The 56,567-nt window shown below is 66.5% G+C and carries 52 protein-coding genes (2 of these 52 cut by a window edge); 10 read left to right on the top strand and 42 right to left on the bottom strand.

What is annotated here, in order from left to right; translation table 11 throughout:
• From glpD to EV560_RS06730, 17 genes are all read right to left on the bottom strand, one after another.
• On the bottom strand, positions 1-1,405 hold the 5' portion of the coding sequence (gene glpD, locus EV560_RS06810; protein ID WP_248311926.1) for a glycerol-3-phosphate dehydrogenase. The gene continues 149 nt to the left of window position 1, outside the view; 1,405 of the gene's 1,554 nt are visible here — the first part of the coding sequence; it begins with the start codon at positions 1,403-1,405; the stop codon falls past the left edge of the window.
• A gap of 133 nt (positions 1,406-1,538) precedes the next feature.
• Complete coding sequence (locus EV560_RS06805; protein ID WP_131854981.1) at positions 1,539-2,315, bottom strand: DeoR/GlpR family DNA-binding transcription regulator; 777 nt, start codon at positions 2,313-2,315, stop codon at positions 1,539-1,541.
• 194 nt (positions 2,316-2,509) lie between these two features.
• Positions 2,510-4,213: an IlvD/Edd family dehydratase gene (locus EV560_RS06800; protein WP_131854980.1), complete on the bottom strand. Its 1,704-nt coding sequence runs from the start codon at positions 4,211-4,213 to the stop codon at positions 2,510-2,512.
• A gap of 43 nt (positions 4,214-4,256) precedes the next feature.
• Positions 4,257-5,693, bottom strand: a complete 1,437-nt coding sequence (locus EV560_RS06795; RefSeq protein WP_131854979.1) for an NAD-dependent succinate-semialdehyde dehydrogenase — start codon at positions 5,691-5,693, stop codon at positions 4,257-4,259.
• A gap of 26 nt (positions 5,694-5,719) precedes the next feature.
• Entirely contained in the window at positions 5,720-6,496 is a 777-nt protein-coding gene (locus tag EV560_RS06790; RefSeq protein ID WP_131854978.1) for an HpcH/HpaI aldolase family protein, read from the bottom strand.
• A gap of 28 nt (positions 6,497-6,524) precedes the next feature.
• Positions 6,525-7,673, bottom strand: a complete 1,149-nt coding sequence (locus tag EV560_RS06785; protein WP_131854977.1) for a mandelate racemase/muconate lactonizing enzyme family protein — start codon at positions 7,671-7,673, stop codon at positions 6,525-6,527.
• A 148-nt stretch (positions 7,674-7,821) separates the two neighbouring features.
• A complete protein-coding gene (locus EV560_RS06780; protein ID WP_131854976.1) occupies positions 7,822-8,586 on the bottom strand; it encodes an SDR family NAD(P)-dependent oxidoreductase in 765 nt (254 codons plus the stop codon).
• Entirely contained in the window at positions 8,583-9,689 is a 1,107-nt protein-coding gene (locus EV560_RS06775; protein ID WP_131854975.1) for an ABC transporter ATP-binding protein, read from the bottom strand. The genes EV560_RS06780 and EV560_RS06775 overlap by 4 nt, the downstream gene beginning before the upstream one ends.
• A gap of 9 nt (positions 9,690-9,698) precedes the next feature.
• Positions 9,699-10,565 (bottom strand): carbohydrate ABC transporter permease, encoded by an 867-nt coding sequence (locus tag EV560_RS06770; protein ID WP_131854974.1) that lies wholly within the window; start codon positions 10,563-10,565, stop codon positions 9,699-9,701.
• Positions 10,558-11,514, bottom strand: coding sequence for a carbohydrate ABC transporter permease (locus EV560_RS06765; protein ID WP_131854973.1), 957 nt, complete (start codon positions 11,512-11,514; stop codon positions 10,558-10,560). The genes EV560_RS06770 and EV560_RS06765 overlap by 8 nt, the downstream gene beginning before the upstream one ends.
• A gap of 19 nt (positions 11,515-11,533) precedes the next feature.
• On the bottom strand, positions 11,534-12,805 hold the full coding sequence (locus tag EV560_RS06760) for an ABC transporter substrate-binding protein (protein WP_131854972.1): 1,272 nt from the start codon (positions 12,803-12,805) through the stop codon (positions 11,534-11,536).
• Positions 12,806-13,097: 292 nt separating this feature from the next.
• Positions 13,098-13,739: a bifunctional 4-hydroxy-2-oxoglutarate aldolase/2-dehydro-3-deoxy-phosphogluconate aldolase gene (gene eda / locus EV560_RS06755; protein WP_131854971.1), complete on the bottom strand. Its 642-nt coding sequence runs from the start codon at positions 13,737-13,739 to the stop codon at positions 13,098-13,100.
• Positions 13,740-13,780: 41 nt separating this feature from the next.
• Positions 13,781-14,824: a hydroxyacid dehydrogenase gene (locus tag EV560_RS06750; protein ID WP_131854970.1), complete on the bottom strand. Its 1,044-nt coding sequence runs from the start codon at positions 14,822-14,824 to the stop codon at positions 13,781-13,783.
• Entirely contained in the window at positions 14,821-15,888 is a 1,068-nt protein-coding gene (locus EV560_RS06745) for a sugar phosphate isomerase/epimerase family protein (RefSeq protein WP_131854969.1), read from the bottom strand. The genes EV560_RS06750 and EV560_RS06745 overlap by 4 nt, the downstream gene beginning before the upstream one ends.
• Before the next feature lie 77 nt (positions 15,889-15,965).
• Positions 15,966-16,751 (bottom strand): transporter substrate-binding domain-containing protein, encoded by a 786-nt coding sequence (locus EV560_RS06740; RefSeq protein ID WP_131854968.1) that lies wholly within the window; start codon positions 16,749-16,751, stop codon positions 15,966-15,968.
• Positions 16,752-16,904: 153 nt separating this feature from the next.
• Positions 16,905-17,561, bottom strand: coding sequence for an amino acid ABC transporter permease (locus EV560_RS06735; protein WP_131854967.1), 657 nt, complete (start codon positions 17,559-17,561; stop codon positions 16,905-16,907).
• Positions 17,558-18,244 (bottom strand): amino acid ABC transporter permease, encoded by a 687-nt coding sequence (locus EV560_RS06730; RefSeq protein WP_131854966.1) that lies wholly within the window; start codon positions 18,242-18,244, stop codon positions 17,558-17,560. Before EV560_RS06730 ends, EV560_RS06735 begins: the two co-directional genes overlap by 4 nt.
• Positions 18,245-18,561: 317 nt before the next feature.
• Between EV560_RS06730 and araD the strand changes: the two genes are divergently transcribed.
• Positions 18,562-20,298: an L-arabinonate dehydratase gene (araD, locus tag EV560_RS06725; protein WP_131854965.1), complete on the top strand. Its 1,737-nt coding sequence runs from the start codon at positions 18,562-18,564 to the stop codon at positions 20,296-20,298.
• Between the two features lie 52 nt (positions 20,299-20,350).
• Here araD and EV560_RS06720 read toward each other — a convergent pair whose 3' ends face one another.
• The 6 genes from EV560_RS06720 to nth all read right to left on the bottom strand — a co-directional run bounded on the left by EV560_RS06720 (position 20,351) and on the right by nth (position 25,294).
• On the bottom strand, positions 20,351-20,755 hold the full coding sequence (locus EV560_RS06720) for a DUF1398 domain-containing protein (protein ID WP_131854964.1): 405 nt from the start codon (positions 20,753-20,755) through the stop codon (positions 20,351-20,353).
• Between the two features lie 32 nt (positions 20,756-20,787).
• Positions 20,788-21,249, bottom strand: coding sequence for a MarR family winged helix-turn-helix transcriptional regulator (locus EV560_RS06715; RefSeq protein ID WP_207907963.1), 462 nt, complete (start codon positions 21,247-21,249; stop codon positions 20,788-20,790).
• Between the two features lie 102 nt (positions 21,250-21,351).
• Entirely contained in the window at positions 21,352-22,152 is an 801-nt protein-coding gene (locus EV560_RS06710) for an ATP-binding cassette domain-containing protein (RefSeq protein ID WP_131854963.1), read from the bottom strand.
• Between the two features lie 11 nt (positions 22,153-22,163).
• Positions 22,164-23,456, bottom strand: a complete 1,293-nt coding sequence (locus EV560_RS06705) for a sugar ABC transporter permease (RefSeq protein WP_465246991.1) — start codon at positions 23,454-23,456, stop codon at positions 22,164-22,166.
• Between the two features lies 1 nt (position 23,457).
• On the bottom strand, positions 23,458-24,507 hold the full coding sequence (gene xylF, locus EV560_RS06700) for a D-xylose ABC transporter substrate-binding protein (protein WP_131854962.1): 1,050 nt from the start codon (positions 24,505-24,507) through the stop codon (positions 23,458-23,460).
• A gap of 106 nt (positions 24,508-24,613) precedes the next feature.
• Complete coding sequence (gene nth / locus EV560_RS06695) at positions 24,614-25,294, bottom strand: endonuclease III (protein WP_348982194.1); 681 nt, start codon at positions 25,292-25,294, stop codon at positions 24,614-24,616.
• Positions 25,295-25,335: 41 nt separating this feature from the next.
• Between nth and EV560_RS06690 the strand changes: the two genes are divergently transcribed.
• Complete coding sequence (locus tag EV560_RS06690; protein WP_131854960.1) at positions 25,336-25,881, top strand: DUF2244 domain-containing protein; 546 nt, start codon at positions 25,336-25,338, stop codon at positions 25,879-25,881.
• Between the two features lie 28 nt (positions 25,882-25,909).
• Here the strand turns inward: EV560_RS06690 and EV560_RS06685 are convergent, their stop codons facing one another.
• Positions 25,910-26,530 (bottom strand): TetR/AcrR family transcriptional regulator, encoded by a 621-nt coding sequence (locus EV560_RS06685; RefSeq protein WP_131854959.1) that lies wholly within the window; start codon positions 26,528-26,530, stop codon positions 25,910-25,912.
• A 106-nt stretch (positions 26,531-26,636) separates the two neighbouring features.
• Between EV560_RS06685 and EV560_RS06680 the strand changes: the two genes are divergently transcribed.
• Together EV560_RS06680 and EV560_RS06675 are read left to right on the top strand one after the other, a co-directional pair.
• Positions 26,637-27,266 (top strand): class I SAM-dependent methyltransferase, encoded by a 630-nt coding sequence (locus tag EV560_RS06680; protein ID WP_248311925.1) that lies wholly within the window; start codon positions 26,637-26,639, stop codon positions 27,264-27,266.
• Between the two features lie 35 nt (positions 27,267-27,301).
• Positions 27,302-28,303 carry an SDR family oxidoreductase gene (locus EV560_RS06675; RefSeq protein ID WP_131854958.1) on the top strand — a complete coding sequence of 334 codons (1,002 nt, stop codon included), beginning with the start codon at positions 27,302-27,304 and terminating at the stop codon, positions 28,301-28,303.
• Positions 28,304-28,312: 9 nt separating this feature from the next.
• Here the strand turns inward: EV560_RS06675 and EV560_RS06670 are convergent, their stop codons facing one another.
• Both EV560_RS06670 and EV560_RS06665 read right to left on the bottom strand, forming a co-directional pair.
• Complete coding sequence (locus EV560_RS06670) at positions 28,313-29,524, bottom strand: HD-GYP domain-containing protein (RefSeq protein ID WP_131854957.1); 1,212 nt, start codon at positions 29,522-29,524, stop codon at positions 28,313-28,315.
• A gap of 99 nt (positions 29,525-29,623) precedes the next feature.
• Positions 29,624-30,229 (bottom strand): class I SAM-dependent DNA methyltransferase, encoded by a 606-nt coding sequence (locus EV560_RS06665; RefSeq protein WP_131854956.1) that lies wholly within the window; start codon positions 30,227-30,229, stop codon positions 29,624-29,626.
• A 165-nt stretch (positions 30,230-30,394) separates the two neighbouring features.
• Between EV560_RS06665 and EV560_RS06660 the strand changes: the two genes are divergently transcribed.
• Both EV560_RS06660 and EV560_RS06655 read left to right on the top strand, forming a co-directional pair.
• On the top strand, positions 30,395-31,321 hold the full coding sequence (locus EV560_RS06660) for a methylated-DNA--[protein]-cysteine S-methyltransferase (RefSeq protein WP_465246990.1): 927 nt from the start codon (positions 30,395-30,397) through the stop codon (positions 31,319-31,321).
• Positions 31,322-31,473: 152 nt separating this feature from the next.
• On the top strand, positions 31,474-31,986 hold the full coding sequence (locus EV560_RS06655) for a hypothetical protein (RefSeq protein WP_131854955.1): 513 nt from the start codon (positions 31,474-31,476) through the stop codon (positions 31,984-31,986).
• Positions 31,987-32,142: 156 nt separating this feature from the next.
• Here the strand turns inward: EV560_RS06655 and EV560_RS06650 are convergent, their stop codons facing one another.
• The 14 genes from EV560_RS06650 to EV560_RS06585 form a co-directional block, all read right to left on the bottom strand.
• Positions 32,143-33,177: a GSCFA domain-containing protein gene (locus EV560_RS06650; RefSeq protein ID WP_131854954.1), complete on the bottom strand. Its 1,035-nt coding sequence runs from the start codon at positions 33,175-33,177 to the stop codon at positions 32,143-32,145.
• A 49-nt stretch (positions 33,178-33,226) separates the two neighbouring features.
• Positions 33,227-34,087, bottom strand: a complete 861-nt coding sequence (locus tag EV560_RS06645) for a glycosyltransferase family 2 protein (RefSeq protein WP_165923356.1) — start codon at positions 34,085-34,087, stop codon at positions 33,227-33,229.
• 19 nt (positions 34,088-34,106) lie between these two features.
• Positions 34,107-35,567, bottom strand: coding sequence for a polysaccharide pyruvyl transferase family protein (locus EV560_RS06640; protein WP_131854952.1), 1,461 nt, complete (start codon positions 35,565-35,567; stop codon positions 34,107-34,109).
• Positions 35,564-36,751 (bottom strand): hypothetical protein, encoded by a 1,188-nt coding sequence (locus EV560_RS06635; protein WP_131854951.1) that lies wholly within the window; start codon positions 36,749-36,751, stop codon positions 35,564-35,566. The genes EV560_RS06640 and EV560_RS06635 overlap by 4 nt, the downstream gene beginning before the upstream one ends.
• A complete protein-coding gene (locus EV560_RS06630; protein WP_131854950.1) occupies positions 36,748-37,938 on the bottom strand; it encodes a polysaccharide pyruvyl transferase family protein in 1,191 nt (396 codons plus the stop codon). Before EV560_RS06630 ends, EV560_RS06635 begins: the two co-directional genes overlap by 4 nt.
• 41 nt (positions 37,939-37,979) lie before the next feature.
• Positions 37,980-39,287 carry a glycosyltransferase family 4 protein gene (locus EV560_RS06625; RefSeq protein WP_131854949.1) on the bottom strand — a complete coding sequence of 436 codons (1,308 nt, stop codon included), beginning with the start codon at positions 39,285-39,287 and terminating at the stop codon, positions 37,980-37,982.
• On the bottom strand, positions 39,287-41,470 hold the full coding sequence (locus tag EV560_RS06620) for a glycosyltransferase family 2 protein (protein ID WP_131854948.1): 2,184 nt from the start codon (positions 41,468-41,470) through the stop codon (positions 39,287-39,289). Before EV560_RS06620 ends, EV560_RS06625 begins: the two co-directional genes overlap by 1 nt.
• Positions 41,470-42,219: a hypothetical protein gene (locus EV560_RS06615; protein ID WP_131854947.1), complete on the bottom strand. Its 750-nt coding sequence runs from the start codon at positions 42,217-42,219 to the stop codon at positions 41,470-41,472. Before EV560_RS06615 ends, EV560_RS06620 begins: the two co-directional genes overlap by 1 nt.
• Positions 42,216-43,469, bottom strand: a complete 1,254-nt coding sequence (locus EV560_RS06610; RefSeq protein ID WP_131854946.1) for a glycosyltransferase family 4 protein — start codon at positions 43,467-43,469, stop codon at positions 42,216-42,218. Before EV560_RS06610 ends, EV560_RS06615 begins: the two co-directional genes overlap by 4 nt.
• The gene (locus tag EV560_RS06605; protein WP_131854945.1) at positions 43,466-44,299 is read right to left on the bottom strand and encodes a class I SAM-dependent methyltransferase; all 834 of its coding nucleotides are present in this window, start codon (positions 44,297-44,299) and stop codon (positions 43,466-43,468) included. Before EV560_RS06605 ends, EV560_RS06610 begins: the two co-directional genes overlap by 4 nt.
• Entirely contained in the window at positions 44,296-46,575 is a 2,280-nt protein-coding gene (locus tag EV560_RS06600) for a glycosyltransferase (RefSeq protein WP_165923355.1), read from the bottom strand. The genes EV560_RS06605 and EV560_RS06600 overlap by 4 nt, the downstream gene beginning before the upstream one ends.
• Positions 46,576-46,634: 59 nt before the next feature.
• Positions 46,635-47,429: a calcium-binding protein gene (locus EV560_RS06595; protein WP_131854943.1), complete on the bottom strand. Its 795-nt coding sequence runs from the start codon at positions 47,427-47,429 to the stop codon at positions 46,635-46,637.
• A gap of 327 nt (positions 47,430-47,756) precedes the next feature.
• The gene (locus EV560_RS06590; protein WP_131854942.1) at positions 47,757-49,124 is read right to left on the bottom strand and encodes an HlyD family type I secretion periplasmic adaptor subunit; all 1,368 of its coding nucleotides are present in this window, start codon (positions 49,122-49,124) and stop codon (positions 47,757-47,759) included.
• A complete protein-coding gene (locus EV560_RS06585; RefSeq protein ID WP_131855484.1) occupies positions 49,121-50,875 on the bottom strand; it encodes a type I secretion system permease/ATPase in 1,755 nt (584 codons plus the stop codon). The genes EV560_RS06590 and EV560_RS06585 overlap by 4 nt, the downstream gene beginning before the upstream one ends.
• A gap of 480 nt (positions 50,876-51,355) precedes the next feature.
• On the opposite strand from EV560_RS06585, the gene EV560_RS06580 reads away from it, so the two are divergent.
• Together EV560_RS06580 and EV560_RS06575 are read left to right on the top strand one after the other, a co-directional pair.
• Positions 51,356-51,865, top strand: coding sequence for a MarR family transcriptional regulator (locus EV560_RS06580; RefSeq protein WP_131854941.1), 510 nt, complete (start codon positions 51,356-51,358; stop codon positions 51,863-51,865).
• Positions 51,769-53,052 (top strand): glycosyltransferase, encoded by a 1,284-nt coding sequence (locus EV560_RS06575; protein WP_348982193.1) that lies wholly within the window; start codon positions 51,769-51,771, stop codon positions 53,050-53,052. Before EV560_RS06580 ends, EV560_RS06575 begins: the two co-directional genes overlap by 97 nt.
• 97 nt (positions 53,053-53,149) lie before the next feature.
• Here EV560_RS06575 and EV560_RS06570 read toward each other — a convergent pair whose 3' ends face one another.
• Positions 53,150-53,458, bottom strand: coding sequence for a hypothetical protein (locus EV560_RS06570; protein WP_131854939.1), 309 nt, complete (start codon positions 53,456-53,458; stop codon positions 53,150-53,152).
• Positions 53,459-53,831: 373 nt separating this feature from the next.
• On the opposite strand from EV560_RS06570, the gene EV560_RS06565 reads away from it, so the two are divergent.
• Positions 53,832-54,734 (top strand): AraC family transcriptional regulator, encoded by a 903-nt coding sequence (locus EV560_RS06565; protein ID WP_131854938.1) that lies wholly within the window; start codon positions 53,832-53,834, stop codon positions 54,732-54,734.
• Positions 54,735-54,840: 106 nt separating this feature from the next.
• On the opposite strand, the gene EV560_RS06560 is transcribed toward EV560_RS06565, so the two are convergent.
• A complete protein-coding gene (locus EV560_RS06560) occupies positions 54,841-55,584 on the bottom strand; it encodes a helix-turn-helix domain-containing protein (RefSeq protein ID WP_131854937.1) in 744 nt (247 codons plus the stop codon).
• Between the two features lie 88 nt (positions 55,585-55,672).
• Here EV560_RS06560 and EV560_RS06555 point away from each other — a divergent pair, with 88 nt between their 5' ends.
• Positions 55,673-56,567, top strand: partial view of an MFS transporter gene (locus EV560_RS06555; RefSeq protein WP_131854936.1) — the 5' portion only. 290 nt of this gene lie beyond the right edge of the window; the window shows 895 of its 1,185 coding nt (coding positions 1-895); the start codon lies at positions 55,673-55,675; its stop codon lies off the right edge, out of view.

Below are 56,567 nucleotides of genomic sequence, written 5' to 3'. Positions count from 1 at the left end.
CGGCACGCATCAGGTAGCGCACCTCCAGTTCGTAGAGGTCGGCGCCGAAATGCCGGCCGAGATCCGCCGAGCCCTGCGCGCCGGCGAGCATTTCGCGGGCTTTTGTGCCATAGGCGCGGGCCAGCCTGGTGATCATGGGGCGGCGCAGCCAGGGATGCTCGGCGCCGATCGCATCGACCAGCGCGTCAAAACCGGTGACGGGGAAATCGCCCCCCGGCAAGCTCGCCTCCTTGGTCCAGGCCGACCGCTGCGCCCAGCCGGCATGCGGCTCCAGCTTTTCGATGGCGGCCTCGGCGAGGCGGCGATAGGTCGTGATCTTGCCGCCGAACACCGAAAGCAGGGGCGCCTGGTCCTCCGGAGCATCAAGGGTGAGCACGTAGTCGCGCGTCGCCTCCTGAGCCTTCGAGGCGCCGTCATCATAAAGCGGGCGCACACCGGAATAGGTCCAGACGACATTATCACGGGTCACGGGCTCGCGGAAATATTCGCTCGCCGCGGCGCAGAGATAGTCGATCTCTTCGGGGCTGATGGCGACCTCGCTCGGGTCGCCGTGATAGTCGCGGTCGGTGGTGCCGATCAGCGTGAAATCGCCCTCATAGGGAATGGCGAAGACGATGCGGCCATCGGCATTCTGGAAGATGTAGCAGCGATCATGGTCGTACAGCTTGCGCACCACGATATGGCTGCCCTGGACCATGCGCACGGCGGCCTTCGTGTTGGCGCGCACCACGCCGTTCAGCACCGAGCCGACCCAGGGGCCTGCCGCGTTGATCAGCACCTTGGCCTCGATGCTCTCCCGGCGGCCGTCATGCTCGGTCTCGATCCGCCATAGACCATCCCTGCGCTCGGCCGAGACCACCTTGCTGCCGGTGCGGATCTCGGCGCCGCGCGCGGCTGCATCGGCCGCGTTCAGCACGACGAGGCGCGAATCCTCCACCCAGCAATCGGAATATTCGAAAGCCTTGGCGTGGTCGTCCTTCAGAGGCTGGCCGGCGGGCTCCCGGCCGAGATCGAGCGTGCGGGTCGGCGGCAGCAATTTGCGCCCGCCGAGATGGTCATAAAGGAAGAGGCCGAGCCGCAGCAGCCAGGCCGGGCGCAGGCCTTGATGATGCGGCAGCACGAAGCGCAGCGGCCGGATGATGTGCGGCGCCATGCGCCACAGCACCTCGCGCTCCATCAGCGCCTCGCGTACCAGACGGAATTCATAGTGTTCGAGGTAGCGCAGCCCGCCATGGATCAGCTTGGTCGAGGCCGAGGAGGTCGCGCTGGCGAGGTCGTTCTGCTCGAACAGCACGACCGAGGCGCCGCGACCCGCCGCATCGCGCGCGATGCCGCAGCCATTCACGCCGCCGCCGATGATGGCGAGGTCGAAAGGCGCTGCGGGGCTGGGGCGGCTGGCGTTCACGACAACTCCCAAGCCACCCTTGGGGCGGCTTTCATTCAAATGCCGATTGGAGAGTATGTGAGCCGAAAAGCGAAAGCAAGATGAAGATAACGAAACTCGAATGTGCCAATACGAGCGTCGAAATGCGCGTCCATCACTCCTGAAGCCCGACCTCGACCAGTTCGACCGCATCGGTCTTGCACAGCGTGCGCAACGCCGGCGAGGCCAATTCGTCGGTGACGAAGACATCGACCTCACTGAGATGGCCGATGCGGATCGGGGCGGCGCGTTCGAGCTTCAGCCGGTCGGCAACCAGCATGACCTGGCGCGCATTGTCGATGATCGCGCGCGAGACCCGCACCTCGCGAATGTCGAAATCGAGCAGGGCCCCATCCTCATCGATGGCGGAGGCTCCTATCACGGCGTAATCGACCTTGAACTGCTTGATGAAATCGACCGTGGTCGAGCCGATCAGGGCTCCGTCGGCGCGGCGCACCGGCCCGCCCGCGACCACGACCTCGATCTTCGGCTGGCGATAGAGCAGGGTCGCGACATTGAGGTTGTTGGTGATCACCAGCAACCCCTCATGCTGCATCAGCGCGCGCGCCACCTCTTCGGTCGTGGTGCCGACATTGATGAAGAGCGAGGCGTTGTTGGGAATCAGTCGCGCCGCCGCTTCACCGATCGCGCGCTTTTCCGGCTGTGAGATGAAACGCCGCGCCTCATAAGCGACATTCTCGACGCCCGATGCGATGACCGCGCCGCCATGCACGCGCGTCATCAGCTTGCGGTCGCATAACTCGTTGAGATCCTTGCGGATCGTTTGGGGGCTGACCTCGAACCGCGCCGCCAGCTCATCGACGCTGACCTTGCCCTGCGCCCGCGCCATGGCGAGGATATCGGCCTGGCGTGGCGTGCTGAACTGGTCCATGGGAGTTTCGCTTCCACATCCGCTCTTTCGAATCGGCATGAAACCATGCCGCAAACGAATGTGAAATCGAAACTTGGCCGAACATCTCCCTTCGCCCCTTGCGGGAGAAGGTGGCAGCGCGAAGCGCTGACGGATGAGGGGTCGCACGACGATTGCCGAGCACCCCTCATCCAGCTCAACGATACAGGAACCGCCTAGCAGAAATCGAAATCGACGCCCTCGTCGGCCTGCAGTACGTGCTCGTCATAGAGCCGGTCATAGCCGCGCCGCTTCACCTCGCTCCGTGCCGGCAGCGCCTTGCGTCGCGTCTCGAGCTCGACTTCGTCGACCAGCAGGTCGAGCCGGCGTTCGGCGACGCTGAGCCTGATCCGGTCGCCATTGCGCACCAATGCGAGCGGCCCGCCGATTGCGGCCTCCGGCGCGACATGCAGCACGATCGCGCCATAGGCGGTGCCGGACATGCGCGCATCGGAGATGCGGACCATGTCCTTGACGCCTTTCGAGGCGAGTTTCTTCGGGATCGGCAGGTAGCCGGCCTCCGGCATCGCGGCGCTGCTGCGCGGCCCGGCATTCTGCAGCACGAGGATGTCGTCGGCGGCGACGTCGAGCTCGGGGCTGTCGATCCGCGCTGCAAGGTCCTCCAGCGAGGAGAAGACCACGGCCCGTCCCTCATGCTCCAGCAGCCGCTTCTCGGCCGCGGCACGCTTGACGATGGCCCCGCGCGGCGCCAGCGTGCCGAACACGGCGACGAGCCCGCCATCGGGATCGACCGGCTCGGCTCGGGCGCGGACGATGCTGCGATCGACCTGGTCGACCAGCGGCTCGTCGATCAGCTCGCCGAGCGTCTTGCCGGTCACGGTCAGGCAGTCGAGATGCAGCAGGTCGCGCAGCTCCTTCAGCACGGCCGGCACGCCGCCGCCCGCGAAGAAATCCTCCATGTAATTGTCGCCGACCGGCTTCAGGTTCACCAGCACCGGCGTCTCGTCGGAAAGCTTGTTCAGCCGGTCGAGATCGACCTTGATGCCGGCGCGACGCGCGACGGCGGTGAGATGCACGACGGCATTGGTCGAGCCGGAGATCGCCAGCAGCATGCGCCAGGCATTCTCGATCGACTTCTCGGTGACGATCTGCTTCGGCAGCAAGGCGGTGGTCCCGATCAGCTCGACCGCGCGCTTGCCGCTTTCCTCGGCGCAACGAAGGCGGTCGGCATGAACCGCCGGAATCGCGGCCGAGCGCGGCAGCGCCAGGCCGAGCGTCTCGGCGATGCAGGCCATGGTGCTCGCCGTTCCCATCACGGCGCAGGTACCGGCGGTGGTCGCAAGCCTGCCCTCGACCACGTCGATCTCCTGCGCATCGACCTCGCCGGCGCGGAACTTCGCCCAGAAGCGACGGCAATCGGTGCAGGCGCCGAGGCGCTCGCCCTTGTACCGTCCGGTCGACATTGGCCCGCCGACGAGCTGCACCGTCGGCACATTGGCCGAGAGCGCCGCCATCAGCTGCGCCGGCACGGTCTTGTCGCAGCCGCCCATAAGCACGACGGCGTCGATCGGCTGGGCGCGGATCATCTCCTCCGTGCCCATCGCCATCAGGTTGCGGAATTTCAGGCTTGTCGGATTGAGGAAGACCTCGCCGAGCGAGATGGTCGGGAACTCGACCGGCAGGCCGCCCGCCATCAGCACGCCGCGCTTCACCGCCTCGAGCAGCTCGGGGAAGTGGCGGTGGCAATTGTTGAAGCCGCTATAGGTATTGGCGATGCCGACGATCGGCCGCGCTAGCGCCTCGTTGGAATAGCCCATCGAGCGCGCGAAGGAACGGCGCAGATAGGCGGCGAATTCCGGATCGCCGTAATTGGTCAGGCCTCCGGCAATGCCGCGCCGCTTCGGTTCGTTGTCGCTCATGCCGCCGCCATCCCTGAACTGCTTCTTATCGTCCGGCCCGAGTTCAGGCCGGCGCGTTGTGAACGAACTTTGTGTTGAGATATTCGCGCACGCCCTCGGCGCCGCCCTCGCGGCCGAAGCCGCTCTGCTTGATGCCGCCGAATGGCGCCTCGGGCACGGCGACGACAGTGGTGTTGACGCCGAGCACGCCGACCTGCAGCTCGCGCGTGACATGGTCGATCGCGCTTTTCGAGGCGGTGAAGAGATAGCCGGCAAGGCCGAACTCGACCGCATTGGCGCGCGCAATCGCCTCGTCCGCGCTCGCGCAGCGCACCACCGCCGCGACCGGGGCGAAGGGCTCGTCGGTCAGGATCGAAGCGTCCTCCGGCAGGTCGGCGAGCACGGTCGGCTCAAAGAAATAGCCGCGGTTGAGGCTGGCCGGGCGTCTGCCGCCCGTGGCCAGGGTCGCGCCCTTGCCGACTGCGTCCTCGACCAGGCGCTCGGCCCGGTCGCGCTGACGCGAGGTCGCGAGCGGACCCATCACGACACCATCTTCAAGACCGTTGCCGAGGCGCAGCGCCTGCGCCTTCCGGGCCATCGTCTCGGTGAAAGCGTCGGCGATCTTTTCATGCACGAAGAAGCGGCTTGGCGAGGTGCAGACCTGGCCGGCATTGCGGAACTTGCCGCCGACCGCGGCGGTCGCCGCCTTCTCGACATCGGCATCCCCCAGCACGATGAAGGGGGCGTGGCCGCCGAGCTCCATGGTGATGCGCTTCACCGTATCGGCCGCCTGGCGCATCAGGATCTGGCCGACGCGGGTCGAGCCGGTGAAGGAGAGCTTGCGCACGGCAGGAGCCGCCATCAGCGGCACCACGACCTGCTCGGGCGAGCCGAAGAGCAGGTTGACCGCGCCGTTCGGCAGGCCGCCATCATGGCAGCAGCGCGCCAGCTCGGCGACGCAGGCCGGCGCTTCCTCGGCCGGGCGCAGGATCACCGAGCAGCCGGCGGCGAGCGCCATGGCGAGCTTGCGCGAGGCGAGGCTGATCGGGAAATTCCAGGCCGCCAGCGCCAGCACGACGCCGACCGGCTCGTGCGAGACCTCGAAGCGCGCGCCCGGCGTGCGGCCGTCGAGCATATAGCCATGCAGACGGCGGGCCTCATCGGCGCAATAGTCGAAATACTCGGCGGAGACGGCGACCTCGACGCGGGCTTCCGCCAGCGGCTTGCCGATCTCCATGGTCAGCAGACGCGCGATCATCTCCTGCCGCTCGCGCAGCAGGCCGGCGATCTTGCGCAGCACGTTGCAGCGCTCCCAGGGCGTCACCTTGCGCCACGTCTCGAAGCCGCGCTGTGCGGCGGCGAGCGCGGCTTCAACCTCTGCCGGAGTGGAGGAAGGAACCGAGCCGAGGGTCTCCTCGGTCGCGGGATTGATGACCTCGATCCGGTCGGCGCCGGTCTTCTCGAGATAGGCCCCGTCGATGAACAGGCTGGCGGCATACATGGTGGCAATCCTCGATGGGAAGCGGCTCAGGCCGCGTTGATCTCGGCGAGCAGCGCCTCGCTGCGCCGCGCCAGGATCGCGGTGTCGGAACCGACGGCGATGTAGCTGTAGCCGGCGTCGAAGAGCTCGCGCGCCTCGCCGACGTTGAAGTTCAGGATGCCCGGCGCCTTGCCGGTCGTCTTGATGGCGCCGACCATCTTGTCGATCTCTGCCCGGACTTCCGGCGCGCTCGGCTTGCCGAACAGGCCCATATTGGCGGCGAGGTCGTTGGGGCCGACGAAGATGCCGTCGACGCCGTCCACCGCCCCGATTTCGGGGATCGCGGCGGCAGCAGCCGGCGTCTCGATCTGCACGATGATGCACTGCTCCTCGTGGTAGCGCTCGCCATAGTCCTTGATGCGTGCGTAGTTGTTGCCACGCATGTTGCCGCTGACGCCGCGGATACCGTGCGGCGGGTAACGCGTCGCGGCGACGGCGGCGCGCGCCTCCTCGGCATTCTGCACGAAGGGCACCATGAAGGAGCGCACGCCGGCATCGAGCAGGCGCTTCATCATGATCGGCTCGTTCCACGGGATGCGCACCACGACCTCCGCCGTGCCGCCATTGGCCGCGCGCAGGTGCTGGGAGACCTGCGAGGGGTCGACGGGCGTGTGCTCCATGTCGAGCAGCAGCCAGGAATAGCCGGCACCAGCGAGGATCTCGGTCGCGTTCAGGCTTTCCAGCGTGAGCCAGAGGCCGGGCTGGCGCTTGCCTTCGGCAAGGCCGCGCTTGAACAGGTTCGGCTGTAGGGTCGCGTTCGACATGATCGAGCTTCCAGTCGCTATGTGAGGATCAGGCAGCCTTGCCGGCAGCGAAGCGCAGCTCGGTCCAGGGCCCCATGGCGTAGGTGTCGAGCGCCTTGGCGTCGAAATCGAAGCCGAGGCCCGGCCGCTGCGGCAGGTCGATCATGCCCTTGCGCACGCTGAGCTGCGTATCGACGAGGCGGCGGAAGTTCAGCACCTGGTCGTCGGCGAAGAACTCGACATAGCGGGCGTTCGAGGTGGCCGCGACGAGATGGGCATGCAGGTCGTGGAACCAATGCGGGCAGAGCGTGATGCCGAAGCTCGCGGCGGTCGCCGCGATGCGGCGGAACTCGCTGATGCCGCCGCAGACGCAGGCATCGGTCTGCAGGATGGCGGCGCCGCCCTTGCTCATCAGCTCCATGAAGCGCCAGCGCCCGACCTCGATCTCGCCGGTCGCGACCGGCATCCCGATCTGCTGGGCGAGGCGGGCATGGTTGTCGATATCGTCCGGGCTGAACGGCTCCTCGAGGAAATAAGGGTCGTACTGCTCGTACATCCGGGCGAAGCGGAGCGCGGTCGGCAGGTCCGACCAGGCGTTGTTGGCATCGAGCATCAGGATGGTGTCGGGGCCGATGCGCTCGCGCACCGCGGCGATGCGCTCCTCCTCGGCGGCGAGGTCGAAGCGGCCGACCTTCATCTTCACCGCGCTATAGCCCTCGTCGACATAGCCGCCCATCTCGTCGGCGAGATGCTGCGCCGTCTTGCCGTCGACGTAATAGCCGCCGCTGGCATAGGCGGGGACGCTGTCCTTGACCGCGCCGAGGAACTTGTAGAGCGGCAGGCCGGCGGCGCGGGCATTGCGGTCCCAGATCGCGGTGTCGAGCGCGCTGATCGCGCGGACCACGGTGCCGGCGCGGCCCTGAAGCAGCGCTTCCTGGTACATCGCCTGCCACAAACCCTCGACGCGATACGGATCCTCGCCGATCAGGACGGGCGCCAGGAGCGAGCGCACCGCTTCCGCGAAGAGCAGGCCGCCGCCGCTGCCGACATAGCAGAAGCCGATGCCCTTGTGCCCGTCATCGCCCTCGACCTCGACCACGCCATAGTGGCGCTCGACGACGCGGCGGCTGGAAAGCGAGGTCACCTTGTCGAGCGGAATGCTGATGCTGCGGGCGCGGACGGCGCGGATCTTGGTCATCGCTGGCTTCCTTCGTTTGGGGTGGAGGCACGGATGGCGTGTCCGGCATCAAGCCGCTCAACCTCCGGCGATCCTGTCATTATCGACTTTTTTGTCAACAATCCTGGCGGCTAAATTTACGCCCGGTATGGTTGAGCTTTTGGCATGGCTAGAGCGAGCCGCCGTTGATCGTGATGCACTGCTTGGTGATCATCCGCGCCGCGTCCGAGCAGAGGAACAGGGCGGTCTCGGCAATGTCCTGCGGCACGATCGGGTCGGGCAGGCATTGCAGCGCGATGGTGCGCTTCTCGGCCTCGGGATCGTGCCAGAGCGCGCGCTGGCGCGGCGTCGCGACATAGCCTGGCGCGATCGCGTTGACGCGGATGCGGTCCGGCCCGGCGGCGCGCGCCAGCGAATTGGTGAAGCCGATCACCGCCGCCTTGGCGGCGCTGTAGAGCGGCACATTGGCGATGCCGCGCATCCAGGCGACGGAGCTGGTATTGACGATCGAGCCGCCGCCCAGCTTACGCATCTGCGGCAGCACGCGCTGCGCCGCGAAGACCGCATGGCGCAGGTTGACGCTCATCATCCAGTCGAAATCATCCGGCTGCATGGCGTCGACATCGTGGCGCTGGTCCACGGCGGCGTTGTTGATCAGCCCGTGCACCGGCCCGAGGGTCTCGCCGATCTGGTCGATCGCCGCTCCCAGCGCCGCGATATCGAGCAGGTCGCAGGCAACGAAGGCGATGTTCGCGCCCTCGCCGCGCAGGCTCGCTTCGAGCGCCTTGCCGGCCTCCTCCTGCTTGTCGATGAAGGCGGTCTTGCAGCCGCTCGCCGCGAAGGCGCGGACATGCGCCTCGCCAATGCCGGAGGCGCCGCCGGTGATCAGGATCACGCGGCCGGCAAGGTCGGGATAATGTCCGCGGGGCGTCATGCGATCCGGCTTTCCGTCTTGGGGTCGAACAGGCAGGCCTTGGCGGTATCGAGCGCGAAGCTCGCGACCGAGCCGACAGCCGGACGCGCATCCGGACGCATCCGGGCCATGATCTCGCTCTGGCCGACGCGGATCAGCGCCATGGTCTCGGCGCCGGTCGGCTCGATCATCTCGACCGTCGCCGGCAGGCTGGCCGCCGGCTTGCCGGGCTGCTCGCCGTCGGGAAGCGTGATGCATTCCGGCCGGATGCCGAGCACGACCTCGCGGCCGACCCAATCCTTCATCGCTGCGGTCGCGTTGGGCAGCGGCACGGCGGTGGCCGCATCCGGGCCGACCATGGCGGCAATCTCGCTGCCCGAGGCCGCGAGCCTGGCGGGGATCGCGTTCATCGGCGGCGAGCCCATGAAGCGCGCGACGAAGAGATTGGCCGGCTGGTCGTAGATCGTCTGCGGATCGGCGAATTGCTGGATCACGCCGCCATTCATCACCGCGATGCGTGTCGCCAGCGTCATCGCCTCGACCTGATCATGGGTGACATAGACCATGGTGGTGCCGATGCGCTGATGCAGGCGCTTGATCTCCATGCGCATCTCGACGCGCAGCTTGGCGTCGAGATTGGAGAGCGGCTCGTCGAACAGGAAGAGCACTGGGTCGCGCACCAGTGCCCGGCCCATGGCGACGCGCTGGCGCTGGCCGCCCGAGAGCTGGCCCGGCCTCCGATCGAGCAGATGCTCGATCTGCAGGAGCTTGGCGACACGTGCGACCGCCTCCTTCTGCTCGGCCTTGGGCACGCCGCGGCATTCCATGCCGAAGGTGATGTTGCCGCGCACGGTCATGGCCGGATAGAGCGCGTAGGTCTGGAAGACCATGGCGATGTCGCGGTCCTTGGGCGGAACGCCGGTGACCTCGCGGCCGCCGATCTCGATGCGCCCCTCGGTCGCCTGCTCGAGCCCGGCGATGACGTTCAGCAAGGTCGACTTGCCGCAGCCGGACGGGCCGACCAGCACGATGAACTCGCCGCTCTCGATGGCGAGGTCGACGCTCTTGAGGACCTCGACCGAGCCGAAGCGGACGCGCAGCTTTTCGACGGATAGGGCTGACATGGGCTTGACCTATTTGACCGCGCCGGCCGTCAGGCCGCGCACGAAATACTTGCCGCCGAACAGGTAGACGAGGAGCGTGGGCAGGGCGGCGATCAGCACGGAGGCGCTTTCGATGCCGTATTCGCGCGCCTGGGCGATATTGGCGCTGAGCGCCATCAGCGCCGCCGTCACCGGCCGGGCCGAGCCTTCCGAGAAGGTGATGCCATAGAGGAACTCGTTCCAGATGCCGGTGAACTGCCAGATCACGGTGACGATCAGGATCGGCGGCGAAAGCGGGAGGATGATGCGCCAGAAGATCTGCAGGAACCCGGCGCCGTCGACCTTGGCCGCCTTGATCAGGTCCTGCGGCACGTTGACGTAGTAGTTGCGGCAGAACAGCGTGGTGAAGCTCATGCCCTGCACGACATGGATCAGGACGAGTCCGGCCAGCGTGTTGGAGAGGCCGAGATCGCGCAGCGTGATCGCCCAGGGCACCAGCTTCATCTGTGCCGGCAGGAAGACGCCGAAGGTGATGATGCCGAAGATCAGGCCCGCGCCCCGGAAGCGCCAGAGCGAGAGCAGGTAGCCATTCATGGCGCCGAGCAGCGTCGAGATCAGCGTCGCCGGGACCGCGATCAGCAGCGAGTTCCACATATACGGGCTGATGCCCGAGCAGATCCCGGCGATGCAGTAGGAGCCCCAGGCCTGGACCCAGTTGTCGAGCCGGAACTCCTTGGGGAAGCCGAGCACCGAGGTCTGGGTGATCTCCTGGAAGCTGCGGAACGAGTTCAGGATCACCACGATCAGCGGCGTCAGGTAGAAGGCCGCAAACGCGATCAGGATGGCGTAGAGCAGGATGCGGCCACCGCGGGCCGAGAGCGAACGGGCCTCAACCATGGCCGCCTCCCTTGCCACGGCGCAGGCGCTGGAAGAGCGCATAGGGCAGCAGCACGATCAGCAGCGAGAGCAGCAGCATCACGGCAGCGGCCGAGCCTGCGCCCATCAGGCCGCGCTGGAACATGTAGTCGTAGACGACATTGGTCGGCAGCGTCGTGGCGATGCCCGGGCCGCCGGCGGTCAAGGCCCGCACCAGATCGTAGGTCTTGATCGCGGTCTGCAGCAGGATGACGAGCACGGAGACGACGATCGGCCAGATCGCCGGCACCATGATGCGCAGATACATCCGTGCCGGGCTCGCGCCGTCGATGGCGGCGGCCTTGTAGAGATCGGCATCGAGCGAGCGCAGCCCGGCGAGGAAGAGCGCCATGGCGAAGCCCGAGGCCTGCCAGATCGCCGCGATCACGACGCAGTAGATCGCCATGTCCCGATCGACCAGCCAGCCGAAATTGAACTGCGCCCAGCCGAGGCTGCGCACGAAATGCTCGACGCCGATGGTCGGGTTGAGCAGCCAGGCCCAGACCGTGCCGGTGACGACGAAGGAGAGCGCCATCGGATAGAGGTAGATCGTGCGCAGCAGGTTCTCTGCGCGGATCTTCTGGTCGATCAGGATCGCCAGCAGCAGGCCGAGGCCGGTCGCGCCGAGGATGAAGCCGAGCCCGTAGATCGTCAGGTTGAAATAGGCGACCTGCCAGACCCGGCTGCGCAGCAGCGTGAAATAGTGCTTGAAGCCGACGAAGCTGTATTCCGGCAGCAGCGTCGAATCCGTGAACGAGATCACCACCGTCCAGAGCGTGAAGCCGACGACGTAGCTCACCGCCGCGGCCGCGATCAGCCCGGCGACGATCCGGGTCAGCAGATCCGGAATATCGCTGAGCCAGGAGCGGCGCGGGGCCGTCCGGGCGGGGCGCGTCTGCCCCGCCTGCATCGTGGTTGCGGTCTGGGTCATGGCGATGCGGGCGCCGGGCTCAGCGCACCGTGTCGGCGGCGTCGGCGAGGCGCTTCTGCGCCTCTTCCGGCGTGATCTTGTCGTTATGGACGAACTCGGTGAGCACATCGCGGAGAGCTGCGGTCACCGGGCTGGTCTGGGCCATGTTGTGGCCGAGGCTCATGATCGCCTGATTGGCTTGGATGGCGCCCGCGAGGTTCTTGGCGGCGTCGCGCTGGCAATCCTGGAAGCCGGCATCCGCCAGGTCGATATCGGTGCGCACCGGGATCGAGCCGTTGATCTGCGTGAAGGTCTTGGCGAATTCCTTGCTCATCGCCACCTGCGCCGTCGCCTTCTGCCCGGCGAGGAGATCGGCATTCTTCGTGTCCCAGAAGATCATGCCGTCGGCGTTCATGTCGAAGACCGGCTTGCCGGTGTTGTTCGGCGTCGGGCCGCAGAGGAAGTCCTTGCCCTCCTCGAAATTGCCCTTCTTGAGGACGCCGGAAGCCCAGCCACCCATCATCAGGAAGCCGTAATCGCCCTTCATCAGCGCCGGCAGGAACACGCTCCAGTGCTGGCCCGCATTGGACGGGCTCATCCATTTGGTGAGCTGGCGCAGCTGCTTGAAGGCGGCGAGCACTTCAGGGCCACGCAGCGCCTTGTCGTCGAGCTCCATGATCGCCTTGCGATAGGCGTCGGCGGAGATGCCGGCGAGCGTCAGCTCGAAATACATCGCGTCGGCCCAGCCGATGCCGCCATGGGCGACGGGCGTGATGCCGGCGGCGGCCATCTTGGCGGCGAGCGCGTTGAACTCGTCCCAGGTCTTGGGCAGTTCGGTCGCCCCGACCTTGTCCATCGCCTTCTTCGAGGCGAAGAGCGTGTTGACGCGGTAGATCTGCAGCGGCAGCGCGATCCAGTCGCCCTTCGGCTTGTGGATCTTGGCGAGGTCGGCCGAGATGTTCTTCTCGTAATCGGTCGCCTTGACCACGTCGTTCAGGTTCACCGTCGCGCCGATCGCCGACCAGGCCTTGATCTCCGGGCCCTTGAGCTGCGAGGCGGCCGGCGGCTTGCCGGCGATGATGTCGGCGCGCAGCTTGTTCATCATGTCGGTGGTGAAGCCGGAAACGGGGCTGTGCTCCCATTTCACGCCCTTCTCGGTCACCATCTTGCCGAAGGCGTCCATCGCCGCGCCCTCGGCGCCGGCGCTCCATTGCGAGATGACGGTGAGCCGCGGCTCGGCCTGGGCAGGGGCCTGAGTCAGGCAGGCGGCGAGCAGGGCGAGGCCGGTCGTCCGAAGCAGCGAGGTTTTCATGATGGTGGTCTCCTGGATGTCCTCGGGTCCGGTGCCATCGCTTGCTGCGCGTGGCCTGCGCTCCGTCGTCGGAGATCCGCAGGGGCGGCACTCATCTGTCCGGCGAGTCCTTAGAGACTGTCGAAAATCCTGTCAACAATTTGGTTGATGATTTGGGCGACGGAGTTCGCGCTCATTCCGCCCGTGATGGTCGGGCTTGTCCCGACCCTCCAAGTCCCTGCTTGCGGGGCACGGTCGAGACGTCGATGCCCGCCACGAGGGCGGGCATGACGGCAGAGCGGAACCGATGCCTTCAGCCCTTGGTCGCGACCGCCACCGACTTGCGCGCCCGCTCGGCAATGCCCTTCCAGTCCGCCGCTTCGATGGCGTCGCGCGTCGCGAGCCAGGCGCCGCCCACGGCGAAGATATTGGGCAGTTCGAGATAGCTCATGATGTTGTCGTCGCTGATGCCGCCGGTCGGGCAGAAGCGGATATCGGGATAGAGCGGCAGCACGTGCTTGATCATGCCTGTGCCGCCCATCAGGTCGGCCGGGAAGAATTTCAGCTCGTGGAATCCGAGTTCGCGCGCAGCCAGCATTTCGGAGGGGGTGACCGCACCGGGCACGAGCGGGATGTCGACGTTCTCGGATGCCTCGGCCAGGCGCTCGGTCAGCGCCGGGCTGACCGCGAAGAGCGCGCCGGCGTCGCGGACCCTGGCGAACTGCTCGGGCTTGGTGACAGTGCCGGCGCCGACGATCGCCTGCGGCACGGCCTTGCGCATGCGGGCGATGACCTCGGGCGCCGCCTCGCTGCGCAGCGTCACCTCGAGCGCCATCACGCCGGCGCCGACCAGCGCTTCGGCGAGCGGCACGGCGTGATCGGGGTTCTCGACATGCAGCACCGGGATGAGGCGCGCGTTCTTGCCCATCAGGGCGGAGAGCGAAGTCTTGGACATGGTGGAGCTTTCGGGTGGTGGGGGAACGAAGATGGCTCTGCTCAGGCCGAAGCCGTCGGCTTGAGATAGCTCTGCGCCGGCGGGCTGCGCATTTTCAGGATCGTCTCGCGACGGGCCTGCTGGAGGCGCACCGGCGGGAGGCCCCGCAGGATCAGGCCGAGATCGTCGAGCACCATCTCGCCGATCGCATGCATGGACGCCGGCATGCCGCCGGCGCGATGCGGCGAGAGCAGCAATCTGCTGCGGCGGATCGGGCTGTCGGCCGGCAATGGCTCGACCGGGAACACATCGGTCGCGGCGCGGAAACGGCCGACCTCAGTGAGCGCGGCAAAAGCGTCGAAATCGATCACGCCGGCCCGGCTCACCAGCACGACGATGCTGTCCGGTGCGATCAGCTCCAGCTCCTTGCGGCCGAGGAAGCCCTGGTTCTCGGAGGTCACGCCGGCGAGGATGAAGATGACCTGCGAGGTCGCGAGCAGCGTCTCCAGTGAGACCGGCTCGGTCTGCTCATCGCGCAGGACGTTGCCCGGCAGCCAGGGATCGTAGACCTGCACCCGCATCGAGAAGCCGGCGAGCAGCTTGCGCAAGGCGCGGCCGATATTGCCGTAGCCGATGATTCCCGCCCGGGCACCGCTGAGCAGCACGGCATGGGCGTTGCCGGCCGAGCCATAGAGCTCGCCGCCGGCCCGGACCGAGGCGTCGGCCACGGTCACGCCGCGCGCCAGATCGAGCGCCAGCGCCAGCGACATCTCCGCCACCGGCACGGCAAAGGCCGGCGCGATCGAAAGCACCGAGACGCCCTGCGCGAAGCAGGCGGCATAGTCGACATTCTGATAGAAATTGCCCTCGACATTGATCAGGGCGCGTAGCTTCGGTGCCCGCGCGATCCGCTCAGCCGGCAGCGCCGTCTGCCCGATGATCGCGACCGTCTCTGGCAGGAAGCGCTCGAGCACCGCGTCCGACATCGGCGCGGCCGCATCCTCGATCACCTCAGCCATCTCGTTCAGCCGCTGCCATTGCCCGGCATCGAGAAAGCGCTCGCGCAGCCGCGGATGCGGATCGAGCAGGACGACAGGCCTGGTCATCGCGCCCCGCCCTTGAGGCCGAGCACGCCTGCGATACGGGCGTTGTCGATCGCCGGTTTCATCGGCGCGTCGAAGGCGGCTTCGGTGACCGGGATGATATGGTCCGCGATGAACGCCGCGCCCTCGGCAGCGCCGCGATAGCGCTCCTTGAGGTAGCATTCCCATTCCAGGCAGGCCCAGCCGTCATAGCCATGCGCCGTGAGCAGCGAGAAGATCGTGCGGAAATCGATCTGCCCGTCGCCGGGGCTGCGGAAGCGGCCGGGCCGCCCGGCCCAGTCCTGATAGCCGCCATAGACGCCGCTCCTGGCCGAGGGCCGGAACTCGGCATCCTTCACATGGAAGGCCTTGATCCGCTCATGATAGATCTCGATGAAGCCGAGATAGTCCATGTGCTGCAGCAGGAAATGGCTGGGGTCGTAGAGCAGGTTGCAGCGCGGGTGATTATCGACCAGCGCCAGGAAACGCTCGAAGGTCGCGCCATCATGCAGGTCCTCGGACGGGTGCAGTTCGAAGCAGAGATCGATGCCGGCCTCGTCATAGGCATCGAGGATCGGCCGCCAGCGCCGCGCCAGTTCGCGGAAGCCGGCCTCGACCAGCCCCGCGGGCGCGGGCGGGTAGGGATAGAAATAGGGCCAGAGCAGCGAGCCGCTGAAGCTGACGATCTTGTCGACGCCCAGTCGCTTCGCAGCCTCGGCAGCGAGCAGGAGCTGGGTTTTGGCCCAGTCCGCCCGTGCTTCGGGATCGTTGCGCATGGCGGCGGGCGCGAAGCCGTCCACCGTCGCATCATAGGCCGGATGGACCGCAAGCAGATGGCCGTGGCGCTGGCAGGTCAGCTCGGTCAGCGTGAGGCCGTGCTTCGCCAGCGTGCCGAGGATCTCGTCGCAATAAGCCTGGCTCCCGGCCGCCCTGGCGAGATCGAGGATATGGCTCTGCCAGGTCGGGACCTGCAGGCCCTTGAAGCCGAGCGAGGCGGCCCAGGCACAGATGCCGTCGAGACTCGAGAGCTGCTCGTTGGCGTCGATGAACTGGGCGATGAACAGGCCCGGTCCCTTGATCGTGCGCATGGCCCAGCTCTTTCGCGGAGAGCCCGGCGCGGGCGGGGTGCCGGCGCCGGGCGGATATCGTCAAGTCCGAGCGTCGCTCAGAACACCGGCAGCTCGCCCACCGGCACGTTCAGGAACTTGCGGGTCAGCGCGTCGATTTCGCCGCTCTGCTTGGTCAGGAAGACGAAGGTGTTCAGGTACTGCAGCAGGTCGGCATTCCCCTTCTTCACCGCCATGCCCATATACAGCGCGTTCAGCGTGAACTTGCCCTCATAGTCCTTGCCCGGGCTCATCTTGTTGAGTGCGGCGGGGGTGAGTAGGCCGCCGCCGATGAAATCGGCCTGGCCCGTGAGCAGCGCCTGCTGCACGCTGGCATCGTCCTCGAAGCGCAGGATCTCGGCGCCGACGGCGTCGCGCGTCACGGTGATGTCCTGCGGGCTGCCGCGCGGCACGGCGATGCGCTTGCCCTTGAGCTCCGCCATCGATGTGAAGGGCGTGCTCTTCGGTGCGATCAGGATCAGGGGGTTCGGCGCGTAGGGCGAGGTGAACCAGACCTGCTTGGCGCGCTCGGCGGTGATCGAGAGCGTCGACAGCACCATGTCGATGCGCCCGCTCTGCAGGAAGGGGATGCGGCCGGGGCTGTTCACCCGCTCGATCTTGAGCTTCACGCCGAGCTTGTCGGCGACGAGCTTGGCATAGGCGGGGTCGAACCCGGTCGGCTCCTGCTTCTCGTCGAGGAAGCCCCAGGGCGGGTTGGTGAGATCGATGCCGATGACGATCTCGCCGCGCTTGACGATCTCGTCGACCGACTGCGCCTTGGCTGGCGCCGTTGCCAGCATGGCGCTGGCCGCCATGGCCACTGCGATAAGTGCTTTTCTGAGCATTTTAAGTCCTCCCTTTGGTGTCGTTTCCCAAGGCGTTGGTTTTACTGTCGCCTAGAGGATTTCCGCGGTTCTCCGAAACGCAAAAATTCTCTATCTCTTTGTTTTATCGTATTTTATTCACGCGTACCGGTTTCCACCTCGCTCGAAAATGCTCTAGCGTGCGTAGCCCTTGGCCAGCCTGGCCTCGAGCGCTTGACTCCATTTCGACAAGGGCCAGCAGATCACAAAGAAGACGCAGGCCACGAAGCCGTAGACGAAGAGCGGCTTCAGCGTTGAGTTGTTGATGAACTGCCCGGCGCGGACCAGCTCGACGAAGCCGATGATCGAGGCGAGCGAGGTGCCCTTGATCAGCTGCACCAGGAAGCCGACCGTCGGCGGAATGGCGATGCGCAAGGCCTGCGGCGCGATCACGAGCCGAAACGTCTTCGGCCGCGACAGGGCCACCGAATAGGCGCCTTCCCATTGCGCGCGCGGCACCGCCTCGACGCTGCCGTACCAGATATCGCCGACGAAGGCCGAGGCGTGCAGGCTGAAGGCGATCAGCGCCGCCGTCCACGGGTCGAAGCGGATGCCGATCAGCGTGCCGCCGAAGAAGACCAGGAAAAGCTGCATCAGGAGCGGCGTCGCCTGCAGGAACTGGATGTAGCCGAAGGCGATCAGGCGGACGAATCTCAGTCGCGAGAGCCGGGCCGCCAGGATGCCGACGCCGACCACGCCGCCGCCGACGATCGCCAGCACTGACAGCAGCAGCGTCCAGCGCGCCGCGCTCAGCATGTAGATGAAGTCGTTGACGTTGAGCTCCCGGATCATAGGCCGGGCACCCTGTTGGTCTGCGTATGGCTGCCGAAGCTGCGGGTGTAGATCAGGTTGAACAGGGCGCGGAACACCAGCACCATGATCAGGTAGATGAAGGTGACGACGAGATAGGTCTCGAAGGTCTTGAAATTGGCGGCCTGGATCGAGTTCGCCACCGAGGTCAGCTCGTTCGCCGAGATCGCCGAGACCACGCTGGAGCCGAGCAGCACCATGGTGAACTGGCCGGCGAGCGGCTGGTAGATGATGCGCAGCGCCGGCGGCAGCACGATCAGCCGGAAGATCTGCAGGGGACGGAAGCCGAGCGCCTTGCCGGCCTCGATCTGCCCATGCGGGATCGCCTCGATGCCGGCGCGCACGATCTCGGTGGCGTAGGCGCCGAGATTGATCACCATGGTCAGCAGCGCGGCCTGGTTCGGCGTCAGTCGCAAGCCGAGCGCCGGCAGCCCGAAGAAGAAGAAATAGAGCTGCAGCAGGAAGGGCGTGTTTCTGATCACCTCGACATAGACATTGACCACGCTCTTCGACCAGTTCGGGCCGCTGGTCTTGGCCCAGGCGCCGACGATCGCGACGACCATGCCGAGGATCACGGCCTGGACGGTGAGCCGCAGCGTCAGCCCGGCGCCGATCATGAGCTGATCGAACGCGGCAAAGACCGAGCTGAAGTCGAAATTCTCCATGGGCCGGGCCTAGACGTTGGCGCGGCTAAACGGGGCGGCGCATGCATGCGGAATGGCGCCGGCTGCCCTGCCGGTCCCTGCCAGATCCGCCTCCTCCCGAGCCGATGGTCGTTGCAACGCGCCATCTCCTGTTCTGTTGGCGGCAGCTTCGTTGATGGTGCCATCATAGTCAACTATCTTGTTGACAATATCGGGAGGCGCGCCCTTAGTGACGCTGCCCGGCCGGCCAACGCGATTGCGGTGCCACCGGAAAACAGGCGCGCCGGGACGAGATGCCCGCTGCCGCATCGGTCCTCATTCACTCGCGACGGCACGGAATGACCAGGAAAATCGAGCTCAAGGATCTCAGGAGCCAGACATGGTTCGGCGCCTCCGGCCAGCCGGGCAACCACAAGTCCTACCGCACCAAGCAGATGGGCTATACGAGCGAGGATTTTCAGGGAAAGCCGGTCATCGGCATCCTCTCGACCTGGTCAGACCTGAATAGCTGCCACACGCATTTCCCGCAGCGCATCGAGGAGATCAAGCGCGGGATCTGGCAGGAGGGCGGCTTCCCGGTGGTGATGCCGACGCTCAGCGTCGGCGAGACCTATGTCCGCCCAAGCACGCTGATCTACCGCAACCTGCTGGCCATGGACGCCGAGGAGATCCTGCGCTCGCATCCGATCGATGGAGTCGTGCTGCTCGGCGGCTGCGACAAGACCACGCCGGGCCTGATCATGGGCGCGGCCTCGATGAACATCCCCGCGATCTTCGTGCCGGCCGGCGCGATGCTGCGCGGCCATTTCCGCGAGAACTGGAATCTCGGCACCGGTTCCAGCACCTGGAAGGCGCTGGCCGATTTCCGCGCCGGCAAGATCGACGAGAAGACCTGGCGCGCCTTCGGCGAGGGCACGTCGCGCTCGCCCGGCACCTGCAACACGATGGGCACGGCCTCGACCATGACGAGCCTCGTCGACGTGCTCGGCTTCACCTTGCCGGGCGCGAGTTCGATCCCGGCCGTCGATGCGCGCCATTCGCAGATGGCCTCGATGTGCGGGCGCCGCATCGTCGAGATGGTCTGGGAGGATCTGCGTCCGAAGGGCATGGTGACGCGCGCGAGCTTCCTCAACGCCGTCATCGCCGACATGGCGCTCTCTGGTTCGACCAACTCGCTGATCCACCTCATCGCCATGGCGCGCCGGCTCGGGCTGGAGCTGACGCTCGACGATTTCGGCGCCGCCAGCGAATCCGTACCGGTGCTCTGCAACGTGCAGCCGAGCGGCCAGTATCTGATGGAGGATTTCTACTATGCCGGCGGGCTGCTCGCCCTGCTGAAGCGGCTGGAGGATCATCTCGACCTCTCCTGCATGACCGTCACAGGCAAGACGCTGGGTGAGAACATCGCGGATGCGACGGTCTTCAACGAGGACGTCATCCGGCCGGCGGAGAATCCGGTCTACGGCGCCGGCGGCCTCGTCGTCATCCGCGGCAACCTCGCCCCGCGCGGCGCGGTGATCAAGCGCGCCGCCGCCGATCCGCGCCTGCAGAAGCATACCGGCCCGGCCGTCGTCTTCCGCAATTTCAAGGACATGCTCGCACGCATCGACGATCCCGACCTGCCGGTGACGGCCGACAGCGTGCTCGTGCTGCAGGATGCCGGCCCGGTCGGCGCGCCCGGCATGCCGGAATGGGGCATGCTGCCGATCCCGAAGAAGCTGCTCGAGCAGGGCGTGCGCGACATGGTCCGCATCTCCGATGCGCGCATGTCCGGCACGAGCTACGGCACCTGCATCCTGCATGTCTGCCCGGAAAGCCGCGTCGGAGGCCCGCTCGCCTTCGTTCGCGACGGCGACCTGATCTCGCTCGATGTCGAGGGCCGCGTGCTCGACCTGCTGGTCGACGAGGCCGAACTGGAGAAGCGCCGCGCGGAATGGACGCCGCCGCCGCCGCATTACGAGCGCGGCTTCGGCATGCTCCATATCGAGCATGTGCTGCAGGCCGACGAGGGCTGCGACCTCGACTTCCTGGCGAAGCCGGGTGTGATTCCGGACCCGGAAGCGCGGTTTTCCTGAGTTCCTCCCGCCATGGTCGGACAGGCCGGGCATGGCGGGGAGTGCGCGTTGCCTATTGATTTGGAAATTGTTCGACGTGGGTTTCGGCGGTGCGGCCGATATAGAGCGCGCGGCGGCCGGAGAAAGACACGATGTAGCCGGCACACCCCGCTGCCACGACCTTCTCGCAGAAACCCTTGTACGTATATCCAGGCACCAGTTGCTGCGCTTCCCTGATCGCAGCCTGTACCAGGGCGGCATCGAAAATCGGCGCGACGGCCGCGTGGATGTGATGGGTCGGCAGCTCGATGCTCTCCCCGTCAGGCAGGTAGTAAGTCGCGGTCGCCCGCCGGAAGTCGATCGCATAGCTTTCGAAGCCGGCTTTCATCAACGTTCCTACAATTTGTGGAAAGGTCATGCTGTTGCCCGCGGCTGCTTCAAGACAGGTCCGGGCGGCGCTCTTCTGTTGATCGTCCATCGCTGTTTCTCCGTGATGAGGCTCGCCCGCGTTCATTCGACCGGGATTGCGGTCATGTGGCCGCGCTCGGCCAGGCTCTTCAGAAGACGCTCCAGCGTCCTTCGTTCATCAGCCGTCAGCGCGTCGAAGAATTCAGCGTCATTGCGATCTGCGAGCGCCGCGAGCACCGGCACGAGGTCCGTCCCGCGCTTCGTCAGGGCCAATGTCTGTGCGCGGCCATCATTCGCGTTGGCTGCGCGCACGACCAGCGACTTCGCGATGAGTCTGTCGGCGAGCTTGGTGATCGCGCCCCTCGTCATGCCCATCTCGTCCGCGACCCGGCTGGGTGGCATCGGCTCCGTGGCATAAAGGCTGCGCATCAGGCACCATTCGGCGACCGTCACCTCCTTGTCAGCCAGCTTGGCCGCGAAAGCATGGGAAACATGGTTGGACACCATTCGCAGCCAGAAGCCGATATGGACGGTCAGATCAGAAACGGACGGAGGCGGTACCATCGAGACCTCATTGATTGACTAGGAAACTATCTCGATGTGATTTCCTAGTCAACTATATTGATCTGATGCCGAGCACCGTCATTTGGCGGGTTTTCAGGCAGGCTAGCCCCGTAGCGCGCCCGGTCCGGGCACGGCCCCCGCCGGGCATTTGCCGGAGATGATCATCCCCAACACCTCGTCCTGCGTCACGTCGCTGGTGCGGGCGGTGCCGACGACGCGGCCGTTCTTCATCACGCTGACCCGGTCGGCGAGATCGAAGACATCGTGCAGGTCATGGCTGATCAGGAAGATGCCGATGCCCTGCTTCTTGAGTTCGAGAATGAGGTCGGCGACCTGCTTGGTCTCGGCTGGGCCGAGCGCCGCCGTCGGCTCGTCCATGATCAGCACGCGGGCGTTGAAATAGATCGCCCGCGCGATCGCGACCGACTGGCGCTGGCCGCCGGACAGCGCCTTCACCGGCTCCTTGAAGCGGCGGAAATGCGGGTTGAGCCGGCCCATCACCTTGCGGGTCTCGGCCTCCATGGCGCTGTCGTCGAGCGTGCGCCACGGCGTCAGCAGCTCGCGGCCGAGGAAGATATTGGCGGCGGCATCGACATTATCGGCCAGCGCCAGCGTCTGGTAGATCGTCTCGATGCCGTGGCGCTTGGCGTCGCGTGGCGAGGAGATCGAGACCGACTCGCCGCTGATCAGGATCTCGCCGGCATCGGCGCGATAGGCGCCGGACAGGATCTTGATCAGCGTCGACTTGCCGGCGCCGTTATGGCCGAGCAGGCCGACGACCTCGCCCGGGTGAAGGTGGACGCTGACGGTGTCGACCGCCTTGATGCCGCCGAAGGCGATCGAGATGTCGCGCATCTCGACCAGCGGGGTGGTGGCGGGTTGCCGGGCTTCAGCGAGGCTCATGGCTTCCTCCCTCAGCTCAGCTTGCGGCGATAGATGCCGTCGAGCCAGACGGCGACGACGAGCACGAGGCCGACGACGATGTTCTGCAGCGGCGTGTCCAGTCCGATCAGCACCATGCCCGATTGCAGCGATTGCATCACCAGGGCGCCCAGCATCGCGCCGGTGACCGAGCCGATGCCGCCGGCAAGCGAGGTCCCGCCGATCACCGCGGCGGCGATGACATAGAGCTCGTCGAGCGTGCCGGCCGAGTTGGTGGCGGCGTCGAGCCGTGCCGTCGAGATACAGGCGGCGATGCCGACGAGCGCGCCCATCAGCCCGAAGACCAGCATCAACACCTTGCGCGTGTTGACGCCGGAGAGCTGCGCCGCTTCCGGATTGCCGCCGATGGCGAAGACATAGCGGCCGAAGCGCAGCCTCTTGGTCAGGAAGCTCATTGCCACCCCGACGGCGAGTGCCAGCAGCACGGGCACGGCGAGCCCATGGCCGATGATCAGCCCGCCCTCCGGCCACACCTGGCCGCGCGCCTCGACGAGGCGACGGGCGATGCCGGCGGGCAGTGCATAGGAATTGGCGATCAGCACGGCGCCGAGCACGATGCCGCAGCTCAGCGCGGCCATGGCGATCTCGGCCCAGAGCGGCCGCAGGCTGAACCCGAATTTGCGCCGCCGGCGCCGCGCGAATGCCATGCCGACGAGGATCAGTGCGCAGATCAGCAGGCCGATCGCCCAGGAGGCGCTGGTGCCGATCGCGCCCTCGATACCGCCGCCGAGCGGCTTGAAGCGTGAATCCATCGGCGCGATGGTCTGGCCCTGCGTCACCCACCAGGCCGCGCCGCGCCAGACCAGAAGCCCGCCGAGCGTGACGATGAAGGAGGGGATCGCGAGATAGGCGATCAGCGCGCCCTGGAACAGGCCGATCAGCCCGCCGAGCGCAATTGCGACGGCGATGCTGATCAGCCAGGTCGCCGGGTGCTCGAAGCCGATCATCTCCGGCAGGAGCCGCGCCTGCACGAGGCCGGTAACCATGCCGACGAAGCCGAGCATGGAGCCGACGGAGAGATCGATATTGCGGGTGACGATGACCAGCACCATGCCGCAGGCCATCACCGCCACCGAGGCGGTCTGGACCGAGAGGTTCCAGAGATTGCGCGGCGTGAGGAAGGCGCCGCCCGAGAGCCAGTCGAAGCCGAGCCAGATCACCGCCAGCGCCAGCACCATGCCGATCATGCGCGGGTCGAACTCGATCTCGCGCAGCCGGTCGGCGAGGCTCCGGGCGCTCTGTCCCGGAGCCTGCGCGGGTGCGATCTCAGTCACAGGCCTTGGCCTTGCCGGGGGCGACGCCCTGGCAGACAGCAGCCTTCGGCGCCCAGCCGGCCTCGATCACGACGTTGAGATTGTCCTTGGTCACCGGCACGGGCGTCAGGAAGAGCGCGGTCATGGCCTGCTTGGTCGGACCCTCGTTCCAGCTCTTCGCGCCGGCGATCTCGGTGAGCTTGGCACCGCCGGCGAGCTTGATGGCGATCTCCGCCGCGTTGCGCCCGAGCTCGCGCGCATCCTTCCAGATCGTCACGGTCTGAGTCCCCAGCGCGACGCGGTTCAGCGCCGCGCGGTCGGCGTCCTGGCCGGAGACCGGCACCGAGCCGGCGAGCCCCTGCGCCGCCATCGCGGCGATCGCGCCGCCGGCCGTGCCGTCATTGGCGGCGACCACGGCGTCGACCTTGTTCGAGTTGCGCGTCAGGATCTGCTCCATGTTGCGCTGGGCGTTGGCCGGCAGCCAGCCATCGGTGAAGGCCTCGCCGACATTCTTGATCTTGCCGGCGTCGATCGCGGGTTTCAGCACCTCGATCGAGCCCTGGTAGAGGAAATTGGCGTTGGGATCGGCGCTGGAGCCCTTGATGAACGCGTAGTTGCCCTCAGGTTTCGCCTTCTGGATCTCGCGCGCCATCATCCTGCCGACCTCGACATTGTCGAAGGTCAGGTAGAAGGCCTGCGGGATCTCGATCAGCCGGTCATAGCCGACGACGGCGATGCCCTCGTTCACCGCCTTCTGCACGGCCGGGCGAACCGCCTGCGCATCCTGCGCCAGCACGATGATTGCCTTGGCACCGCGCGAGATCAGGCTCTCGACATCGGTGAGCTGCTTGGCCGGCGACGATTGCGCATCGGCCGAGAGATAGGTGCCGCCGACTTTCTCGATCGCCGCCTTGATCGCGGCCTCGTCGGTTTTCCAGCGCTCTTCCTGGAAGTTCGACCAGCTGACGCCGATCACCGGCCCCTTGGCCTGGGCGAGGGCGGCCGACGACACGCCCATGGCCGCAACGGCCAGGCCGGCAGCAAGAATCATCTGCTTGATCATGGCAATCTCCCGCATTTCCTCTGGCCTCGCGCTCTCTTTTGGGGATCGCCTGGGTCAGCGTCCGGAGCGCCTGTGCGGCAGAGGTGAGCCTATCGCGGAAGTAGCGTCAAGCGACCCTTTTGTCGGATGAGTCGCATAGGTCGTTCTGGATGCAGCGCTCGCATTCGGGCCTGAGCGCCTTGCAGGTATAGCGTCCGTGCAGGATCAGCCAATGATGCGCATGGCGGCCGAATTCGGCCGGAACCGCCTTCTCCAGCCCCATCTCCACGGCCAGGACGTTTTTGCCGGGCGCGATGCGCAGCCGATTGGAGACGCGGAAGACATGGGTGTCGACCGCATGCGTGATCTCGCCGAAGGCGATGTTGAGCACGACATTGGCGGTCTTGCGGCCGACTCCGGGCAGGCTTTCCAGCGCCTCGCGGCTCATCGGAACCTCGCTGCCGAATTCGGCGATCAGCTTCTCGCTGAGCAGGACGACGTTCCTGGCCTTGTTGCGGTAGAGCCCGATCGTCTTGATCAGATCGCGCACCTTGTCCTCGCCAAGCGCCAGCATCTTCTCGGGCGTGTCGGCGAGCTCGAACAGCTTGCGCGTCGCCTTGTTGACGCCGGCATCGGTTGCTTGCGCCGAGAGCACGACGGCGACGAGCAGGGTGAACGGGTTGGTATGCTCGAGCTCGCCCTTGGGCTCAGGATTGGCGGAGCGGAAACGTTCGAAGATCTCGCGGATCTCGGCCGGCTTGCGTGGTCGCGGCGTCGTGATTGTCTTCGGCCTGGGGCTTGGGCTCACAGGCCTGTTCCTCTCGCTCATGGCGGCGTTATAATCGCCGGATGTCCCTGGGCAAGCCCGATTCCGGCGAGGCGATCGCCGCGCACGCAGCGCAAGCGGAGCGCCCGGTCTTCGACGCCACGATCACGCCGCATCGCTCGCTCGGGGTCAGCGGCTTCCGTATCGTGATGACGCTGGTCTGCCTCGCCAGCGTGGTCTCCTCGATCCCGTTCGTCGTGCTCGGCGCCTGGCCGGTGGCCGGATTCTTCGGCATCGACGTGCTCGCGCTCTTCATCGCCTTCCACGTCAACTTCCGTGCGGCCCGCGCCTTCGAACGGATCGTCGTGACGCCGCTCGAAGTGCTGCTGCGCAAGGTTTCGCATCACGGCAAGGAGGCCGTCTGGCGCTCCAACCCGGCCTGGACCCGGCTGGAGCGCGAGCATGACCAGGATTACGGCTTGCTCGGGCTGAACCTCGTCTCGCGCGGCCGCAGCACCTCGATCGCCTCGGCGCTCTCGCCGCAGGAACGGGCCGGCTTCGCCGATGCGCTCGGCTCGGCGCTGGCGAGCGCGCGGCGCGGACCGGATTACGAGGCCGCCCAGAGCTGACGGCGCCGGACGAAAGGGCCGGGCGAAGTCAGCGCCCGCTCGCCTCGGTATCGCCGTCGATGAGCTGCTGGAACAGCGGGGCGAGCAGCTTCACCAGCGCCTCCGGCTCGGCTTTGGCCAGGGCAGGCAGCCCCATCATTTGCCGCATCACCTGGATCCCCGCGACCATCGACAGGATCAGCGCGGCGCGCTCGGGCGCGAGTGCACCCCGCAATGCGGACGCCATCGTCTTCTGGTGACCATGCTCGATCTGCTCGCGCCCGATCTCCGCCGCGCGCTTGCTGGAGGCCGAGTGCAGCATGATCAGGAAGCCTTCGAGCGGGGTGTCGCCCGTCCTGGTGATCTCGACCAGCGTTCGGGCGATCGTCTCCCCGAGCCGGGGAGATGCGAGATTCTGCGGCGTCAGGATCGTCGGCGCCGCCATAGTGGCGGCGATCACCTCGGCGAACAGCTTCTCCTTCGAGCCGAAATAGCGGTTGACCAGCATCGCCGTGACGCCGGCCCCGGCCGCGATCTCGCGCACGCCCGCCCCGTCATAGCCGGCCTCCGCGAAGGCGCGTCGCGCCGAGGCGAGAATGGCCGCGCGGGTCGCGGCGGCATCGCGGCGTCGCGGGCGGTCGGCCGCATCGATAGGGGTGGCCTTGGTCATTTTATCTACACCTGTAGACTTTCATCCGATCCCTAAGTATACGGGTGCAGACATGGACGGCAAAGCGGCTGGTCGCGCCGTCTCCCTCGAAAAAGGGATCGCACCCGTGACGGCCGTCTGCCTCTACTCGGACTATCTCCAGTTCTTCCGGTCATGGGTGGCGAGCCCGTTGCGCGTCGCGGCCGTCGCCCCCTCGGGAGATGCGCTCGCTCGTCTGATGACGAGTGAAATCGTTCCGGGCGACGGTCCGGTCCTCGAGCTCGGTCCCGGGACGGGCGCTTTCACACGGGCGCTGCTCGAGCGCGGCCTCAGGGAAAACGACCTCACCCTCGTCGAATACGGCTCCGACTTTGCCCGCCTGCTCGAGCACCGCTTTCCGCAGGCGCGCGTGCTCTGGATGGATGCCTCGCAGCTCGCCAGCTACGATCTATTCCCGGCCGCGAATGTCGCTGCGGTTGTCAGCGGCCTGCCGCTGCTCTCGATGCCGCCGCGCAAGATCATGGCGATCCTGGCCGGAGCCTTCCTGTCCATCCGTCCAGGCGGCGGCTTCTACCAGTTCACCTACGGGCCGCGCTGTCCGGTGCCGCGTGCGATCCTCGACCGGCTCGGCCTCAAGGCCAGGCGCATCGGCGGAACCATCCGCAACCTTCCTCCGGCGTCAGTCTACCGGATCACGCGGCGCCAACCGTTCGGCGGCCTGCGCCGCTCATCCCAAGCAATGGCAGCACAGGCATGAGTCCGGTTCATCCCCTTCCCCGATCGGGAGGCACAATGGCTGAAACCGTCCTTGTCACCGGCGGAACCGGCTTCGTCGCCGGCTGGTGCATCGTCGCGCTGCTGAAGCGTGGCTATGCCGTCCGGACCACCTTGCGCAGCCTGTCGAAGGAGCCTTCGGTTCGAGCCGTCATCGCCTCGGCCGGCGCGCCGACCGACCGGCTGAGCTTCGCCGTTGCCGACCTGATGCAGGACAATGGCTGGGACGCCGCGATGGCGGGTTGCGACGACGTCCTGCATGTCGCTTCGCCGCTCGGGGACGGTTCTTCCGGCGATCGCCATGCCCTGGTGGCGCCGGCGCGCGACGGCACGCTGCGCGTGCTTCGCGCCGCTGTGAAGGCCGGCGTGAAGCGCGTGGTGATGACCTCCGCCGCAGCCACGGCCCGCCCGCCGCTGGCCTCCGAGCGGACGAGTGACGAGACGGTCTGGGCCGATCCCGACGACCCGCAATTCGATGCCTACCGGGTCTCGAAGATCCTGGCCGAGCGTGCGGCCTGGGATTTCATGGCGGAATCCGGCGGAGCGACCGAATTCGTCACCGTCTTGCCGGGCGCCGTGTTCGGTCCGCTCCTGACGCGGGACAATCTCGGCTCGGTGCAGATCATCCAGCGCCTGCTGGAGGGTAAGCCGTCCGCATTGCCGAAACTCGGCTTCTGGGTGGTCGATGTGCGCGACCTTGCCGAGCTGCATATCCGCGCCATGGTCACGCCCGAGGCGGCCGGTCAGCGCTTCATCGCCGCCGGCGAGTTCATGTGGATGGTGGAGATCGCAGGCGTGCTGCGCTCCCGGCTCGGCCAGCGCGGTGCGCGCGTGCCGTCACGGACCCTGCCGAATGTCGTCGTGAAGCTTCTCCTGCCGTTCATGCCGCAGCTGAGGGGGCTCGCCCCGCTGCTGGGGCGCCGCTTTCCGCTGACTGCGGAGAAGGCGCACCGAGTACTCGGTTTCGCGCCGCGCCCGGTGGCGGACACCGTCATCGACTGCGCCAAGAGCCTCGGCTGATCGGCTGCGTCAGGACCTGTCCGCGAACTCGCGGTGGATGCTGGCGAAGCTCGGCGCGATTTCGATGAAGACATCGGTCAGCGCCGGGTCGAAATGCCGGCCGCGCCCATCTGCCATGATCGCGACCGCTTGGTCATGCGGGATCGCCGACTTGTAGACCCGCTCGCTCACCAGCGCGTCATAGACATCGGCAATCGCCATCAGGCGCCCGCTCAGCGGGATCGCCTCGCCCTTCAGGCCCCGTGGATAGCCGGAGCCATCCCATTTTTCGTGATGGGTATGGGCGATCTCCTTGGCCAGGCTGAAGAACAGGCTGGAGCCGCCCATATGGCGCTCGGCTTCGGCGATGGCCCGCAGTCCGAGTTCGGCATGGGTCTTCATCACCGTGAACTCGTCGGTGTCGAGCCTGCCCGGCTTGAGCAGGATCCGGTCGGGGATGCCGACCTTGCCGATATCGTGCAGCGGCGCCGATTTGCAGAGCAGCTCGATCATCTGGTCGTCGAGTTCGGCGGCATGCAGGCCGCGCTCGCGCAAGGCCTCGGCGAGCGCGCGGATATAGTGCTGGGTGCGGCGGATATGGTTGCCGGTCTCGTTGTCGCGCGTCTCGGCCAGCGAGGCCATGGCCAGGATGATGGCGTCCTTGGCCTGCACTGCCTCTTCCTTTGCGGCGAGCAGTGCGTTGAAGAGCGCGACATTGGTCATCGCCACGGCGGCGCTGTTGGCGATGCGCTTGAGAATGGTGACGCTTTCTTCGGGCGGCCGCTGCTGCGTCGCCCAATAGGCGCCGATCGCGCCGATCGGGTCGTCGCGCCGGACCGGCACCATGACGAGGCTGCGCACGAAGGTCGGCCGGTAGGCCGCATGCGGAATGCGGTCATCGGCATAGATGTCCTCGATGACCACGACCTCGCGATGGTTCATCGCCCAACCGGAAATGCAGGCCTCCAGCGGAAAGCGCTGGCCTTTCCAGAGCGGCGCGATCGCATCCTCGTCGGCATAGTAGCATTTGTCGCCTTCGCGCAGGACGAAGGTGATGCCGTCGGCGCCGACCAGGGCTCGGGCACTCTGGCGCACCACGGCCATGATCTCGTCCATGCCGCGGGCCATCGAGAGGTCGAGCGCCAGTTCCTCCAGATCCGTCAGGGGGACGTCGTAAGGTACGTCCTTGGGGAAGGCCTCAAGGTCGCTGCTGACGGAAAGGAGGTCGGATAGTTCGCTCATGGAAAGGCCGGGCAGGCGATATCTGACGTAAGGGTATGCGCCGCATTTTAAAGGAGAATTTCAGACAGCTTACAACTGGTTTCTGAACGAATTCGACCGTCAGCGGAGCTTTGCGAGCCAGATCGTGCGGCCGCCGCAGTCCGGATCCTCAGTGACATGCGCGACGACTTCGAATTCGCTTGCCGCGAGCCGCATCCTGTATTCGTCGGGCCCCAGGCTGCCATGGTAGAGCGGCTCGCCCTCGAAATTGCCGATCGCCTCGCCCTCGGCCGGGCCACTGGTGAAGATCAGCGCCGCGCCCGGCGCGGCATGGCCCGTGAAGACCGCGAACATGCCGCGCTGGTCCTCGGGCGTCAGGTGGAAGAAGCTGTCCCAGGCGATCAGGCCGCCGAAGCGGCGCCCGAGGAGCGCGAGTCCGCGCATATCGGCGACATGCCAGTCCTGCGCGGGGAAACGCTCCCTGCAGAGCCCGATCAGCGCAGGCGAGGCGTCGATTCCGGTGACCGCGTGCCCGGCCTCGATGAAATGGCGTGCGATCGGCTCGCCCGAGCCGCAGCCGATATCGAGGATCGTCGCGCCGGGCGCTAGCAGCGCCCGGAAGCGCTCTAGCCAGAGCCGTTCGAACAGCGATTTGCCGCGAGCCTTGTCGAAGGCCAGCGCGTGCCGCTGATAGAGCCCGGTGATTTGCGCGGCATGCTCCGACATCGTTCGTATCCCCCGGGAATCGGCGACGGCGAGCTTGCCAGCTTTCGGGTGGAGACGGCACCTTGCCGCTCCTAGATTCGTGTCATGACGAAAGACACGAGGTTCATCATGATGGCTCAGAACGCGATGAAGACGGCCATGACCCCGACCCGCTTCTCCAACGCCGTGCTGGCGCGCGCTGCGCAGTCCATCCCCGCCGAGGCGGATTTCCCGATCGCCGCCCCCGGCTCGGATTACGACACGGTGCGGCGCATCCTGGCCTATATCACCCATAACTGGCGCGACCAGCCGACGATCGAGGCGATCGCCGAGGCGGCCGGCGCGACGCCGACCGATGTGCATCACCTGTTCCGGCGCTGGTGCGGCCTGACGCCCAAGGCCTTCCTGCAGGCGATCACGCTCGACAACGCCAAGCACCTGCTCGCCTCCTCGGCCAGCATCCTCGACACCAGCTACGAGGTCGGCCTGTCCGGCCCCGGCCGGCTGCACGATCTCTTCGTGACACATGAGGCGATGTCGCCGGGCGAGTGGAAGACCGGCGGCGAGGGCTTGCGGCTCTCCTACGGCTTCCATGAATCGCCCTTCGGCGAGGCGCTGATCGTGGCGACCGACCGCGGTCTCGCCGGTCTCGGCTGGGTTTCGACCAGCGTCGATGGCGGCAAGGTCGTCGGCGGCCGGGCCGAGGCGCTGGCCGACATGATGCGGCGCTGGCCCCATGCCGATTACCGCTTCGATCCGGCCTCGACCCGGACCTATGCGGGCCGCATCTTCAACCCGAGGGCCTGGTCACCGGAGACGCCGCTTCGGGTCGTGCTGATCGGCACGGATTTCGAGGTCCGCGTCTGGGAAACCTTGCTGCGGATCCCGGTCGGCTGCGCCACCACCTATGGCGAGGTCGCCAGCCATATCGGCAAGCCCAGCGCGGCGCGCGCCGTCGGCGCGGCGGTCGGCAAGAACCCGATCTCCTTCGTGGTCCCCTGCCACCGCGTCATCGGCAAGTCCGGCGCTCTGACCGGCTATCATTGGGGCCTGACGCGCAAGCGCGCCATCCTGGGCTGGGAAGCCGGCCAGACGACGGGCGAGGCCGCCTGATCGGCCACCACCATCAGGCCGCCTGCGCCAGCAGGCGGCCCTGTTCATTCCTGTGGCCGGTTGTGGTCCCGAGCCATCAATTCCGCCGCGAAGAATGCGCAATCCCGTCGAAATCTGAAGCCAAGCTCCTGCGCATCAGGCGGGAGGTCGTCATGTTTCATCTTGCATCCCTTGCGGTCGTGACGGCCGTCGCGGCCATGCTGGCCATGCCAGCGGGCAGTGCCTTGGCTCAGAGCGCCGATCTGGAGCAGGAGCAGGAAGAGGAGGGGCTGCGCCCGCCCGAGACGGTGCCGCAGCAAGTCCCTCGCTATCGCGAGGCCCGGCCGGACGAGCCCGGATTGCGTTATCGCCGGGTCAACCCCGAAACCCCGGCGCCGCGCTCGACCGAGCCCGGGGAGGTCGCGCCGCGCCAGGGTCAGCGCTACGGGCAGGCGGAGCCCGAGGACTCGGATGAGATCGAGCCGCCGCGCCATCGCCGCGATGCGCCGGAGAGCATCACCACCGACGAGGCCGTGCGCATCGCCCGCGAAGAGGGTTTGATTCGGATCGACCGCGTCCGCGAGGGCCGCCGCGGCTGGGTCATCGTCGGAATCGACGACAATGGCGACGACATGCGCATCGTGATCAGCCGCACTGGCGAGGTCGTGGCGGTCCAGCGCGAGTAGGGGCTCGGCCGCTATCCCAATATCAGGATCGCCTGCATTCAAGCGCGCTTCGACAAGACGCCGCAAATCCGGGATCCATCATAGCGCCGGGGTGGGGGCTACGATGGATCCCGGCGCGGCGTCGTGGCCCGGGCCGGGGAGGGGGCGGAGCCGGGCCTACGCTGCGTCTGCTTGCTTGCTCGCGTCGAGATAGCTCCGCTCGAAAGTCGCCATCACCGTCGCCACCATGTCGCGGGCGATGTGGAGCTGGTCCTCCTCGAAGGCGAGCGCTCGCGGCGAGTTCAGCACGATCTCGTAGCTCGGGAAGTAGTCGACGAAATCGAAGCGCCGGTAGAGCTCTTCCGCGACGGCCCGCAGCACCGATTTCGAGGCGCTGTTGGCGACGATGACGTCGGCATCCTTGAAGGTCGCGCCGAGCGGCACCGGCGAGACGGTGACGACGAAGCGCATCTCCGGATGGCAGTGCTGCCGGATCATCGTCATGACCCCGAGCATGTCGTTCAGCGTCTGCTCGTAACCGTAGTCGACGAAGCGGAAGCGCTGGGGCATGCGCTGGAGCCAGGCCGGGCCGGGATGCGTGTTCATCGCCAGCCCGGTCTCCGCGTCGAGCCAGGTCTCGGTCAGGCCGAGCGTGAAGAAGCAGATCCGCGCCTTCCTGATCTGCGCCGTCGCCTCGGTCAGGCGCTTGCGGTTGGCGAGCGCGGTCTCCCTGTCGAGCAGCTTCAGCCCGCTCGCATGCGGGTCGAACCATTGGTCCGGCGCGAGCTCGATCAGCCCTTCGTCGGGATAGCTCTCGTTCAGCAGCACGCGCTTGAGCTCATGCGCCATCGAGCGCACCGAATATTTGTTGAGCGCGCCGCGGCTGAGATGACCGCGAGCCGCGCCGCCGCCGCGCCCGGTCTCCTCGTTCCAGGTCTCGAAATGCTCGGCCGGCGCACCGTACCCGTCGAGCAGGAGCGGCAGCCCGCGCGAGATCAGCACGTTCTCGACGCCGCGTGCGAAGCACGAGCCCATGGTGAAGATCGGCCAGGAGGGCTCGATCTGGAATTTCGGCCGATGGTCGACGGCGAGGAAGCTGCCGCTGGTCAGCCTGTCCTTGGCCATCTGCCCGGGCTTGCCGGAGGTCCAGCCCCGCACCGGATTGCCGCGCATCGTCGAAAGCGCCGTGCCTGCGTCGTATTCGATTCTCATCGTCGACTCCTGCCGCTACTGGCCACTGGCATCCTTGCCGCGGGCCCCCTCAAAACAACCTCCGAAAGCTTTCCGGCAGCCTCAGCGCCTCGTTCGCCGCGATGTCGAGCGGCGCGACATACATCGTGCCGACCTCGCCGCCGCGCTGCGACGTCTTCACGCCGCCGAGGAAGCGCGCGCAATAGCGCCCGACCGTCTCGTCCTCCCAGTCCTTGCGCCCGAGCTGGGAGAAGGAGCGGTAGACATTCATCAGGTCGAGATCGTTGGTGCGCTGATGGTTGCCCTGGTCGAGATGGGCCCAGTCGAGTGCGCGCGTCACCGCCTGCCGGCGCAGCCGCTCGGCGACATCGGCATATTTCAGGTGGAAGAGATAGGCGCCGTGGAAATGCGGCGGCTGGTTGGCATGGTGGAAGCCGCCGCCCCAGCGGATCGGCTTGCGCACGACCAGCGTCTTGCACATCGGCGAGACGAAGCGGACATGTTGGCGCTGCTCCAGCACCGGCCCGTCGAGCAGGACGGCGTTCTCCTCCTCCAGGATGGTGACGAGGTTGAAGCCGATGCAGGTCGAGTACTCGAAATCGGTGGCGTCGAGCCAGTCGCCGAAGCTGGCGAAGCGGCGCGGATCATGGCTGATGAACTCGTCGCAATCGGTGTAGATCACGGTCTCGTAGAGCTCGAGCAGCGCGCCGACGAATTTCGAGATGAAACGCGCCCGCTCCTGGTCGTCGAGCGCCGTGCGCGGATAGCGCACCACGCTGACGCCTTTCAGCGCCTCGCGCACGCTGTCGTCGCTGTCATTGTCGACGACATATAGATTCTCGATCCCGACCAGACCCGCATAGTAGTCGATCCAGCGCGGCAGGAAGAACGCCTCGTTATACTGCATCGTGACGACGGCGATCTTTTTCATCGCGGCGATCCTGTCGGGTTCACATCCGGTGCGGCACGCCGTTCCGGTCGAGGAAATCCCGCATCCGGTCGTAGGATTGCGCATAGGAGCGCGCGAGCGCCTGGAGCTGCGCCTCCTGGTAGACGCCGCGCCAGCCGCCCTCGGCCAGCGCCGCTTCCGGCACGACCGGGATCTTCAACGTCTCGGCCAGCTCCTGGCTGCGCGTGTCATAGGCGACGAGCACGCCCGGCACGCCCTGCGCCACCGCCGGCAAGACGCCATGGACACGATAGCCGACCGCGAGGTCGATGCTGCGGGCGAACTCGTCGTAGCGCTCGACATCGAAGAAGCTGAAGAGCTGCTTCTCGTAGATCCGGCGCATATCGGCATCATCGGACCCGCTCCACCAGCCAGTCTTGACGAATTCATGGACCGCCTTCTCCTTCGCCGCCGCGTCGCGCAGGAAGAAGGCTTTCTCCTCCTGCTCGCCATGCGAGGACATCACCATCTCGCTCTGGCCGTCGACCTTGAGCAGCGCCGCCTTCTGGTTGCGCAGATAGGCGGCCGGATCGGCGGTATAGCTCTTGTCGGCCTCGCGCCTCAGGCTGAAGGCGACCTTGCGGATCTCGCGCTGGTCCGGGACCTTGATGGCGAGGTCACGCTTGCGGGTGCGGAAGATCGAGGGGCAGCCGACGACCTCGACATTCCTGATGCCGTTATGGCGCAAGGTCTCGGCGCTGAAGGTGCCGCGCACGCCGATGGCGGCACAGCGGTCGCCGACGATGCTCCAGAACCGCTTCGAGACATCCGAGAGCTCGATCGCCCGGTTCTCGCTCGCCTGCGCTCCGACGCCGATGGCGTAGACCGGCAGCTTGACCTTCTCGAGCACCTCGACGGCGCGGTACCACTCCATCTTCTCGTGGATGAAGTTCGAGCCGCGCACGAAGACGTAATCGAATTCGCTGGCATAGCGCTCGATGTCCGCATCGGTCGGGGACATGATCTTCATCGGCTCGAGATGCGCGTATTTCAGCAGCTTCAGCGTCGAGTCGTAGACGATCATGTCGCCGATATTGAAATAGTCGGAGAGCAGCTTCTCCATCGGCGCGCGATACCAGCGCACCTTGTCGTGGTCATAGACCTCGCCGGCCGGATAGACGACGAGCGCCCGAAGGGCCTTGGCCGTCGCGACCGGACGCAGGAAGGAGCCTGGCGCGATCGCGCCCGTCGCCGCATCCACGACCGCGACAGAATGCGGGCGTCCGTCGGGCAGGCGCGGCAGCGGGATGGTGAGCTCGGCCAGGGCCGCGTCGCCGGTGATCAGCGCGCTCGGATTGATCGTGGCGTAGTCGTGCCCGTCGAGCTTCAGGGTCAGGGCCGGCCAGCTGCCGCCGAGCTCCCGGGTGACGGAGACGACGATCTCCTCCGTCGTGGCGCGCAGGATCTTCATGGCGTGCCTCATCGAGCTGCTGGCGGTGAGGTTGATGACGGGCGCGTTCATGGCGTGTCTTTCACGATGCGGACCTTGATCCGGACGAGATCGCGATCGGGGCCGACCTTGCAGCCGGTTACCCGCATCTTGGTCATGAAGAGGAAGGCCTCGTCGCCGGTGGTCTCGAAATTGCGCGAGGGGGAGGCGGGGTCGGCGATGGAACCATAGGCATAGCGGGTCCGGTCGGCGCAGTTCTTGCTCCACATCGTCGGGTGGACGACGAGCGTCTGCAGCGGCGACCAGCGCATCAGGTCGGACGACCAGCTATAGGCGACGCGCCCGCCCGCGATGCCCTGGCTGGCATCGGGGCCGAGATGGAACAGCGCGAGGTAGAGCCCGCTCGCTTCGTGCTTCGTGATCGAGCCGACGGTGGTCGGCAGCACCTTGAGCGGCTGGCACGGCTTCGCCTGCGACGTGTCCTCGCGATAGGGATCGACCGCGCGCACGGTGTAGTCCGAGCCGTCGAAAGCGCGCCAGGCCGTCGGGTCGTCGATCTTCGTCGAGCGGAACAGGCAGACGCCGCCCTTCTGGCCCTCGCCGCCGGTCGTCGCGATCAGCGCATACCAGGCGCCGTCGCGCTCGATGATGTTCGAAGGGTTGAAGAAGCCGCGATGCCGGCCCTGGCCGACATCCTGTTTGAATGCCGGGGCCGCGACGAGCTGGCGCGGCTCGGCCGAGAAGCTCCTGCCGCCATCGCCGGAATGGGCGGCGGTCACGACATTGTACCAGCAGCTCATCCCGTCCTTGAAACGGCAGGCGCCGGCATGCCGGTCGGCATGATATTCGTCGTGGAGCAATGCGTAGATGTCGCGGCCGTTTCTCGTCCAGGTCGCGGCGATCCAGCTCATGTCGCTGAACTCGCTCGGGTCCGGGCTGTTCTTGGCCTGGAACGAGACCGAGCAGCTCTTCCGGATCGAGCCGAGATCGCTGCCGATCAGCGGTCGGTTGCGGTAGTGGCTGGCGAAGGCGACGACCTCGCCCTTATCGTCGCGGAAGGCACGCAAGGGCGCGTCCGGCAGATCCCATTCCTCGCAGCGCTCGCGCGCCCAGGATACCACCGTCTCCTCCTGCGCCCCGGGCTCGATCTCGACGCGGTAGCCCGGCGCCTGCGATGTCGCCGTGGCCGCAGATGAGGCGAGCAGCAGCAGCGCAGCCGCCAGCCTCATCGCGAGGGTGCGGTGCTGCAGCATCACGCGACCTTGCGCTCCGCCTCGGCCTCAGGAGACTGCTCCGCGCCGACCATCTTGGTGTCGATCTTGTTCTCGACCAGGAAGTCGCGCATCGCCGCGTAGACCTTGGCGTAAGTCGTGTTGAAGCGGTCGAACAGGCTCTGCTGCCAGTAGTCCTCGAGCTTGAACTCGGTGCCTTCGAAGACGTCGAAACTCGGAATTCGGAAGGTCTCGGCGAATTCGACCGTGCGGCTGTCATAGGTGAAGTAGATCGAGGGCGTGCCGTTCGCGAGCGCCATCAGGTTGCCGTGCAGTCGGTAGCCGAGCACAAGGTCGAGCCGGCGCACGAGCTGCTCGTATTCGGCGACGACGTCGGAATAGAACATCCGGCTGCGGTAGAGCTGCTCCATCTCGCCATCGAGATACCATTCGTCGGCCCAGCGGTTCAGGCGCAGCGCCGCGATCGCCTCCTCCTTCTGCTCCAGCGTGCCGAGCGCGAGCTTCTTCTCCTCGATCTCGCCTTGCGCCATCAGCGTGGCGTCGAAGCGGCCGGCCAGCATCTTCACCAGGTCGCGGTGGAAGGTGAGGTAGCGCTTGATGTTCTGTGCATAGGTCGGCGAGACCTCGCGCCGCAGCGTGACGCCGACCTTCTTCACCTCTTCGAGCGGCGGCAGCGTGATCGCAAGGTCGGGCTTGTTGGCGCGGAAGGCGGTGGGGCAGCCGATGATGCGGACGTTCTTGATGCCGATCTCGTTCAGCACCTCGGCCGAATAGGCACCGCGCACGCCGAGCGAGGCGGTCGAATCCGCCATCAGCTTGAGCACGGTCTTGCTCTCCTCGCTCAGCTCGAGCTTGCCGCTGACCGGGGCCTGGGCGCCGATGCCGAAACCGATGACCGGGATCTTCAGCCGCCGCAGCACGTCGGCGGTCTGGCTCCAGTTCATCTGGGCATGGATGTAGTTCGAGCCGCGCAGGAAGGCGTAATCGTATTCCGCGTTCAGCCGGTCGATCAGCGCCATGTCGGGATTGGCGATCGGCAGGACGTCGATCTTCTCGAAATTCAGCAGCTTCAGTGAGGAATCATAGACGAAGGCGTCGCCGATATTGTGGTAGTGATTGATATGACTCGCGAGGTCGGCATACCGGTACCAGCGGACATTATCGTGGTCGTAGACCTCCCCGGAGGGGATCATGACAAGGATGCGGGCCATCGAGTTCTCTCCCTTTCTTGGCCTGTTGGCTTCTTCCGGCATCAGGCGATCATCGGCGTCGCGGCGCGGTTCTCGGGCACGGGCATGCCGCGCTCCTCGATCAGCCGCTGGTAGAGCGTGATATGCTCGGCCGCGCATTCGACATGGCTGAGCGGCGGCCTGATCCCGCCGCGCAGCCGGTCCCAGAGCTTCGGCTCGGTCAGCGCCCGCGTCATGCAGTCGACCAGATCCTCCGGACTGCCGGAGCGGAAATGCAGGCCGTTGACCTCGTCGACGATCTTCTCGGCCATACCGCCGATATTGCTCGAAAGGATCGGGCGGCCGTGGAAGAAGGCCTCCTGGATCACGATCGGCGAGTTCTCCCACCAGACCGAGGGCATCACCACCCAATCGACCGAGCGCATCAGGTTCGGCATCTCGTGGTTCTGGAAGGCGCCGCAGAAGCGTACACGCCGGCCGGCGCTCTCGACGAGCTCGGCGAATTTTTTCTTGTAGGCCTCGGGCTGGCGCTCGAGATTGCCGCCATAGACCAGCAGGATCGCGTCGTCGCCCCAGACGGCATCGGGAATGCGGGTGACGGCGTCGATCAGCACGTCCGCGCCCTTATAGGGCGTCAGCTGGCCGAAATAGGCGAAGCGCGAGCGCCGCGCGCTCGGTTCCGGCAGGGGCCGGGGCGGCGCGACATGGGGCACGTCGATGCCGTTCTCGATCACGCTGAACCGTTCCGGCGCCAGGCCCCAATCCTGGAAGCGCTCGGCCAGGAAGCGGCTCGGCGAGATGAAATGGTCGGCGAGGTTGAGCATGCCCTTGATGAAGGTCTCGCGCGCCAGGAAGCGGGCCGGCGAGATATCCGGGAAGCAGGCATTGCAGTCCGTCGGCGATGAGCGATAGCAGAGCTTGAACGCGCCGGTCTTCACCATCTGGCCGTGATGGTGGCAGATCGAGAGATATTCGTGGAAGGTGACCACGATCAGCGCCTCGGGCAGCGTATCGCGCACGGCATAGAGGCATTCGAGCCCGAGCCCGATGAAATGGTGGAAATGCACCACATCCGGCTTCAGGTCGCGTAGAACCCGCACGAAGTCGCGCTCGATCTCCTCCGTGTTCCGGTTCGAGATCAGGAAGTGATCGTAATCCTCGGCATAGTAGAGCAGCTCGCCGCCGCGCTGACGCAGGCTCATCAGAGCCGTGCCGGCATGGCGCGGCGTCGGCGCGCCGACACGGGCGAGGTAATGCGCGTCCACGCCCTCGCTCGCCTGAAACCCTTTGTGCAGGTTGTAGGAGGCGATCTCTGCCCCGCCGAGCGACAGGCTCGGATGGCCATGGGACACGACGAGTACGCGCATCATCACCCTCTCATATTGGAAACGGCCAGTGACCAGCGGCGGTCGAAGCTGGTGCGGTCGGCGAGGCTGGCGAGCGCGCCGACATGCGGCCGTGCCGTCTCGGCATCGTCGACCACATAGATCTCGACCTCGGGCACCCAGATCGACGGCGCACCGTTCATCCGGAGCTTCAGGCAGAGGTCGAGCCCCTTCTCGGCTGTCGTGAAATAATTGCGGGCGAAGCCGCCGGCCTCGACGAAGGCGGCGCGCGACAGCACGCAGCACTCGGTTGCCCCGGCCGCGACCTCCATCGGGCCGAGATTGCCGATCGCATCGAGTGGATAGCCGACGAAGCGATTGAACACGCGTCGGTTTGGTCCCTCGCCCTCCATCCAGGCTCCGGCCCAGCGGATCGAATTATCCTCGAACAGCAGGGTCGGGCTGGCGACGCACTGGCCACCACGCGCCCGGAAGGTCCGCTCCAGCCGGCCGAGCCAGCCGGGCATGCGGATCTGCGCCGCGCCCGAGAGTAGGGCGATGGTCTGGAATCGGCAGGCCCGCGCGCCCGCCTCCAGCGCGTCGCAGGCGTCCTCGACGCCCTCGACCAGCGCGACACGCACCGAAAGCCCATAGAACCGGGCGAGCCGGCGCGCATCGGCGCCGATCCGGTCGAAGCTCTCGCTGGGCACGGCCAGGACCATCGGCACTGCGCGGACCTCGGGATCGATCGCCAGCAGCGCGAACAGCGCGGAGAGCTCGCGCTGGCGATGATCGAGCCCGATCACGAGCCCCAGCGGCGCATCGGCCTTGAAGCCGCCGAGGTCGAAGGTCTCGGTTACGCGCGGCGGCGCGATCTCGGCGGCCTGCAGAGCCGGCGCGACCTGGCGCTCGACCACGGCGGTCGCGGTCGAGGATTTCGGGTCGAGCAGGCTGAAGACGCGTTCCAGCGTCCGCCGCGCCTGGCCGCGCCCGGCATTGAGCGGCAGAAAGGCGGGGCCGGAGCCCTCGATCTCGAATTCGAGATGGAGCGGCTGGCCTGCCTCGGGCACGAGCTTGGGTGCGAAGACGATGAAGCCATGGCTGTTGCGGCGCGAGCCGGCCAGATGCGCGAAGCGCGGATCCTCGGCGAAGGCGGCCGCAACGTCCGGTCGCGAGACCCGGGTCCAGATCCGGTCGATGACGCAGGATTGGCTGCCGGAGCGCAGGGTCACGGCGCTGACATGCCGGTCGGGATCGAACAGCCAGCCGATGATCAAGGTGCCGGCGCTCTCGATCACCGTCGCATCGTCGATGCCGGCCCTGACCGGGATATCGAGCAGGGCGACCGTGTCGCGCCCGTCGAAGCGCTGCGAGGCGCGCCGGAGCTTGTCGGTCGTGGCCTGCGGGGCAGTGCCGCGCTGCAGCCCGTCGCGCAGATGGCCGGGGACCGTGATCGGCTCGAGCAGAACATGGCGCTCGTAGACGTCGATCGCGCGCCAGCCGTCATTGGCGCGGAAGAACAGGCGCTCGATCTCGCTGGGATGGCGGATCGCGCAATCCTCCAGCAGGCCGAAGAAGCCGCGTGCGCCATCGGCAAGGTCGTCGCGCTCGAAGGTGCCGGCTTCCAGCGCGGCGAAGGAGAGCCCGCCATGGGCGACCAGCAGCTTGGTGCGACCGCCGCTGAAATCGGAGGTCCAGCCCTGCAGGAAGACGCTCTCGTCGATCGGCCCCATCACCTCGACGAAACCGCCGGGCTTGGCGATCGATTGCAGCAGCAGTGCCGCGGCGCGCAGGCGGCGCGGGTTCGGCTTGGCGCTGAGCAGGATCTCGAGCAGGCCGTCGACCACGATCGGGAAGGATTGGCCGGCGTCATCGGCAAGGCCCGCGAGGAAATTCTGCAGGGGCAGGGGCTTTGGCGAGAGTACGAGCCGGAGCGGCCGTCCGGGCCGGCCGACCAGCAGCGCGCCCGAGCCCGAGCGGTCGGTCGCGGGCGCTGGCGCCAGGCAGATGAAGCCGACCGCGGCCGAGGCCTCGGCCTGCGGCCGGCGCCAGGTCAGCGCCAGGGTTTCGGCTTTGTTGCGCGGGTTGCCATCGACCGCCACCGGCACCTTGCCGGGAATGGCGTCGCACGCGCTCATGATCAGGATCGCGTTCTCGCCGAGCGGCGTCCAGGCGACAGTCGGCGCCGGGCTGATCTTGGTCTGCTCGGGGACGATGACCTCGTTCATCAATGCCTCGCCAGGGTGACCGCCAGGGTCACGATGGAGGAGACGGCCGCCAGCCCGGTCAGGAAGCCGAGCAGCATGGTCGCCTGCCGCAGCGGCCGCTGCGCCTCCTTCCGAATCGCGATCAGCCGCTCGTCGAAGCCGCGCATGGTCGCGTCGAAGCGCAGCAGGAAGACGTCGAGCTCGCCGAGCCGCTGCGAGATATGGTCGGCACGGGCCTGCTCGGCCGCCTCGTCCCGCTTCACCGCATTGCCGGCGAGCCGCTCCGTCACCTCGTCGAGTTTCTCGACCAGTTCCTTCTGGGCCAGCTGGCCGCGGCGGTTGAGCGCGATCAGCGCCTCGACCCGGTCGAAGAAGCGCGCCAGCGGCACGGCGATCGCCGCTTCGGCCGCGAGCTCCGCCGGAGGCGGCAGCCTGAGTTCCAGCTCCATGCCGGTCGCCGGCGAGATGCCGAGGACGACGAGCTGCTCGCGCACGGCGACGGTCTTGTCGTCGAGCTCCATCGAGAAGGCGTGGCGCCCGTCGCCGATGCCGTTGCGGCGCAGGTCGATACGACCCTGGTCGGCCACTGTCTCGGCGACCATGCGGCCGTCCAGCATCAGCCGAACCTTGAGCCGCTCCTCGGGACGAGCCTCGTCCCAGAGCCAGCCATGCAGGCGGTTTCCGTCGAGCGCGTCCACTCGTCCGTTCAACCGGGCGGGGGTCACGTTGGGCAACCTCTCGGTTCCGTCGGCATCGCGCAACACGCTCATGCGGCCTCCGCGAGTTTGAGTTTGTCGAAGAGAGAGAGATGGGCGTTGGCGCAGGCCGTGATCGTCGGCTGCGGGCGGATGCCCTCGACCAGCCGGTCCCACAGTCCTTCCTCGTCCATCGCGCGGCGCATCACGCGGGCGAGCTGGGTCGGATCGCCGGCGCGCGCATGCAGCCCGTCGATCTCGTCGCGCACCATTTCCGCCATGCCGCCGATATTGCTGGTGATGATCGGCCGGCGATGCTGGAACGCTTCCTGGATGACGAGCGGCGCGTTCTCCCACCAGATCGAGGGCATCACCACCCAGTCGATCTCGGCGATCAGCTCCGGCAATTCCTCGCGGCGATAGGGCCCGCAATGGGTCACCGAAGCGCCGGCCTCGGCGAGCGCCTTGTCGAAGGAGGCGACGAAGGCCTCGCTCTGGAACGGCGCGCCGCCATGGATGCGCAGCTCGAATTCGCTCTCGCCCGCGGCCTGCAGCAGCCTGGCGGCCTTGAGCAGCTCGAGCACGCCCTTCCAGGGGTTGATATTGCCGAAATAGGCGAAGCTCGCGCGCTTGCCGCTCTTCACGGCATGCGGCATCGAAAGCCGCGGCGGGCGCGCATTCTCGATCACCTCGATCCGGTCGGGCCTGAGGCCCCAGTCGGCATAGCGCTGGCGCAGGAAATGGCTGGGCGCGACGAACTGGTCGACCGCGGCGAGATGCGTCTTCAGGAAACGCTCGCGCAGCAGGAAACGGTCGGAACCGATCTCGGGGAAGCAGCCGCGGCAGCGCGTCGGCGAGGCACCGATGCAGCGCTCCTTGTCGGTCGGCCGCGCCATCAGCCCGTCATTATGGCAGATCGAGTAATAGTCGTGCAGCGTCATCACGATCTTGACGGATGGCAGCAGCCGGCGCGCCAGCGTCAGGAATTCGCCGCCGATCAGGATGAGATGGTGGATGTGGATTACGTCCGGCCGGAATTCCTCCAGCAACCCGGCCAGATCCTGCAGCGTGCCGTAATGGTCGATCTGGCTGAGATAGAAGCGGTCGAAATGCCCGCTCCAGAGCAGGAGATCGCCATCGGGCCCCGTCGTCTGGAAGGCGGTGCCGGGATGGGCCTCGCGATGGATCGCGTTGGTGGCGCCGAGGAAGAGCACCTCGCAGCCCTGCTCGCGATAGCCGCTCGCCAGGTCATGCGCGAAGATCTCGGTCCCGCCCGGATGCAGGTCGGGGTGGTTATGCGCGACGACGAGGATGCGGCGCGTCATCGGCTGCGCTCCGGCTTGGTGGCGATCAGCAGGTCCTGGTAATGCGCCGCGCTGATGCCGCGCCAATGGCCGGGCCGCAGGCTCTCGACCTGCAATCCGGCTTTCTGCGTCTCCGCCAGCAGGAATTCGTCGGCGATGCCGGCGGCGGCGAGCGGGGCTTCCTCGATGGCGTACCAGCCCGGCCCGTCCTGCCAGCGCTTGAACTTCAGGCGCTCCTGGCCGGTGGTCTGGCCGCCGATGGCGAAGGCGGTCAGGAACAGCCGGCCGCCGGGGGCGAGCAGGCGCGAGGCCTCGTTGAGATAGACGGTGAGCTCATCCGGCGGCAGATGCGTCGCCACCGAGACCATGGTGATGAAGTCGAAGCTGTGGTTCGGGAAGCCGAACTGCACCTCGGTGCCCGGCAGCGAGCCCTTCGGGTTGTAGAGCGGGTGGGCGATGTCGAGCCGCTGGAAGCGGAAGCGCGGATAGACCGGCGTGATCGTCTGGGCGCACCAGAGGATGCCGTCCATCACCGGGTCGACGCCGTCATAGCTGCCGCGCTCCGGGTCGAGATACTGCGTCAGCGGCACCGCCATCCGGCCGATGCCGCAGCCGATATCGAGCACCCGCTCATGCGGCTGCAGCCGGCCGATCCGGACGTAATGGCCGAGGAACTCGGCGCCGATCGCGCGATAGTCGCCGTCACCGACGAAGATGCTCTCGGGCGGCGGATGCGGCAGGAAGAGGTTGCTCTGGACATGCGCCAGCAGCCAGTCGAACTCCTTGCCGGGAGCAGGATGGATGATGGCAGGAGCCGTTTCGATGGGGCGCAACGCCAGGGTCGCCGTCATGCAGCGCTAGCCCTCCTGAGGACCGTACGAGAAAGGATTTCGGGTTCCCGGATCGCGGGAGTCTTGGGCGCGGGCATAAGGTCGCCGGCCATCAGCGCCTGGATCTCGCTGTCCCAGCGCTTGGTCTGGAGCCAGGAATTGTGCTGGGAAGCAACGCCGCGCGTATAGTCGAGGCTTTTCGAGATCGACTGGCGCTCGAGATGGTAAAGCGCGACGCCCGGCACATATTTGATGCCGAAGCCGGCCTTGCGGATCTTCAGGCAAAGGTCGCTGTCTTCGTAGTCGCCGATGACATAGCTGTCGTCGAAGCCGCCGACCTCGTTGAACAGTGCCCGCGGCATCACCATGCAGGCCCCGGTGACGCCCGGCACCAGACGCTCGGCATTTGCCGGGCCGTAACTGCCGGGCATGCCCTTGTGATAATGGTGGTTGAGCCAGACCCCATGCCGGTCGCGCTTGAAGAACAGCCCGGCGTGCTGCAGCGAGCCGTCATCATAGAGCAGCTTCGGCCCGACGACGCCGATGCGGCCGCGCCGGTCGAGCTTGTTGGCGAGTGTCGGCAGCCAGCCCTTGCCGCTCGGAATGATGTCGGAATTGACCAGTGCCAGCGTCTCGCCGCGCGCGACCGCGGCACCGGCATTGCAGGCTGCCGAGAAGCCGCCATTGCGCCCCATCACAACGAGCTGCATCGGCAGCCCATAGGCGAGGTGAAGCCCGCCGAGCAGATGCGCGACCTCGCCCTCGTGCTCGGGCGAGTCGAGCACATAGATCAGCTCGGCCTTGTCGCGGAACCAGGAATCGCCGGCAAAGGAGGCGACCTGGATGCGCAGGAACTCATAGACCCGGTAGAGCGGGATCACGACCGAGACGCTTGGCTGCGCCGGCAGCGTGCCGATCGTCTTCACGCGCGGCTCGGGCAGGGACGCCCGCAGGCTTGCCTGGCAGGAGGCGAGCATGGGCGCGAGCATTCGTTCGAGGATCGAGGAGGTGAGATGCTGCGGCGGGATCGAGGCCAGCGCCCGGGAGCGGATCGTCAGCGCATCGGCCGGCTGGGGACCGGGACGCAGGAACAGCGAGGTGCCGGATTTCAGCCGAAGCTCGCAACGCGGCTGCAGGACAGGCGCGCCGGAGGCGTAGCCGGGCAGGAGGGTGAGGAAGCCGGTCGCCGTCCTGTGATCACCGCCTGGCTCGGCCGGCAACAGCGCTCCGAAGCGTTCCAGCCGATCCTGAATCGGGATCGGTTCGCCGGCGCTGCGATGGACGAGGACCTGTTCGATCGACGCGTCGGGATCGCGGTACCAGCCGCCGAGCAGCAGCCCCGACTGGTTGCAGATGGCGAGGTCGATCTCAGCCGAGGGCAGGTCGTCGCGCCGGCGCACATTCTGTGCCGGCAGGGGCAGGCGCCTTTGCATCTCGATCGCGAGCAGGCGTCCCTGCTCCGAGCCGGCGGCGAGCTGCTCGACCAGCCAGCTCCTGAGGTCGTCGCGCGCGCTCGCCTTGCTCGCCCACCAGCGGCCGAGCGTCGGCACCGGCGCACGCTCGGGCAGGGCGCGCACAATCAGTCCGGCATCGCTCTGCAGGATGAGCAAGCCGGCATGGCGCGGCTGGAACGAGTCGGCGATGAGATGAAGTGACCGGCGTCCGGTCTTGTCGGTTTTGCCGAGGCGTGGCCGGGTCTCGATGCGGGCCAGATGGCTCTGATCGAGCCAATAGGCCGCTTTCACCGTGTTGAGCCGGCCGGGGACCGAGGTTTCGAGCAGCGTCCTGCCGCCGGACAGCGCCGCGACCGGCACGGCCGCCACGGGCTTGAGCGAGAGCGCGAGCAGGAACTGCCGCAGGAAGACGAGATAGGCGCCGGTCTCGCGCAGGTTGAACAGCGTCGGCCAGGTGCCGATCAGCGCATTCGCCAGGGCAAGCCGCGCGCTGGGCGCGAGGTCGCGCACGACCTCCGGTGCATCCGCCATGGCGTGCACGAATTCGGGGTCGAAGGAGAGAAAAGTGTCGGGACCGAGCTGCCCGCTCGATAATTTGGCGGTGATCTCATCGAGGCCGGTATGCCGGAAGGCGGAGACGATCCGCGTGCGGCCGTCGCTCAGGTCGAGCGTCAGCGAGGCCGAAGGCGCCCGCTTGCCGCCGCAAGTCAGCGTGACGCTGTGCTTCGCCATCGACGTATCGTCGAGCGTCCAGCTCAGCAGAAAGATCGAGCCGCAGAGCCGCAGCAATTCCGGATTCGACACCTGGTCTCCGACCGCCTGAGCGGGAGCAATCGTCAGCATGGCGCACGCTTTCGGGCAAAAGGGGTGCGACGCCGGTGGAGCCGGCGTCGCGAGGGTCATCAGGCGACGCTGAAGTAGCTGTGCGGATCGGCCTGGATGTCTTCGGCGCTGACGCCGACCAGGGTCAGCGAGTCGCCGTTGCCGAGGTCGACCACGGCATTGCCGTTGACCGTGGTGGCGCGCGCCGCCACGTCCTCGGCCGAGGACACGCCGGTGCCGTTGATGTCGGACGCGATCTGCATGAGATCCTTGCCGGCTTCGAAATCGAGCACGAGATCGTTGCCGCCGCCGCCGTTGAAGACGAAGACGTCACTGCCGGCGCCGCCGGAGAGGATGTCGTTTCCGGCGCCGCCGAACAGCATGTCGTCGCCCGCGCCGCCCTGGAGGACGTCGTTGCCGGCGCCACCATCGAGGATGTCATTGCCGTCGCCGCCCTGGAGGACGTCGTCGCCAGCGCCACCCTGGAGGATATCGTCGCCCGGGCCACCCTGCAGGATGTCGTTGCCCTGACCACCGATCAGGACATCGTCGCCGTCATTGCCGCGCAGGATGTCGTCGCCGAGCCCGCCGGAGAGGATGTCGTTGCCCTCACCGCCGAACAGCGAATCATTACCGTCGTCGCCGGAGAGAACGTCGTCGCCGGTGCCGCCGAACAGCGTGTCGTGGCCTTCGCCACCGGACAGGAAGTCGTTGTTGTCATCGCCGAAGAGGGTATCGTCACCTTCTTCGCCGAACAGCGAATCCACCTGGCCGCCGCCATGGACGATGTCGTCGCCAGCTCCGGCGAGGATCACGTCACTGAACCGGCTACCTATCAAGAAATCGTCGAATGCACTGCCTTCGATCGTGGCCATCTGTCACCTCCTGGGCGATCTGGGAAGCGTCTGCCGGACCTGCCACGCTTACGCTTTAGGTCTGGACTGCTGACGCGGTTCCGATGACAAGCGCCAGGGCTCGCCATCGTTCGACAAAGGTAGAGTGAGGCAATATGTGCGCCGCAGCAAGCATTTTATTGTGACGATATTGCGATGCGGCAAGATTTAAACTTTATATGGGCCAATTGAATTCCAAGAATTGCTCGAAGATAGTTCAAAAATCGAAATACCGGATCTTATTCTGGACTTAAATTATGTTTCGAAATTCGAACTAAAGCTTGTTGCGGCCACATTTGGTGAGCGAGATCAATCCTCTCGGAAGGCTCGGTTGAAGCTGTCGGTGATCGGCTGGAACAGATAGTCGACCGCGCGGCGCGAGCCGTTGACGACCATCACCTCGGCCGCCATGCCGGCATGGAGCGTGATCTTGTACTGTGCCAGGTTCTCCGGCGGGATCTCGGCGCGCACGACGAAATAAGGGATGCCCGTCTTGTCGTCGATGAGTTGGTCGGCCGCGATGTAGTTGACCTTGGCAGCGAGCGGCGGCAGCAGCCGCGCGTTGAAGGCGGTGAGCCTGATCCGGGTCTCCGCGCCCATCTTGACCGAGTCGATGTCGCGCGGATCGACCTTGGCCTCGACGACCAGCGGCTCCTTCTCCGGCACGATATCGAGGATCGGCTCGCCGGCGCCGATCACGCTGCCGGCCGTGCGCATGCGGATATTGGCGACGACGCCCTCCTGCGGCGAAAGGACGACGAGCCGGCGCAGCACGTCCTCGGCCTGCACGATCCGCTCGACCACTTCCGAGAGGGTGAGCTGGGTATCCTGCAGGTCCTGGGCGATCTCGCCCTGGCGCTCGAGGCTGATCGACTTGATTTCGAGCTCGGCCCCGGCGACGCCCTGCTCGGCCTTGGCCTTGCGCGCCTTCATCTCGCCGGCCCGGCCGACGAGTTCGCTCTGCTTGGTCTGGAGGTCGACGAGCTGGGTGCGTTTGGCGTAGCGCTTCTCGTAGAGCTCCGCGACCATCTTGGTCTCATCGTCGATCAGCGTGCGCTGGTAATTCGTCGCGTCGATCTGCGCCTGGAGCGCTTCGGACTCGGCCTGCTGTTGCTCGATGACCCGCTGTTGGATGCGGATCTTGCCGTCATAGACCTGGGCCCGCGCCTGGAAGAGCTTGCGCTCGGCTCGGATCACCTCCTCGGAGATCGGCGTTCCCGCCATTTCCAGCGAATCGGGGAAGTCGATCTCGTCCGCATTGGCCTGCTCGGCCCGCAGCCGCGCCAGCTTCGCCTCGAAGCCGACGCGCTTGCCTTGCAGCTGCTGCAGCTCGGCCTTGGCGCGCGCATCCTCGAGCCGCAACAGCGGCTCGTTCTGCTTCACCCGATCGCCCTCGCTCTTGAGCAGCATCTTCAGGATGCCGCCCTCGAGATGGCTGACGGTCTTGCGCTTGCTGTCGACGACCACCGTGCCGCTGGCGACGGCGGCATTGTCGAGGCGCGCCGTGACCGCCCAGGCCCCGAAGCCGCCGAAGCCGACCGCGATGGCGCCCACGCCGGCGAGCACGAGGCTGCGCAGCGACGGCGCGCGCTCTTCCTGCTCGGGGACCAGATCGATCGTGACGGGCTGGCGCTTGATCGGCAGCTCGGAAAGTTTGCTCTCGGGAAGTTTGTTCATGCCGACACCTCGCGCGGTCTGGCTTCAATCGGCTTGCCCTGCTTCGCCGGCTCGATTTCGACGAGCCCGCTCGGCGTGATCATGCCGGCGATGGCCGAGCGCGGCCCGAACTGGGCGATGCGGCCCTCGCGCAACACGAGAATCTTGTCGACCACCTGCATCACCGAAGGCCGGTGCGCGATCAGCACCACCATGGCGCCGCTGTCGCGCGCCGCATTGATGGCGCGGATCAGGCTCTGCTCGCCTTCGGCGTCGAGATTGGCGTTGGGCTCGTCGAGCACGATCAGCCGCGGCGAGGCGTAGAGCGCCCGCGCCAGGCCGATGCGCTGGCGCTGGCCGCCGGAAAGCTTGAAATCACCGTCATTGACATTGGTGTCGTAGCCGAGCGGCAGCCGGCCGATCAGCTCGTGCACGCCGGCGGTGCGTGAGGCTTCGAGCACGGCGGCGGGGTCCGGTACGCGCATGCGGGCGATGTTTTCGGCGATCGTGCCGTTCAGCAGCGAGACCGATTGCGGGAGATAGCCGACCATGTCGCCGAAGGAGCCGCGCTCCCAGAGATAGGTGCTGTGGCCGTCGAGATAGACACCGCCCGCATTGGGCTTCAGCACGCCGACGAGCAGGCGCGCCAGCGTCGATTTGCCGGCGCCGGACGGGCCGACGATGCCGAGCACCTCGCCCGGCGAAATCGAGAAGGAGATGCCCTTGATGATCGTCTGCTCGGAGCCGGGCGCCGCGTAGATCGCGCGGTCGATCACGAGGTCGCCCTCGGTTTTCGGCGTCGGGATGGTCTGGCGCTGCGAACTGCGCGTCAGCAGCAGCTCGCGCACGCGCTTCCAGGCTGCGGCCGCCAGCACCCATTGCCGCCAGTCGTTGATCATCGAATCCCAGGGCGCGAGCAGGCGCGCCACCAGGATGCTCGACGCCATCAGCGTGCCGACGGTCACCTCGTTCTTGATGATCAGCGTCGCGCCGGTTGCATAGGTCGCGAGCTGCATGGTCATGCGCGTCGAGCGCGTCAGGGAGGACACGAACTTGGCACGGCGCGTCGCCAGATCGAGCAGCTCGATCATCGCCACCTGCTTGCCGCGCCAGCGCCTGGCCAGCGCCGGCAGCATGCCCATGGCCTCGATGGTCTCGGCATGGCGCAGGCTGGCGCCGACATCGTTGACGCTGTCGACGCCGGCTTCGTTGGCTTCCTTCATGATGCGCCGCGTCAGCACGTCGCCGATCACGCCGAGCAGCAGCAGGATGATCAGCGAGATCACGCCGACGAGCCCATAGATCGGGTGGAATGCGAACAGCACGGCGAGGAAGATCGGCGACCAGACCGCCTCGAGCGGAGTCGCGATCGACGAGCTCGCGATGAAGAAGCGGATGTCGTTGAGGTCGCGGATCGCCTGCGTTGCCCCGGCCGAGCCCTGTTCGAGCGAGGTCGAGACCGCTGCCTGCAACGCCGGCAGGTTGAGCCGGCGCGCGAAGATGCTGGCCATTGCCTGGAAGGTCAGCGCCCGGATGAATTCGATCACGCCATAGAGGCAGAGCGCGCCGATCGCGATCACCAGCAGCATGGTCAGCGTGTCGAGGCTGCGACTGACGATGACGCGTTCCTGCACCTGCATCATGAACAGCGGCACGGTCAGCAGGAGGAGGTTGACGCACAGGCTCAGGAAGGCGGCATAGGCCAGCCCACCGGCAAAGGAACGTTGGAGCTCGCGAACCAAACTGTCGGGCGCCGAAGCTGCGGCCTTCATTCCGATCTCCGGTTTTTGATGAACCAAGGCTGGAGCAGCGGCGAGAGCCAGGCGGCCAGCATGTAAGGTTGCTGTAAGATTGGCACGATGATGCCACGCGTCTTTTAACGTGTCACCCACGCTGTGTCGTTAATATGACAGAAAAAGAATCGAATATCTCCGAATAGTCCGCGTTAATATGACAGCAAGAGATAATACTTCGAATTTCGAAACAACTTATACCTATCTCAAAAACGCTACATTCTTAGTTTCTGGATATCGGGGGTGGCATGTGCTTTGCGTCTAGGCTATTCGACGGGTGGGGGTGCCATGGCGTGAAAAGGGGAGCATTCGGGGACAAATTGCCCATTTCGAAACCAGGCGGAGTAGAGAATGCATTCGAAACCGCACTACAGCGATCAATTCATAGGCACCGTGCTCGAACGCGAGCACGTAAGAGGACGGCGAACTGATTCGGAGAACGGAGCCCCGCGCACTTTGATGTCCCAGCTCGAACTGGCGCGGATGATCGAACGGGTCAGCCGCCGCTTTCTGGACTACCTGAGGCTGGAACTGACCAGGCTGGGCGTAGACGATATTTCACCATCGCAGGTGATGGTTCTGCTGACCATCGGCACCGGCGAGATCGCGGTTCGCGATCTGCTCGACCGCGGTTATTACCTCGGCTCGAACGCCTCCTATAACCTTAAGCAACTGGTCGAGAACGGCTATCTCGATCGCGGCGCCTCGGCCCGCGACCGCAGGCTGGCGCGGATCTCGCTGTCGCCGAAAGGGCAGCTGCTGTGCGAGCGGCTCCGGATGCTCGACGAGAGCAACCAATTCGGCATGAGCCAGGATCTGGATATCGAGCCGGATCTGCAGACGACCTACGACACGCTGCGCCGGCTCGAGCAATGGTGGAGCGATGCGTTGCGTTATGGAGGGGTTCTGGTCGCATCATGCACGTCCTATTCGTTCATCGGTCCGGATCTGGTCAATTTTTTCACCTGATCGACCGCCTCCTCGCCGCGGGCACGGAGGTCACACTGGTGACGGAGCGGGCGGAACCGAACCGCCCTGGACTTCAGCAGGTCACCTATGCACCGAACGCAGCTCAAGCGGCGAGCGCCAGCCTTGCCGCGACGGAGTACCATGTCCGGACGGGGGAAGCGGTGGCGGCCGTGCTCAAGCGGCTGCGCCATGACGATCAGCCGGACCTGATCATTGGCCATACCGGCTGGGGCGGGCTGCTTTTCGCCAAGGACGTGCTGCCCGAGACCCCGGTGCTGGGCTATTGCGAATATTACTACAATGCCGAGAACTCGGACTTCGATTTCGACCCGGCGCTCGGCCCCTCGGATTCGGACCGGATGCGGCTGCGCATGCGCAATGCCGCGCAGCTCGTGACACTGCAGGCGGTCGATGCCGCCTATACGCCGACGCGCTGGCAGCATCGGCAATATCCGGCGAATGTGCGCGATCGCATCGCGATCTGCCATGACGGCATCGACACGCGCCTCTGCCGGCCGGATGCGGAGGCTACATTCACCCTGCCCGACGGCAGGGTGCTGAAGCGGGGCGACGAGGTCGTCACCTTCGTCGCGCGCGATCTCGATCCCTATCGCGGCTATCCGCAATTCATGCGCGCCGCCGCGCTGGTGGCGCAGGCCCGGCCCGACGCGACCTTCGTGGTGGTCGGCGGCGACGGCGTCGGCTATGGCCGGCCGCGCGGCGACGGCCGGCTCTGGCGTGAGGTCATGCTCGAGGAGACCGGGCTGGGCGAGCGCATGGTCCATATTCCCTGGCTGGCGCATGCCGATCTCATTCGCCTGTTCCAGGTCTCGGCCGCGCATGTCTATCTGAGCGTGCCCTTCGTGCTTTCCTGGTCGCTGCTGGAGGCGATGGCCTGCGGCTGTCTCGTCGTCGGCTCGCGCACCGCGCCGGTCCAGGAGGTCGTCACCGAGCGCCGCAATGGGCTCCTCGCCCCGTTTTTCGATCGCACGGCGCTGGCGGCGACGATCGTCGAGGCGCTGCAGCGGCAGGAGGATTACGAGGTCCTGCGTCGCGCGGCGCGCGCCATGGTGACGGCGAAGTTCGAGCTCGAAGCCTGTCTCGACCGGCAACTCGGGCTGATCGAGCGCCTCGTCGCGCAGAATGATTTCGCGCTTGCGGAAATGGACGGGCTCGCCGCCGGCTAGTGCATCGGACCGAAAAGTGGAATGCACTTTTCGGATCAATCCGATGCGGGGCAATGAACGCATCGCCGATTCGCGTCCACGGGACGCGCAACGCCCATCACTGCAGCGCGTGCTCTCCGGCGCGGCGGAATGTCATCGCCTCGGTGATCAGATGCCCGCGACGCACCGGGCGGAAACCGGCTTCTTGCCAGCCATCGGCGGCCATCAGGCGGGACACCATGCCATGAACACACTGCAAATGCGCTTCCCGATCGATGGAGAGCCAGGGGCCCCACCATTCCTCGATCAGGCCGACCAAAGGCTCGATCGGCGGGTGCCCGCATTCGGCTGCGTATTGCAGTGCAGCATGGCCGGCCGGGGAGGACATGACTTCCCAAATCTGGAGTTGCTCGGTGCCAGTCAACATGGCGGATGGACTCTCCGTCTATATAGCTGTGCCCGTGCTGTATGGCCGACAGTATGAATACTCAGCATAGCAGATGTCGGATGCGGGGCGCAAAAAAATATACTCCGCGGCCCTTGGGGAATGTGGGGCCGCGTGTCGCATCGCGCTGTAGCGTGGGGATGACAGCCGGCGCCTCGGCCGGCGCGATAGGCGCAGCGCGGCCTATGGGTCCGGGGCGGCGATCGAACAAAGCTCCGCAATTCTTGCCTGATCCTCCTGACATTCTGTCAGATGCCTTCGTCCTCGCCGGACGGGCGCCTATATAGACCCGCTGTAGGTGGTGCGAGGCTGACCGCGGCAGGGAAGGCCGATCCATTGTCCCGGAGAAAGCGGCATGACCGAGCAGAATGCGCTCGCTGATCTGATTGCCCGATTCGCCACGAGCGACGGCATCCACGCGACTGCGATTCCGCGCCTGTCGCTGATTCGGATCTCGAGCCCGACCGAGCCGATCCACGCCCTGCACGAGCCGGCGCTTTGCATCGTCGTCCAGGGCCGCAAGCAGGTCATCCTTGGCGACAGGATCTACCGCTACGGGCCGGAGCAGCATCTCGTCGTCTCCGTCGATGTGCCGATCATCGGGCAGGTCACGGAGGCCAGCACTGAGCGGCCCTATCTCTGCTTCCGGCTCGATCTCGATCCCGGCGTGCTGAGCGCGCTGATCATGGATGCGGGGCTGGCTTCAGGCGGCAATGAGAGCGATCAGGCCGGGCTTTGTCTCGAACCCGTGACGTCGGAGCTGCTCTCGGCTGCCGCTCGGCTCGTCGGCCTGCTCGAGGCGCCGCGCGACGCGCCGATTCTTGCTCCGCTGGCCGAGCGCGAGATTCTGTATCGCCTGCTGACGGGCAGCCAGGGTCCGCGCCTGCGCGAGATCGCCCATGCCGAAAGCAAGCTGCAGCAGGTCAATCGCGCGATTGGCTGGATCAAGCGCAACTATCACAAGCCGTTCCGCATCGAGAGCGTGGCCCAGGAGGCGCGGATGAGCGCCTCGGCCCTGCACCAGCATTTCAAGGCGGTCACCGCTATGAGCCCGCTGCAATATCAAAAGCAGCTGCGCCTGCAGGAGGCGCGCCGGCTGATTCTCGCCCAGGCCATGGATGCCGCCACTGCCGGCCATAATGTCGGCTACGAGAGCCCGTCCCAGTTCAGCCGCGAATACAGCCGGCTCTTCGGCGCCCCGCCGATCCGCGACATCGCGCGGATGCGGGCAATGCCGGAAAGCGCCGCGCAGATCTGAGCGCTTCGAGCATTTCCGCGTTTCTTCGAAACCCGGAAATTCTCTATCTATTTGTTTTGACGCATTTTCTTCATGCGAACCGGTATCCACTTCGCTCGAAAATGCCCTAGCCACCGAGGAAGGCGCTCGGCGTTTGCCCGGTGACCTGTTTGAAGGCATGCGCGAAGGCGGCCGCGCTGGCGAATCCGGCCTGATGCGCGACCTGCCCGATGGCGCCGCCGGCCGAGAGCCGGTCGATCGCTCCGACGATCCTGGCGCGTTGCCGCCAGGCTTTGAACGTGAGCCCGGTCTCCACCGGGAAAAGCCGGCTGATCGACCGCGCCGAACTGCCGGCACGACGCGCCAGATCGTCGATATCGAGCTGCACCCCGGGATCGGAAAGCGTCATATCGGCGACGCGCCGGCCGATCACGCTCGCCGGCAGCGGCAGGAAGGTCGGGGCATCCGGCGTCTCGGTCAGCTCGTGCAGGATCAGCGGCGCGATCCGCCGCGCTCGCTCGCCGCTGGGCTCGCAGTCGAACAGCGCCAGGATCAGTTCGCGCAGCAGCGGCGTCACCCGCAGGGCGAAGGCGCGGCCGAGCGTCTGCGATGGTGCCCAGTCGCGGCAGGCCTGCTCGTCGAAATAGAGCGAGAACATCTCGACATCGCCGAGCATGTCGAGCGCATGCGGCAGGCGCGGCGGCGCCCAGACCGCCAGTTGTGGCGGCACCAGCCAGCGGCCTGTCTCGGTGCGGACCTGCATCGTGCCCGCTGTCGCATAAAGCAGCTGCGCCTCACGATGGGCGTGGAATCCCAGCGAGCTCCCGCGCGGATAGGAGCGGCGCAGGCTGCTGAAGGGCCCATGCTGCATAGGATTGGCGTCTCCACGATCGATATCGGCGTCACATCGATATCACGCCGCGCTATTCTGTGCAGGCTGAAATCAAAGGGAGAGCGGCATGAACCGCCCGGCCACCGTCATTGCCTATGTCAACGCCGCCCATTTCATCGATCACTACGCGATGCTGGTCTTTCCGGCGGCGCTGATCGTGATGGCGCCGATGCTCGGCTATGATTATGGCGAGCTCCTGCCCTATGCGACGCCCGGCTTCATCGCCTTCGGAGCCGGGTCGCTCCTGACCGGCTGGCTCGGTGATACCTGGAGCCGGCGGCACATGCTGCTGATCTTCTTCCTCGGCATCGGCCTGTCGCTGATCGGCACCGGCCTCGTCGCGACGCCGTTCCAGTTCGGCGTCGCGCTCTTCTTCGTCGGTGCCTTCGCGGCGATCTATCATCCGGTCGGCACGGCGATGATCGTCGCCTATGCGCCGCGGCTCGGCCGCGAGATTGGCATCAACGGCGTCTTCGGCAATCTCGGCGTCGCCTCCTCGGCGCTCGTCACCGGCCTGCTGGCGCAATATCTCGGCTGGCGCGCCGCCTTCATCGCGCCCGGCCTCGTCTCGATCGGGCTCGGCCTCGCCTTCGCCCGCGCCGTCGTCCACGAGAATCGTGACGGCCACCGTGCCGCGACGGCCTCGTCCCGCGTGCCGAAGGAGGCCATGTGGCGCGTGCTGGCCGCGCTCGTTCTCACGGTGCTGGCGAGCTCGACCGCCTTCAACGCCGTCACCGTCGCGCTGCCGAAGCTCTTTGCCGAGCGCCTGGCCGATATCACCACCAGCCCGGCCGTGCTCGGCGTGATCGCGGCCGGCGTCTATCTCTTCGGCGCTCTGGCCCAATATACGATCGGCGGGCTGATCGACCGGCACGGCCTGCGGGCCGTCTTCCTGCCGCTTTGCTTCCTGCTGGCGCCGGCGCTCTATCTGGCGGCGCTGCTCTCGGGGCCGGCCCTGCTTG

This window comes from Allobosea sp. BK604, from assembly GCF_004341515.1.
Lineage (GTDB): Bacteria > Pseudomonadota > Alphaproteobacteria > Rhizobiales > Beijerinckiaceae > Allobosea.
The sequence above is the reverse complement of the archived record's forward strand: the minus strand, read 5'-3'. Positions and strand labels throughout refer to the sequence as shown.

What these genes read in the sequence shown, in the direction of transcription:
- EV560_RS06805 (WP_131854981.1), bottom strand. Translation starts at nt 2,315, where the DNA reads ATGGACCAGTTCAGCACGCCACGCCAGGCCGATATCCTCGCCATGGCG.
- EV560_RS06800 (WP_131854980.1), bottom strand. Translation starts at nt 4,213, where the DNA reads ATGAGCGACAACGAACCGAAGCGGCGCGGCATTGCCGGAGGCCTGACC.
- EV560_RS06795 (WP_131854979.1), bottom strand. Translation starts at nt 5,693, where the DNA reads ATGTATGCCGCCAGCCTGTTCATCGACGGGGCCTATCTCGAGAAGACC.
- EV560_RS06790 (WP_131854978.1), bottom strand. Translation starts at nt 6,496, where the DNA reads ATGTCGAACGCGACCCTACAGCCGAACCTGTTCAAGCGCGGCCTTGCC.
- EV560_RS06785 (WP_131854977.1), bottom strand. Translation starts at nt 7,673, where the DNA reads ATGACCAAGATCCGCGCCGTCCGCGCCCGCAGCATCAGCATTCCGCTC.
- EV560_RS06780 (WP_131854976.1), bottom strand. Translation starts at nt 8,586, where the DNA reads ATGACGCCCCGCGGACATTATCCCGACCTTGCCGGCCGCGTGATCCTG.
- EV560_RS06775 (WP_131854975.1), bottom strand. Translation starts at nt 9,689, where the DNA reads ATGTCAGCCCTATCCGTCGAAAAGCTGCGCGTCCGCTTCGGCTCGGTC.
- EV560_RS06770 (WP_131854974.1), bottom strand. Translation starts at nt 10,565, where the DNA reads ATGGTTGAGGCCCGTTCGCTCTCGGCCCGCGGTGGCCGCATCCTGCTC.
- EV560_RS06765 (WP_131854973.1), bottom strand. Translation starts at nt 11,514, where the DNA reads ATGACCCAGACCGCAACCACGATGCAGGCGGGGCAGACGCGCCCCGCC.
- EV560_RS06760 (WP_131854972.1), bottom strand. Translation starts at nt 12,805, where the DNA reads ATGAAAACCTCGCTGCTTCGGACGACCGGCCTCGCCCTGCTCGCCGCC.
- eda (WP_131854971.1), bottom strand. Translation starts at nt 13,739, where the DNA reads ATGTCCAAGACTTCGCTCTCCGCCCTGATGGGCAAGAACGCGCGCCTC.
- EV560_RS06750 (WP_131854970.1), bottom strand. Translation starts at nt 14,824, where the DNA reads ATGACCAGGCCTGTCGTCCTGCTCGATCCGCATCCGCGGCTGCGCGAG.
- EV560_RS06745 (WP_131854969.1), bottom strand. Translation starts at nt 15,888, where the DNA reads ATGCGCACGATCAAGGGACCGGGCCTGTTCATCGCCCAGTTCATCGAC.
- EV560_RS06740 (WP_131854968.1), bottom strand. Translation starts at nt 16,751, where the DNA reads ATGCTCAGAAAAGCACTTATCGCAGTGGCCATGGCGGCCAGCGCCATG.
- EV560_RS06735 (WP_131854967.1), bottom strand. Translation starts at nt 17,561, where the DNA reads ATGATCCGGGAGCTCAACGTCAACGACTTCATCTACATGCTGAGCGCG.
- EV560_RS06730 (WP_131854966.1), bottom strand. Translation starts at nt 18,244, where the DNA reads ATGGAGAATTTCGACTTCAGCTCGGTCTTTGCCGCGTTCGATCAGCTC.
- araD (WP_131854965.1), top strand. Translation starts at nt 18,562, where the DNA reads ATGACCAGGAAAATCGAGCTCAAGGATCTCAGGAGCCAGACATGGTTC.
- EV560_RS06720 (WP_131854964.1), bottom strand. Translation starts at nt 20,755, where the DNA reads ATGGACGATCAACAGAAGAGCGCCGCCCGGACCTGTCTTGAAGCAGCC.
- EV560_RS06715 (WP_207907963.1), bottom strand. Translation starts at nt 21,249, where the DNA reads ATGGTACCGCCTCCGTCCGTTTCTGATCTGACCGTCCATATCGGCTTC.
- EV560_RS06710 (WP_131854963.1), bottom strand. Translation starts at nt 22,152, where the DNA reads ATGAGCCTCGCTGAAGCCCGGCAACCCGCCACCACCCCGCTGGTCGAG.
- xylF (WP_131854962.1), bottom strand. Translation starts at nt 24,507, where the DNA reads ATGATCAAGCAGATGATTCTTGCTGCCGGCCTGGCCGTTGCGGCCATG.
- EV560_RS06690 (WP_131854960.1), top strand. Translation starts at nt 25,336, where the DNA reads ATGTCCCTGGGCAAGCCCGATTCCGGCGAGGCGATCGCCGCGCACGCA.
- EV560_RS06685 (WP_131854959.1), bottom strand. Translation starts at nt 26,530, where the DNA reads ATGACCAAGGCCACCCCTATCGATGCGGCCGACCGCCCGCGACGCCGC.
- EV560_RS06675 (WP_131854958.1), top strand. Translation starts at nt 27,302, where the DNA reads ATGGCTGAAACCGTCCTTGTCACCGGCGGAACCGGCTTCGTCGCCGGC.
- EV560_RS06670 (WP_131854957.1), bottom strand. Translation starts at nt 29,524, where the DNA reads ATGAGCGAACTATCCGACCTCCTTTCCGTCAGCAGCGACCTTGAGGCC.
- EV560_RS06665 (WP_131854956.1), bottom strand. Translation starts at nt 30,229, where the DNA reads ATGTCGGAGCATGCCGCGCAAATCACCGGGCTCTATCAGCGGCACGCG.
- EV560_RS06655 (WP_131854955.1), top strand. Translation starts at nt 31,474, where the DNA reads ATGTTTCATCTTGCATCCCTTGCGGTCGTGACGGCCGTCGCGGCCATG.
- EV560_RS06650 (WP_131854954.1), bottom strand. Translation starts at nt 33,177, where the DNA reads ATGAGAATCGAATACGACGCAGGCACGGCGCTTTCGACGATGCGCGGC.
- EV560_RS06645 (WP_165923356.1), bottom strand. Translation starts at nt 34,087, where the DNA reads ATGAAAAAGATCGCCGTCGTCACGATGCAGTATAACGAGGCGTTCTTC.
- EV560_RS06640 (WP_131854952.1), bottom strand. Translation starts at nt 35,567, where the DNA reads ATGAACGCGCCCGTCATCAACCTCACCGCCAGCAGCTCGATGAGGCAC.
- EV560_RS06630 (WP_131854950.1), bottom strand. Translation starts at nt 37,938, where the DNA reads ATGGCCCGCATCCTTGTCATGATCCCCTCCGGGGAGGTCTACGACCAC.
- EV560_RS06625 (WP_131854949.1), bottom strand. Translation starts at nt 39,287, where the DNA reads ATGATGCGCGTACTCGTCGTGTCCCATGGCCATCCGAGCCTGTCGCTC.
- EV560_RS06620 (WP_131854948.1), bottom strand. Translation starts at nt 41,470, where the DNA reads ATGAACGAGGTCATCGTCCCCGAGCAGACCAAGATCAGCCCGGCGCCG.
- EV560_RS06615 (WP_131854947.1), bottom strand. Translation starts at nt 42,219, where the DNA reads ATGAGCGTGTTGCGCGATGCCGACGGAACCGAGAGGTTGCCCAACGTG.
- EV560_RS06610 (WP_131854946.1), bottom strand. Translation starts at nt 43,469, where the DNA reads ATGACGCGCCGCATCCTCGTCGTCGCGCATAACCACCCCGACCTGCAT.
- EV560_RS06605 (WP_131854945.1), bottom strand. Translation starts at nt 44,299, where the DNA reads ATGACGGCGACCCTGGCGTTGCGCCCCATCGAAACGGCTCCTGCCATC.
- EV560_RS06600 (WP_165923355.1), bottom strand. Translation starts at nt 46,575, where the DNA reads ATGCTGACGATTGCTCCCGCTCAGGCGGTCGGAGACCAGGTGTCGAAT.
- EV560_RS06595 (WP_131854943.1), bottom strand. Translation starts at nt 47,429, where the DNA reads ATGGCCACGATCGAAGGCAGTGCATTCGACGATTTCTTGATAGGTAGC.
- EV560_RS06590 (WP_131854942.1), bottom strand. Translation starts at nt 49,124, where the DNA reads ATGAACAAACTTCCCGAGAGCAAACTTTCCGAGCTGCCGATCAAGCGC.
- EV560_RS06585 (WP_131855484.1), bottom strand. Translation starts at nt 50,875, where the DNA reads ATGAAGGCCGCAGCTTCGGCGCCCGACAGTTTGGTTCGCGAGCTCCAA.
- EV560_RS06580 (WP_131854941.1), top strand. Translation starts at nt 51,356, where the DNA reads ATGTCCCAGCTCGAACTGGCGCGGATGATCGAACGGGTCAGCCGCCGC.
- EV560_RS06575 (WP_348982193.1), top strand. Translation starts at nt 51,769, where the DNA reads ATGGTGGAGCGATGCGTTGCGTTATGGAGGGGTTCTGGTCGCATCATG.
- EV560_RS06570 (WP_131854939.1), bottom strand. Translation starts at nt 53,458, where the DNA reads ATGTTGACTGGCACCGAGCAACTCCAGATTTGGGAAGTCATGTCCTCC.
- EV560_RS06565 (WP_131854938.1), top strand. Translation starts at nt 53,832, where the DNA reads ATGACCGAGCAGAATGCGCTCGCTGATCTGATTGCCCGATTCGCCACG.
- EV560_RS06560 (WP_131854937.1), bottom strand. Translation starts at nt 55,584, where the DNA reads ATGCAGCATGGGCCCTTCAGCAGCCTGCGCCGCTCCTATCCGCGCGGG.